This is a genomic window from Streptomyces sp. NPDC057617, from assembly GCF_042800555.1.
In the GTDB taxonomy this organism is placed as follows: domain Bacteria; phylum Actinomycetota; class Actinomycetes; order Streptomycetales; family Streptomycetaceae; genus Streptomyces.
Genome location: NZ_JBHVGV010000001.1, coordinates 403,084 through 460,020, shown reverse-complemented (window position 1 = coordinate 460,020; position 56,937 = coordinate 403,084). Strand labels below are relative to the sequence as shown.

Annotated in this window: 53 protein-coding genes and 5 pseudogenes (2 of these 58 cut by a window edge); 37 read left to right on the top strand and 21 right to left on the bottom strand. The window is 70.5% G+C overall.

The window, feature by feature from the left end:
• Positions 1-327, bottom strand: partial view of a tetratricopeptide repeat protein gene (locus ACFU9P_RS02065; protein ID WP_384077186.1) — the beginning only. Its footprint begins 2,085 nt before the window's first position; the window shows 327 of its 2,412 coding nt (coding positions 1-327); it begins with the start codon at positions 325-327; the stop codon falls past the left edge of the window.
• A gap of 160 nt (positions 328-487) precedes the next feature.
• On the opposite strand from ACFU9P_RS02065, the gene ACFU9P_RS02060 reads away from it, so the two are divergent.
• From ACFU9P_RS02060 to queC, 14 genes are all read left to right on the top strand, one after another.
• Positions 488-2,632, top strand: coding sequence for a glycoside hydrolase family 27 protein (locus tag ACFU9P_RS02060; protein WP_384077184.1), 2,145 nt, complete (start codon positions 488-490; stop codon positions 2,630-2,632).
• A gap of 201 nt (positions 2,633-2,833) precedes the next feature.
• A complete protein-coding gene (locus ACFU9P_RS02055; RefSeq protein ID WP_384077182.1) occupies positions 2,834-4,123 on the top strand; it encodes an ABC transporter substrate-binding protein in 1,290 nt (429 codons plus the stop codon).
• Position 4,124: 1 nt separating this feature from the next.
• Entirely contained in the window at positions 4,125-5,063 is a 939-nt protein-coding gene (locus ACFU9P_RS02050) for a carbohydrate ABC transporter permease (protein WP_384077180.1), read from the top strand.
• Complete coding sequence (locus ACFU9P_RS02045; RefSeq protein WP_384077178.1) at positions 5,060-5,929, top strand: carbohydrate ABC transporter permease; 870 nt, start codon at positions 5,060-5,062, stop codon at positions 5,927-5,929. The genes ACFU9P_RS02050 and ACFU9P_RS02045 overlap by 4 nt, the downstream gene beginning before the upstream one ends.
• On the top strand, positions 5,926-8,037 hold the full coding sequence (locus ACFU9P_RS02040; RefSeq protein ID WP_384077176.1) for an alpha-galactosidase: 2,112 nt from the start codon (positions 5,926-5,928) through the stop codon (positions 8,035-8,037). Before ACFU9P_RS02045 ends, ACFU9P_RS02040 begins: the two co-directional genes overlap by 4 nt.
• Positions 8,034-8,792, top strand: a complete 759-nt coding sequence (locus tag ACFU9P_RS02035) for an SDR family NAD(P)-dependent oxidoreductase (RefSeq protein ID WP_384077174.1) — start codon at positions 8,034-8,036, stop codon at positions 8,790-8,792. Before ACFU9P_RS02040 ends, ACFU9P_RS02035 begins: the two co-directional genes overlap by 4 nt.
• Before the next feature lie 44 nt (positions 8,793-8,836).
• Positions 8,837-9,664 (top strand): FadR/GntR family transcriptional regulator, encoded by an 828-nt coding sequence (locus tag ACFU9P_RS02030; protein ID WP_384077172.1) that lies wholly within the window; start codon positions 8,837-8,839, stop codon positions 9,662-9,664.
• Positions 9,661-10,806 (top strand): galactonate dehydratase, encoded by a 1,146-nt coding sequence (dgoD, locus tag ACFU9P_RS02025; RefSeq protein ID WP_384077170.1) that lies wholly within the window; start codon positions 9,661-9,663, stop codon positions 10,804-10,806. Before ACFU9P_RS02030 ends, dgoD begins: the two co-directional genes overlap by 4 nt.
• 14 nt (positions 10,807-10,820) lie before the next feature.
• A complete protein-coding gene (locus ACFU9P_RS02020; RefSeq protein ID WP_384077168.1) occupies positions 10,821-11,678 on the top strand; it encodes a hypothetical protein in 858 nt (285 codons plus the stop codon).
• A gap of 49 nt (positions 11,679-11,727) precedes the next feature.
• On the top strand, positions 11,728-12,381 hold the full coding sequence (locus tag ACFU9P_RS02015; RefSeq protein ID WP_384077166.1) for a bifunctional 4-hydroxy-2-oxoglutarate aldolase/2-dehydro-3-deoxy-phosphogluconate aldolase: 654 nt from the start codon (positions 11,728-11,730) through the stop codon (positions 12,379-12,381).
• Positions 12,378-13,250: an SMP-30/gluconolactonase/LRE family protein gene (locus ACFU9P_RS02010; RefSeq protein WP_384077164.1), complete on the top strand. Its 873-nt coding sequence runs from the start codon at positions 12,378-12,380 to the stop codon at positions 13,248-13,250. The genes ACFU9P_RS02015 and ACFU9P_RS02010 overlap by 4 nt, the downstream gene beginning before the upstream one ends.
• Complete coding sequence (locus tag ACFU9P_RS02005) at positions 13,247-14,320, top strand: sugar kinase (RefSeq protein ID WP_384077162.1); 1,074 nt, start codon at positions 13,247-13,249, stop codon at positions 14,318-14,320. The genes ACFU9P_RS02010 and ACFU9P_RS02005 overlap by 4 nt, the downstream gene beginning before the upstream one ends.
• Positions 14,321-14,661: 341 nt before the next feature.
• The gene (locus ACFU9P_RS02000) at positions 14,662-17,763 is read left to right on the top strand and encodes a LuxR C-terminal-related transcriptional regulator (RefSeq protein WP_384077160.1); all 3,102 of its coding nucleotides are present in this window, start codon (positions 14,662-14,664) and stop codon (positions 17,761-17,763) included.
• Positions 17,763-18,479 carry a 7-cyano-7-deazaguanine synthase QueC gene (queC, locus tag ACFU9P_RS01995; RefSeq protein WP_376376611.1) on the top strand — a complete coding sequence of 239 codons (717 nt, stop codon included), beginning with the start codon at positions 17,763-17,765 and terminating at the stop codon, positions 18,477-18,479. The genes ACFU9P_RS02000 and queC overlap by 1 nt, the downstream gene beginning before the upstream one ends.
• Before the next feature lie 72 nt (positions 18,480-18,551).
• On the opposite strand, the gene ACFU9P_RS01990 is transcribed toward queC, so the two are convergent.
• The 11 genes from ACFU9P_RS01990 to ACFU9P_RS01940 all read right to left on the bottom strand — a co-directional run bounded on the left by ACFU9P_RS01990 (position 18,552) and on the right by ACFU9P_RS01940 (position 26,424).
• The gene (locus ACFU9P_RS01990; RefSeq protein ID WP_384077158.1) at positions 18,552-19,139 is read right to left on the bottom strand and encodes a nitrile hydratase subunit alpha; all 588 of its coding nucleotides are present in this window, start codon (positions 19,137-19,139) and stop codon (positions 18,552-18,554) included.
• A complete protein-coding gene (locus ACFU9P_RS01985; RefSeq protein WP_384077156.1) occupies positions 19,136-19,477 on the bottom strand; it encodes an SH3-like domain-containing protein in 342 nt (113 codons plus the stop codon). Before ACFU9P_RS01985 ends, ACFU9P_RS01990 begins: the two co-directional genes overlap by 4 nt.
• Positions 19,474-19,875 (bottom strand): hypothetical protein, encoded by a 402-nt coding sequence (locus tag ACFU9P_RS01980; RefSeq protein ID WP_384077154.1) that lies wholly within the window; start codon positions 19,873-19,875, stop codon positions 19,474-19,476. Before ACFU9P_RS01980 ends, ACFU9P_RS01985 begins: the two co-directional genes overlap by 4 nt.
• Positions 19,872-20,552: an HAD family hydrolase gene (locus ACFU9P_RS01975; RefSeq protein ID WP_384077152.1), complete on the bottom strand. Its 681-nt coding sequence runs from the start codon at positions 20,550-20,552 to the stop codon at positions 19,872-19,874. The genes ACFU9P_RS01980 and ACFU9P_RS01975 overlap by 4 nt, the downstream gene beginning before the upstream one ends.
• Positions 20,549-21,076: a phosphoribosyltransferase gene (locus ACFU9P_RS01970; protein ID WP_384077150.1), complete on the bottom strand. Its 528-nt coding sequence runs from the start codon at positions 21,074-21,076 to the stop codon at positions 20,549-20,551. The genes ACFU9P_RS01975 and ACFU9P_RS01970 overlap by 4 nt, the downstream gene beginning before the upstream one ends.
• Positions 21,073-22,119 carry an adenylosuccinate synthetase gene (locus tag ACFU9P_RS01965; RefSeq protein ID WP_384077148.1) on the bottom strand — a complete coding sequence of 349 codons (1,047 nt, stop codon included), beginning with the start codon at positions 22,117-22,119 and terminating at the stop codon, positions 21,073-21,075. Before ACFU9P_RS01965 ends, ACFU9P_RS01970 begins: the two co-directional genes overlap by 4 nt.
• A complete protein-coding gene (gene purB / locus ACFU9P_RS01960; RefSeq protein ID WP_384077146.1) occupies positions 22,116-23,492 on the bottom strand; it encodes an adenylosuccinate lyase in 1,377 nt (458 codons plus the stop codon). Before purB ends, ACFU9P_RS01965 begins: the two co-directional genes overlap by 4 nt.
• The gene (locus ACFU9P_RS01955; protein ID WP_384077144.1) at positions 23,489-24,640 is read right to left on the bottom strand and encodes an IMP dehydrogenase; all 1,152 of its coding nucleotides are present in this window, start codon (positions 24,638-24,640) and stop codon (positions 23,489-23,491) included. The genes purB and ACFU9P_RS01955 overlap by 4 nt, the downstream gene beginning before the upstream one ends.
• Positions 24,641-24,700: 60 nt before the next feature.
• Complete coding sequence (gene folE / locus ACFU9P_RS01950) at positions 24,701-25,294, bottom strand: GTP cyclohydrolase I (protein WP_376376593.1); 594 nt, start codon at positions 25,292-25,294, stop codon at positions 24,701-24,703.
• 1 nt (position 25,295) lies between these two features.
• Positions 25,296-25,925 (bottom strand): 7-carboxy-7-deazaguanine synthase QueE, encoded by a 630-nt coding sequence (locus ACFU9P_RS01945; protein WP_384077142.1) that lies wholly within the window; start codon positions 25,923-25,925, stop codon positions 25,296-25,298.
• A gap of 133 nt (positions 25,926-26,058) precedes the next feature.
• Positions 26,059-26,424: a 6-pyruvoyl tetrahydropterin synthase family protein gene (locus ACFU9P_RS01940; RefSeq protein WP_376376589.1), complete on the bottom strand. Its 366-nt coding sequence runs from the start codon at positions 26,422-26,424 to the stop codon at positions 26,059-26,061.
• A 388-nt stretch (positions 26,425-26,812) separates the two neighbouring features.
• Between ACFU9P_RS01940 and ACFU9P_RS01935 the strand changes: the two genes are divergently transcribed.
• Both ACFU9P_RS01935 and ACFU9P_RS01930 read left to right on the top strand, forming a co-directional pair.
• Positions 26,813-27,793 carry a polysaccharide lyase family 1 protein gene (locus ACFU9P_RS01935; RefSeq protein WP_384077139.1) on the top strand — a complete coding sequence of 327 codons (981 nt, stop codon included), beginning with the start codon at positions 26,813-26,815 and terminating at the stop codon, positions 27,791-27,793.
• 45 nt (positions 27,794-27,838) lie between these two features.
• Positions 27,839-28,678 (top strand): pectate lyase, encoded by an 840-nt coding sequence (locus ACFU9P_RS01930; protein ID WP_384077138.1) that lies wholly within the window; start codon positions 27,839-27,841, stop codon positions 28,676-28,678.
• Positions 28,679-28,781: 103 nt separating this feature from the next.
• Here ACFU9P_RS01930 and ACFU9P_RS01925 read toward each other — a convergent pair.
• Positions 28,782-29,762, bottom strand: a pseudogene (locus ACFU9P_RS01925) (hypothetical protein); the annotation flags it as partial.
• A 66-nt stretch (positions 29,763-29,828) separates the two neighbouring features.
• Here ACFU9P_RS01925 and ACFU9P_RS01920 point away from each other — a divergent pair.
• From ACFU9P_RS01920 to ACFU9P_RS01905, 4 genes are all read left to right on the top strand, one after another.
• Entirely contained in the window at positions 29,829-30,446 is a 618-nt protein-coding gene (locus tag ACFU9P_RS01920; protein WP_384077137.1) for a hypothetical protein, read from the top strand.
• Positions 30,447-30,999: 553 nt separating this feature from the next.
• Positions 31,000-31,212 (top strand): hypothetical protein, encoded by a 213-nt coding sequence (locus ACFU9P_RS01915; protein WP_039987092.1) that lies wholly within the window; start codon positions 31,000-31,002, stop codon positions 31,210-31,212.
• On the top strand, positions 31,212-31,886 hold the full coding sequence (locus tag ACFU9P_RS01910) for a restriction endonuclease (RefSeq protein WP_384077135.1): 675 nt from the start codon (positions 31,212-31,214) through the stop codon (positions 31,884-31,886). Before ACFU9P_RS01915 ends, ACFU9P_RS01910 begins: the two co-directional genes overlap by 1 nt.
• 38 nt (positions 31,887-31,924) lie before the next feature.
• On the top strand, positions 31,925-32,404 hold the full coding sequence (locus tag ACFU9P_RS01905) for a hypothetical protein (RefSeq protein WP_384077933.1): 480 nt from the start codon (positions 31,925-31,927) through the stop codon (positions 32,402-32,404).
• Between the two features lie 26 nt (positions 32,405-32,430).
• Here the strand turns inward: ACFU9P_RS01905 and ACFU9P_RS01900 are convergent, their stop codons facing one another.
• The 3 genes and pseudogenes from ACFU9P_RS01900 to ACFU9P_RS01890 form a co-directional block, all read right to left on the bottom strand.
• Positions 32,431-33,024, bottom strand: coding sequence for a DUF4291 domain-containing protein (locus tag ACFU9P_RS01900; protein WP_384077898.1), 594 nt, complete (start codon positions 33,022-33,024; stop codon positions 32,431-32,433).
• A 93-nt stretch (positions 33,025-33,117) separates the two neighbouring features.
• Positions 33,118-33,282 (bottom strand): annotated as a pseudogene (locus tag ACFU9P_RS01895) (transposase); the annotation flags it as partial.
• A gap of 299 nt (positions 33,283-33,581) precedes the next feature.
• A complete protein-coding gene (locus ACFU9P_RS01890) occupies positions 33,582-33,821 on the bottom strand; it encodes a hypothetical protein (protein WP_384077133.1) in 240 nt (79 codons plus the stop codon).
• A 249-nt stretch (positions 33,822-34,070) separates the two neighbouring features.
• On the opposite strand from ACFU9P_RS01890, the gene ACFU9P_RS01885 reads away from it, so the two are divergent.
• The 3 genes and pseudogenes from ACFU9P_RS01885 to ACFU9P_RS01875 form a co-directional block, all read left to right on the top strand.
• Entirely contained in the window at positions 34,071-34,571 is a 501-nt protein-coding gene (locus ACFU9P_RS01885; protein WP_384077132.1) for a GNAT family N-acetyltransferase, read from the top strand.
• Positions 34,525-35,423: pseudogene (locus ACFU9P_RS01880) on the top strand (transposase); the annotation flags it as partial. The gene ACFU9P_RS01885 and the pseudogene ACFU9P_RS01880, both read left to right, overlap by 47 nt.
• Positions 35,375-35,638, top strand: a pseudogene (locus ACFU9P_RS01875) (transposase); the annotation flags it as partial. The pseudogenes ACFU9P_RS01880 and ACFU9P_RS01875, both read left to right, overlap by 49 nt.
• A gap of 16 nt (positions 35,639-35,654) precedes the next feature.
• On the opposite strand, the gene ACFU9P_RS01870 reads toward ACFU9P_RS01875, so the two are convergent.
• Entirely contained in the window at positions 35,655-36,356 is a 702-nt protein-coding gene (locus ACFU9P_RS01870; RefSeq protein WP_384077130.1) for a GntR family transcriptional regulator, read from the bottom strand.
• 353 nt (positions 36,357-36,709) lie between these two features.
• Here ACFU9P_RS01870 and ACFU9P_RS01865 point away from each other — a divergent pair, with 353 nt between their 5' ends.
• Genes ACFU9P_RS01865 through ACFU9P_RS01800 form a run of 14 tightly spaced genes read left to right on the top strand, consistent with a single transcriptional unit; the run spans position 36,710 to position 51,550 of the window.
• Complete coding sequence (locus ACFU9P_RS01865; RefSeq protein WP_384077128.1) at positions 36,710-37,753, top strand: BMP family protein; 1,044 nt, start codon at positions 36,710-36,712, stop codon at positions 37,751-37,753.
• A gap of 4 nt (positions 37,754-37,757) precedes the next feature.
• Positions 37,758-39,326, top strand: a complete 1,569-nt coding sequence (locus ACFU9P_RS01860; protein WP_384077126.1) for an ABC transporter ATP-binding protein — start codon at positions 37,758-37,760, stop codon at positions 39,324-39,326.
• Entirely contained in the window at positions 39,326-40,438 is a 1,113-nt protein-coding gene (locus tag ACFU9P_RS01855) for an ABC transporter permease (protein ID WP_384077124.1), read from the top strand. Before ACFU9P_RS01860 ends, ACFU9P_RS01855 begins: the two co-directional genes overlap by 1 nt.
• Position 40,439: 1 nt before the next feature.
• Entirely contained in the window at positions 40,440-41,519 is a 1,080-nt protein-coding gene (locus ACFU9P_RS01850; protein WP_384077122.1) for an ABC transporter permease, read from the top strand.
• Positions 41,520-41,522: 3 nt separating this feature from the next.
• Positions 41,523-42,416, top strand: coding sequence for an amidohydrolase family protein (locus tag ACFU9P_RS01845; protein WP_376376565.1), 894 nt, complete (start codon positions 41,523-41,525; stop codon positions 42,414-42,416).
• Between the two features lie 26 nt (positions 42,417-42,442).
• Positions 42,443-43,135 (top strand): cupin domain-containing protein, encoded by a 693-nt coding sequence (locus ACFU9P_RS01840; RefSeq protein WP_384077120.1) that lies wholly within the window; start codon positions 42,443-42,445, stop codon positions 43,133-43,135.
• A 16-nt stretch (positions 43,136-43,151) separates the two neighbouring features.
• The gene (locus tag ACFU9P_RS01835) at positions 43,152-43,676 is read left to right on the top strand and encodes a YbhB/YbcL family Raf kinase inhibitor-like protein (protein ID WP_376376560.1); all 525 of its coding nucleotides are present in this window, start codon (positions 43,152-43,154) and stop codon (positions 43,674-43,676) included.
• A complete protein-coding gene (locus tag ACFU9P_RS01830) occupies positions 43,673-44,851 on the top strand; it encodes an FAD-dependent monooxygenase (RefSeq protein ID WP_384077117.1) in 1,179 nt (392 codons plus the stop codon). Before ACFU9P_RS01835 ends, ACFU9P_RS01830 begins: the two co-directional genes overlap by 4 nt.
• A gap of 14 nt (positions 44,852-44,865) precedes the next feature.
• Positions 44,866-45,753 carry an MBL fold metallo-hydrolase gene (locus ACFU9P_RS01825; RefSeq protein WP_384077897.1) on the top strand — a complete coding sequence of 296 codons (888 nt, stop codon included), beginning with the start codon at positions 44,866-44,868 and terminating at the stop codon, positions 45,751-45,753.
• 29 nt (positions 45,754-45,782) lie between these two features.
• Positions 45,783-46,169 carry a carboxymuconolactone decarboxylase family protein gene (locus ACFU9P_RS01820; protein ID WP_384077115.1) on the top strand — a complete coding sequence of 129 codons (387 nt, stop codon included), beginning with the start codon at positions 45,783-45,785 and terminating at the stop codon, positions 46,167-46,169.
• Positions 46,166-47,047, top strand: coding sequence for an NAD(P)-dependent oxidoreductase (locus ACFU9P_RS01815; RefSeq protein WP_384077113.1), 882 nt, complete (start codon positions 46,166-46,168; stop codon positions 47,045-47,047). The genes ACFU9P_RS01820 and ACFU9P_RS01815 overlap by 4 nt, the downstream gene beginning before the upstream one ends.
• Positions 47,044-48,477, top strand: a complete 1,434-nt coding sequence (locus ACFU9P_RS01810; protein ID WP_384077111.1) for an aldehyde dehydrogenase family protein — start codon at positions 47,044-47,046, stop codon at positions 48,475-48,477. Before ACFU9P_RS01815 ends, ACFU9P_RS01810 begins: the two co-directional genes overlap by 4 nt.
• Before the next feature lie 47 nt (positions 48,478-48,524).
• Complete coding sequence (locus ACFU9P_RS01805; RefSeq protein ID WP_384077109.1) at positions 48,525-50,036, top strand: aldehyde dehydrogenase family protein; 1,512 nt, start codon at positions 48,525-48,527, stop codon at positions 50,034-50,036.
• The gene (locus ACFU9P_RS01800; protein ID WP_384077107.1) at positions 50,033-51,550 is read left to right on the top strand and encodes a GMC family oxidoreductase; all 1,518 of its coding nucleotides are present in this window, start codon (positions 50,033-50,035) and stop codon (positions 51,548-51,550) included. Before ACFU9P_RS01805 ends, ACFU9P_RS01800 begins: the two co-directional genes overlap by 4 nt.
• A 528-nt stretch (positions 51,551-52,078) precedes the next feature.
• Here the strand turns inward: ACFU9P_RS01800 and ACFU9P_RS01795 are convergent.
• The 4 genes and pseudogenes from ACFU9P_RS01795 to ACFU9P_RS01780 form a co-directional block, all read right to left on the bottom strand.
• Positions 52,079-53,602: an aldehyde dehydrogenase family protein gene (locus tag ACFU9P_RS01795; RefSeq protein WP_384077896.1), complete on the bottom strand. Its 1,524-nt coding sequence runs from the start codon at positions 53,600-53,602 to the stop codon at positions 52,079-52,081.
• Between the two features lie 255 nt (positions 53,603-53,857).
• Positions 53,858-55,300: pseudogene (locus tag ACFU9P_RS01790) on the bottom strand (APC family permease); the annotation flags it as partial.
• A 241-nt stretch (positions 55,301-55,541) separates the two neighbouring features.
• Positions 55,542-56,912, bottom strand: coding sequence for an SWF or SNF family helicase (locus ACFU9P_RS01785; protein ID WP_384077105.1), 1,371 nt, complete (start codon positions 56,910-56,912; stop codon positions 55,542-55,544).
• Positions 56,909-56,937 carry the 3' portion of a DEAD/DEAH box helicase gene (locus ACFU9P_RS01780; protein ID WP_384077103.1) on the bottom strand. 2,962 nt of this gene lie beyond the right edge of the window, so 29 of the gene's 2,991 nt are visible here — the last part of the coding sequence; its start codon lies off the right edge, out of view; the stop codon is at positions 56,909-56,911. The genes ACFU9P_RS01785 and ACFU9P_RS01780 overlap by 4 nt, the downstream gene beginning before the upstream one ends.

The following is a 56,937-nucleotide window of genomic DNA, read 5'->3' as shown; positions in this document are numbered from 1 at the left end:
GAACCAGCCCCGCGCCAGGGCCCGGTGGGCCGCTTGCAGCGCCACCTCCGTCTTGCCCACCCCGGGCAGCCCCGCCACCGCCGACACCAGCACCACACCCGGCCGCGCCCCGTCCACCGAATCCGGCCCCAGCACATCCAGCAGCTCCCGCAGCACCACCTCCCGTCCCACGAACTGCGAAGTCCCCGGTCGCAGTCCGTTCAACGCGGGCGGCACCTGTGCGGGCAGCTCAACAGTCACATCCCGGCCCATCACCAGCGGCCCGATCATCACCCCGCCCGACACCTCGTTGCGCGTGCCTTGTCCCACCGAGTCCCCCGCAGCCATACCCAGATGTTACGAGGACTGCCGCGCCACAAATTTAAGTTAATTAGTAATAATCGTTGACAGGGTCGGGGCACGACGCCACAGTCTTCGTCGTGGCGCGGCCCCCTGATTCGCGGGGCGCCGTTCGCCAGGTATCCCCAACTCTCGGGAGAGGCAAGTGATGTCGCATCGTGCAGGGACGGCGCGGGCCCGTCGTGCCGTGGCCGTTCTCGGCGCCGCCGCGCTGTTGGCGGTGGCCATGCCCACCGCCGCCGAGGCCACCGCCCGGCCGCAGCAGGACGGGGGCGCCCCGCCGTACTACAACAGCGGGCTCGCCCCCACTCCGTACATGGGCTGGAACACCTACTACGGCCTCGGCGCCCCGACGGAGGCCGAGGTCAAGGGAGTTGCCGACCATCTCGTCAGCAGCGGTCTCAAGGACAGCGGTTACGACATCGTCTGGCTCGACGGCGGCTGGCAGGCGGACACCCCGCGCGACAGCGCCGGACGTCTGACCGCCCACCCCGGCCGCTTCCCCTCCGGCATCCCCGCCCTCGTGTCGTATCTGCACCAGCGCGGACTGAAGGCGGGCATCTACACCGACGCCGGTACCTACGACGGCGGCAAGACCTGCGGGCTCGGCAGTCGCGGCCACTACACCGAGGACGCCCGGCAGTTCGCGGACTGGAAGATGGACGCGATCAAGATCGACTTCCTCTGCGGGATCACCGAGAAGGCCGATCCCGGGCCCGCCTTCAAGGAGTTCAGCGACGCCGTCGCCGCGTCAGGACGGCGCATGCTGCTCAATCTGTGCAATCCCCTCACCGACGACTGGGGGCTTCCGCACACCCCGGCGCAGGACGCGCACAACGCCTTTGTGTACGGTCCGACGACCGCCGACTCCTGGCGCACCGGCACTGACATCGCCTGGGGCACCCCGACGGCCGGCCAGTGGCCCAATGTCCTGCGCAACATGGACGCCAACGCCTGGCACCCCGAGGCACAGGGCCCCGGCCGTTACAACGATCCGGACTATCTGATTCCGATGCGCAAGCTGGCGGACGGCTCGTACGAGCTGACCGAGGAGGAGTCCACCACCCAGCTCGTGATGTGGGCGGAGATGGCCTCCCCGCTGGTCATCGGCTCCGACCCGCGAACCCTGCCCCAGTCGATGATCGACACCCTCAGGAACCCGGAGATCCTGGCCGTCGACCAGGACCCGCTCGCCGTTCAGGGCGTACGGGTCGCCACCGACGCCACCGGCGATGTCTACAGCAAGGTGCTCCAGGGCACCGGCAAGCGCGCGGTCGTGCTCCTCAACCGCTCGGACCGCCCGGCCGAGCGCACGGTGAGGTTCGCCGACGCCGGGCTGGCGGGGGAAGTCGCCGTACGGGACCTGCGGGCCAGGCAGAGCCGTGGCACGCACTCCGGTTCGTACACCGTGGACGTACCCGCCCATGGCACGGCGTTCCTCCTGCTCAAGGGCGAGGACGACGCTCCGGGTGTGTCGCTCGGGGTACGGTCCGGGGCCACGCCCGCGCTGGTGCGGGACGGCGACCGGCTGACCGCGTTCATCCAGGGTACGGACGGTTCGCTGCGGCAGCAGACCGGGCGCGACGGGCAGTGGTCGGCGCGGACCACCGACCTCGGCGGTCCCACGCAGGGCCGGATCGCCGGGCAGCCCGCCGCCTACGGCTCCTCGGACGGCCGGATCGATGTCTTCGTACGCGGCACGGACGACGCGGCCTACCGGCGCAGCTTTGCCGACGGCCGCTGGGGACGCTGGCAGAAGCTCGGCGGGCGGCTCGCGGACGCGCCGGGTGTGGCGTACGAGAGCCCGGACCGGTGGACCCTCTTCGCCCGGGGCGAGGACGGGCTGATCCACACGCGTGGCGCGGAGTCCGGCTGGACCTCGTTCCGGGGACCGGACGGAGTGGCGCTGTACGGGCGGCCCTCGGCCGTCGTCGACTCCGCGGGCCGTACGCATCTCGCCGTCCGCACCGCCGACGACTCGGTCCGGCTGCGGGTACGGGACGCCGACGGCACCTGGTCGGCCTGGTCGTCGCTGGGCGGCACCGTGAGCGGCAGCCCCACCCTCGCCGTCGCGGGAGGCACCGTACGGCTCTTCGCGCGCGCCGGTGACTACACCCTCTGGCAGCGCACCTACGACACGGCCTCCGGGACCTGGAACGACTGGTCGCAGCGCCAGGGCTATGCCAGCGCGGTCTTCGACGGCGAACTGGCGGCCGTCGCCGGGCCGGACGGCTCCTCCGTGCTGACGCTCTTCCGCGGGGTCGACGGCCAGGTCCACCAGGCGACCGCCTGAAACACCGCCCGGGGGCCGTACGGTCGCCCCACCCCGTGTACCGCCGGTACGGCCCCCGGGATCAGGCCTGGTCACCGCGTCAGTAAATAAATTAGTAATTAATCTTGACGGTGGCCCCGTGCCACGTCAGTCTGTATCAGCCGAACGAGAGCCCGGCCGTCAGGGCGCCGGGCCCCGTTCCGTGGGCGCATAGGGAGTCCCATGAACACCACAGCACACAGCCGGCGCGGTTTTCTCGCCGGCGCCGGAGCCATCGGCGCCGCCGCGCTGGTGAGCGGCTGCGTCACCTCGTCGTCATCGGGCGGCTCGTCCTCCTCGGGCGGCGCGGTCACCCTGCAGTCCAACCTCTCCGCGCCGCAGGCGAAGTCGGCGATGCAGCAGGTCGTCGACGCCTTCAACAAGCGGGGCGGCGCGAAGGGCTCGCTCAACACGGTCGCCTCGGAGACCTTCCGTACCCAGCTCCCGACCTACCTCACCTCGGCCAATCCGCCGGACCTCTACACCTGGTACCCCGGCTCGGTCGCGGAGTCGTACGCGAAGAAGGACCTGCTCCTCGATGTCAGCGACATCTGGGAGAAGCCCGAACTGGCCGGATACTCGGACGCGTTGAAGAAGCTGTGCACCGACTCGGCGGGCAAGAAGGTCTTCGTCCCGACCACCTACTACTGGTGGGGCGTCTTCTACCGGAAGTCGAACTTCGCCAAGTGGGGCGTCAAGGAGCCCAAGACCTGGGACGAGTTCCTCGGCCTGTGCGACACGCTCAAGGGCAAGGGCGTCGCGCCGATCGGGCTCGGCGCCGGCGGCAACACTCCCTGGGTGGCGTCGTCCTGGTTCGATTACCTCAATATCCGGATCAACGGTGCCGCCTATCACCGCGATCTGCTCGCCGGAAAGCACCGCTTCGACGACCCCGAGGTGCGCAGGGTCTTCGACCGGTGGGGCGAGGCCCTGCCGTACTTCGACCCCAACGGGACCGCGCTGCCCTTCCAGGACGCGACGACCGCGCTCCTCCAGGGCCGTACGGGCATGATGCTGATCGGCACCTTCTTCGCCGACTCCACGCCGAAGGACCAGCTCGACGACATCGACTTCTTCCGGTTCCCGGTGATCGACCCGAAGATCCCGCTCGCCGAAGAGGCGCCCACCGACGGCTACTTCGCCAGCGCCCGCACCGGCCGCAAGGAAGAGACCAAGGAACTCATGCGCTTCCTGGCCACCGCCGAGGCACAGGAGATCTACCTCAAGGGCTCCTCCGGCACCTCCCTGCCGACCCACCCCGACGCCAAGGACAGCGGAACACCCCTGGTCATCAAGGGCCGCAAGCTGATCGACGACGCGGCGGACCTCACCCAGTTCTTCAACCGGGACTCCAGCGACGCCCTGTCGCCCACCGCCGACAACGCGCTCACCCGGTATCTGGCCAAGCCCAAGGAGATCGGCTCCATCCTCACCACCTGGCAGCGGGACGCGCAGAAGATCTGGAGCCAGTGACATGGCGGTCGTCACCGCGCCGCCCGGGAAGACCCGGCAACGGGCCGCCGGGCGGACCCCGGCCCGCAAGCGGGCCACCAGGGTCCCGCCCCTGGTGCTCGCGTTCGTCCTCGTACCACTGCTCATCGAGGCGTTCTGGGTGTTCTGGCCCGCCGTCCAGGGCTTCTACCTCGCCTTCACCCAGTGGGACGGGGTCAGCGCCCCGAAGTTCATCGGCCTGGCCAACTTCCGCGAGATGTTCGGCGACGAGATCTTCCGTACCGCCGCACTCGACACAGTCATCTGGCTGGTGCTCTTCGGCGGCCTCTCCGTGGTCCTCGGCCTCGGCGCGGCGCTCCTGCTCCAGAGGGAGCGCCGGGGGGTCGGCTTCTACCGGGCCGCGCTGTTCCTTCCGGTGGTGTTCTCGCTGGTCGCGACGGCCCTGGTGTGGCAGGCGATGTACCAGCCGGACGGGCTGATCAACAAGACCCTCGAAGGGATTGGGCTCGACGGGCTCACCCGCTCCTGGCTCGCCGACCAGGACACCGCCCTGTACGCCGTGATCGTGCCCGCGCTGTGGCGGCAGATCGGCTATGTGATGGTGCTCTATCTCGCCGGGCTCAAGGGCATCGACCCGGTGCTGTACGAAGCGGCCAAGGTCGACGGCGCCACTCGCCGCCAGCAGTTCCGTCACATCACACTGCCGCAGCTCAGCAGTGTCAACGCGGTCGTGCTGTCCGTCGTCGTGATCGACTCGCTGCGCTCGTTCGACGTGGTGTGGTCGCTCACCCGCGGCGGCCCGTACCACTCCTCCGAACTGCTGAGCACGTATATGTACTCCACCGCCTTCCAGTCGCTGCGGCTGGGATACGGTTCCGCTCTCGCCGTGGTGATCTTCGTCCTGGCCTTCGGGGTCATCGTGTCCTATCTCCTGCGCGCCTTCCGGGAGGCCGACTCATGACCGCCACCCCCGCCCAGGCACCACCCGCGGGCCGGCGCGACCGGCGCAGGATGTGGGGGACCGCCGGGTTCCACCTCGGTGCCGGACTGATCTCCGCGCTGTGGCTGCTGCCCATCGCGCTCGTCCTCGTCACCAGCGTCCGCTCCTTCGACGACGTCGCCGCCCATGGCGTGGGCAGCCTGCCGCACTCCTTCACCCTGGACGGCTTCCGCCAGGCCTGGGTCGACGGCGGCCAGCAGCGCGCGCTCATCAACAGCCTGCTCGTCACCGTGCCGACCGTGCTGCTGTCGCTGCTGCTCGCCTCCATGGCGGCCTTCGCGCTCAGCCGGTACGCCCTGCCGCTGCGCCGCACCCTTCTGCTGCTGATGCTCGGCGGGAACCTGCTGCCCGCGCAGATCCTGCTCGTACCCGTCTCCAAGCTCAGCGAGATGCTCGGCATTTACGACACGCTGTACGCGCTGATCGGGGTGCAGGTCGGATTCGGCGTCGGGTTCTACGTGTTCGTCCTGCACGGCTTCATGCGGTCCGTACCGCCCGAGATCCAGCAGGCCGCGGTCATCGACGGCGCGAACCCGTGGCAGATCTACAGCCGCATCATCATGCCGCTCGCCCGGCCCGCCATGGCCGCGCTCAGCGCCCTGTCGTTCACCTGGATCTTCAACGACCTGCTCTGGGCCATCACCGTGCTGCGCACCGACAGCCGGATGCCCATCACCGCCTCCCTCATCGGACTCCAGGGCCAGTACGTCTCCATGTGGAACGTCATCGCCGCGGGATCCGTGATCGCGGCCCTGCCGACCGTCCTCGTCTTCCTCAAGTTCCAGCGCCACTTCGTGGCCGGCCTCAATCTGGGAGCAGTGAAGTGACCCCGCGCCAACGGTGGCTGCTGCGCACCGAGAACACCGCGTACGCCGTGCGCGTCACCGACGACGGACGGTGGGCCGAACTCGCCGCCTGGGGACCGCACGGCGCCGAGACCGGACCCTCGCCCTTCGAGCGGCCGAACCGTACGCACTTCCTCACCCGCGCCGACGCGGCACCCGCCGAGTACATCCCGTACGGACTGCGGCCCTTCACCGGCGCCGATCTGACCGTGCAGCGGCCCGGGGAGGACCGCGGCACCTGGTGGCGGTTCGCCGCCGCCACCGCGGACGGGGAGCGGGCGCTGCGGCTGGAGTTCACCGACGAGAAGCAGGGACTGGGCGCGGCACTGTGCTACGAGACCGTCCCGGGCACCGATGTGATCCTCCGCTGGACTGAACTCACCTGCGTCGGTGACCAGGAGCTGCGTATCGAGCGCCTCGACTCCGCCGGGGTCAATGTCCCGGTCGAGGGCGGCGCCCGGCTCACGTACCTCACCGGCCAGTGGTCGCAGGAATTCCAGCGCACCCAGCTCGAACTCACCCGCGGCCGCTTCGAGATGGCCTCCTCCCAGGGCGTGCCGGGGCACGCCTACGCGCCCTGGCTCGCCGTCCAGGACGCAGCCGAACCGGACGGGCCCGCCACCCCCACGTACGGCATCGCCCTCGAATGGTCAGGCAACTGGCGCATCAGCGCCGACGCCGAGCCGGGCGGCGCCGTCCGGATCCGCGCGGGACGGCTGCTCCACGAGAGCGCCGTACGCCTCGCCCCCGGCGCCACCCTCACCACCCCCAGGCTGGCCTGCGCGTTCAGCCCGGAAGGGCTCGACGGACTGGCCCGGGTCTGGCACCGCTACGAACGCAGCCTGACCGGCGAGCGGATGCACCGCACCCGCAAGGTCCTCTACAACTCCTGGGAAGCCACCGGCTTCGACGTCGACGCCGCGAGCCAGCTCGAACTCGCCCGCCACGCCGCCGAGATGGGCGCCGAACTGTTCGTTGTGGACGACGGCTGGTTCACCGGACGCCACGACGAGACCGGCGGACTCGGCGACTGGCACCCCGACCCGGCCAACTTCCCGGACGGCTTCGACGACTTCATCGCCCGAGTGCGCGCCACCGGGATGGACTTCGGCCTCTGGGTCGAACCCGAGGCGGTCAGCCCCCAGTCCGCGCTGTACGCCGAACACCCGGACTGGGTCTACCGGATCGAGGGCCGCCCCGCCACCCTCGTACGCGAACAGCTCCTGCTCGACCTCGGGCGCCCCGATGTCCAGGACTTCGTCATCGCCACCTTCGACCGGCTCCTCGGCGCCCACGACATCAGCTACCTCAAGTGGGACATGAACCGCCCGCCGACCGAACGCGGCAGGCCGGGCGGCGGCCCCGTCGAGGAACAGGACCTGGACGCCGCGCATGTCGCCGGCTATCTCCGTGTCCTCGACCACCTCCGCACCCGCCACCCCCACGTCACGGTCGAGGGCTGCTCCGGCGGAGGCGGCCGTATCGAGCACGCCACCATCGCCCGTACGGATGTGGTGTGGCCCAGCGACAACACCGCCCCGATGGACCGGCTGGCCATCCAGTACGGCTATCTGCACGCGCACGCACCGCACACCATGAGCTGCTGGGTCACCGACTCGCCGGGCGTCTTCGACCCGCGCCCGCGCTCGCTCGCCTTCCGCTTCGTCGCCTCCATGGCGGGCGTCCTCGGCATCGGCGCGGACATCCGTGAATGGTCGCCGGAGCGGCGCGCCGAGGCGGCCCGGTGGGTGGCCCGCTACAAGGAGATCCGTGACGTGATCCACCACGGCGAGGCCCGGATCCTGAACAGCCCCGCCGACCCCACCTGCGGTATGCAGTACGAGGAGCCGGGCGGCGCCCGGATCGCCGTCACCGCCTGGAACACCGGACGGCTGGACGGAGCGCCACTGGTGCCCGGGCGCGCGGACCGGCTGCGGCTGCGCGGTCTGGACCCGGCCGCCCACTACACGGACCGGGCCACCGGCACCCGCTACAGCGGCGCCCATCTCGTCCACTACGGACTGCCGTTCGCCTGGACCGCGCAGTACGACGCCGAACTGGTCGTCCTGGAACAGGAGTCCGCCCGATGAACGGAACCACCCGCTTCGACAGCCAGGTGGCCGTGGTCACCGGAGCCGCCTCTGGCATCGGCGCGGCCACCGCGGAACGGCTCGCCGCGGAGGGCGCCGCCGTGATCCTCGCGGATGTCGCGGCCGAGCGCGGCGAGGCCGTCGCCGCGGCCGTACGGGACGGGGGCGGCCGCGCGCAGTTCGTCCGCGCGGATGTGGCGGACCAGGGGGACTGGGAGCGGATCGTCGCCGCAGCCCACGGTTTCGGGCCGGTCCGCGTCCTCGTCAGCAACGCGTATACGGTGGACGTCACCCCCGCGCACGAGATGACCCTCGCCTCCTGGGAGCGCCAGATCGCAGTCAACCTCACCGGCGGGTTCCTCGGCTTCCGCGCCGTCCTGCCCGACCTGCGCGCCCACCACGGCGCCGTCGTGCTGACCTCCTCCGTACACGCGCACAAGGGCATCCCCGGACACCCCGCCTACGCCGCGTCCAAGGGCGCCCTGCTCTCGCTGTGCGGACAGCTCGCCGTCGAGTACGGGCCGGAAGTGCGCGTCAACGCCGTGCTGCCGGGACCCATCCTCACCGCCGCCTGGGACCGGGTCTCCGAGGAGGACCGGCGGAAGAGCGTGGCGGAGACGGCGGCCCGGCGGTTCGGCACCCCGGCGGAGGTCGCCGCCGCCATCGCCTTCCTCGCCGCCGGAGAGGCGTCCTACATCACCGGGTCGAGCCTGCTCGTGGACGGCGGCTGGTCCGTCGTCAAAGCCTCGGCCTGACCTCGCCGTACCCGAAACCCCCCAGCAGAAAGGCACACAACGACATGACGCCATACGCGCGCCGCGGAGTGCACGGCCAGACCGTGGAGACTCTCGCGCGCCGGGTGCTCAGCGGCGAGATCCCCGAGGGGGCGACACTCGATCTGGTGTCGTTGCAGCGTGAGTTGGATGTCAGCCTGACCGCCCTCAGGGAGTCGCTGAAGGTCCTCGCGGCCAAGGGGATGGTCGACGCGCGCCAGAAGCGCGGCACCTTCGTACGGGCGCGCTCCGACTGGAACCTGCTCGACGCGGACGTCCTGCGCTGGCAGTTCGCGGGCGGTACGGGCCCCGGCAACGGTACGGACCTGACGCTGCTGCGCGACCTCGGCGAGGTCCGCAGCATCATGGAGCCGGCCGCGGTGCGGCTGGCCGCCGAGCGCCGCACCGACGCCGACCTCGACGCGCTCGAAGCGGCTTTGAGCGCGATGGGGGAGACCGAGGGAGGCGCCGCGCACGCGGTGGCGGCGGACCTCGGCTTCCACCGCGCGCTCCTCGCGGCCACCCACAACGAGCTGCTGGAACGCATGGAGATGGTCATCGAGTCCGGTCTCGCGCACCGCGACGAGATAGTGCACAGCACCCTGCACGGGGAGAATCCGGTGCCCAGCCACCGGGCCGTTCTCGACGCCGTACGCGACCGGGACCCGGATGGCGCGGAACGCGCGATGCGGGCACTGCTCGACCAGGCGGTACGCGACCTGGACCGGGTGCACGGCGGAGGTACGGGCGGCACAGGCACCGGCGACGGTACGGGCAGTGGTGGCGGTACGGGCACTGGTGGCGGTAAGGGCAGCGGTGGCGCGGCCGGTACCGAAGAGGGCCCGGCCCTGTGAAGATCACACGCGTCGAGACCTTTCTTGTGCCGCCCCGCTGGCTGTTCTGCCGTATCGAGACGGACGACGGAGTGGTCGGCTGGGGTGAACCCGTGGTCGAGGGCCGGGCCGAGGTGGTGCGCGCCGCCGTCGACGTGCTCGCCGAGTATCTGATCGGCCGGGACCCGCTGCGGATCCAGGACCACTGGCAGGTGCTGACCAAGGGCGGCTTCTACCGTGGCGGACCAGTGCTCTCCAGCGCTGTCGCCGGCATCGACCAGGCCCTCTGGGACATCGCCGGAAAGACCTACGGCGCCCCGGTGCACGCCCTGCTCGGCGGGCCCGTCCGCGACCGGGTCCGGGTGTACGCGTGGGTGGGCGGCGACGAACCCGTACGGCTCACCGAGGAGATCACCGCCCAGGTCGAAGCGGGCTTCACCGCCGTCAAGATGAACGCGGCGGGCCGTACGTCCCCGATCGCCACCGCCGCCGAGACCGCGGCCGTGGTGGACCGGGTGGCCGCCGCCCGGGAGGTGCTCGGCCCGGACCGGGATGTCGCAGTCGATCTGCACGGGCGGTTCGGCGCGGCGGGCGCGCGGCGGGTCCTGCACGCCATCGAGCCGCTGCACCCGCTGTTCGTCGAGGAACCTCTGCTGCCCGAGCAGGGCCATCTGCTGGCGGGCCTCGCCGGCGCCACCTCCGTACCGATCGCCACCGGCGAACGGCTGTACGGGCGCGCCGAGTTCCTGCCCGCGCTGGCGGCGGGCATCGCCGTGGCGCAGCCGGACCTCTCGCACGCGGGCGGCATCTCCGAGGTCCACCGGATCGCCGCGCTCGCCGAGACATACGGGGCACAGCTCGCCCCGCACTGCCCGCTCGGCCCGATCGCGCTGGCCGCGAGCCTCCAGATCGCCTTCTGCACACCCAACTTCCTGATCCAGGAGCAGAGCCGGGGCATCCACTACAACAAGGACGCCGACCTTCTCTCGTACGTCGTCGACACCGACCCGTTCCGCTTCGTCGACGGGCAGGCGCTCCGCACCGGGCTGCCGGGGCTCGGTATCACCGTCGACGAGACCGCCGTACGGGCGGCCGACCGCACCGGGCACGCCTGGCGCAACCCGGTGTGGCGGCACCCCGACGGCTCCTTCGCGGAATGGTGAGCGGTGTGAACGGCGTGAGCGACGTGTCACCGGGCTTTCCGGTCCGTGGCACCCCGGTCTCTTCGGTCCGGAGCACCCCTGACATCACCACCGACCCGGCCCATGGCGGACGCTGGACCTCGCTGCGGGCCGGGGGCCGCGAATGGCTCTGGCACCGGGACGAACCTCGGCGGCCCTCGGTGGTTCCCGGCGACGCCTTCGCCGACGCGGGCGGTCTCGAAGAGTGCGTGCCGACGGTCCGGGGCGTCCCCGACCACGGGGACGCCTGGTCGCGCGCCTGGCGGCGGGACGGCGGCACCGAGTCCGTCGACTGCCCGGACTTCCGTCTCGAACGCCGGATCCGCGCCGGGGAGGGGCGGGCCGTCGTCGACTACCGGCTGACGGCGGAGCCCGGCTACCGGTTCCTGTGGGCGGCGCACGCGCTGCTCGATCTCTCGGAGGAGGCGCGGATCGGGATCGCGGACGGCGCGCCGGTACGGGTCTATCCGGACGGGGGCGACGGCTGGACCCCGGCGCTGTGGCCTGCCGTTGGGACCAGCGGCGGCCTCGACCGGCTGGGGCCGGACGACGGTACGGCCGTGGGCGCCGTCGTCTCCGCTTCGGAGGTGTACGTCCATGACGGCCCGGCCGCCCTGCGCTTCGCCGTCGAGGCCGAGGGGCAGCCGGTGTCCATCGCCCTCTGGCGCAATCTCCGCGGCTTCCCCGAGGACCGTCCGTACCGCTCCATCGGGGTCGAACCGATGCTGGGCCGCGTCTTCGACCTGGCGGCCGCCGGGGACGGCGACGCGGCGTGCGTCCCGCCCGGTGGTGAGGTCCGCTGGCGGCTCACCGTGGTGGCGGAGGAGGAGACGAATCGGGTGCGGAACCAGTGACCGGCACAGCGACCGATACAGCAACTGAGCCCCGGAAGGACTCCCGCACATGGATCTGCTGACCGCGCTGCGCGCCCACCGGATCGTCGCCATCGTGCGCGGCGACGACGCGGACGGCGCCCTCAGAACCGTACTGACCCTGGCCGAGGAGCACATCCCGCTCATTGAGGTCTCCCTCAGCGGCCGGGACGCCCTCGATGTCATCCGCCGCGCCCGTGCCGAACTGGGCCCGGCGGCGCCCCTCGGCGCGGGCACCGTGCTGACCGCCCAGGACGCTCGGGCGGCACATGACGCGGGCGCCGACTTCATCGTCACCCCGGCCGTCTGCGAGGGGATCACGGCGGCCAAGGAACTCCGACTCCCCGTACTCGCCGGGGTGATGACCCCGACGGACATCGTGGCGGCCCGGCGGCGCGGCGCCGACGCGCTCAAGATCTTCCCGGCGGCGCAGGCGGGCGGCCCCGACTATCTGCGGGCGCTGCGCGGGCCGTTCCCGGGGGAGCCGTTCGTACCGGTCGGGGGAGTGGACGCGGAGGCGGCCCGCGCCTATCTGGCGCATGGCGCGATCGCGGTGGGCGTGGGGTCCCCGCTGATCGGGGACGCCGCCGACGGGGGCGACATCGAAGGACTGCGCGCCCGCGCCCGCGCCTTCCTGGACGCGGTGGCGGTCGACGCCACCGGCCTGTCGGCGGCCGGGCGATGAAGGGGGGCACGCCCGTCCCGTTCTGGACGGACCGGCTCGAACTCGGCGAGGGCATACGGGCGGTGGACGGCGGCATCGTCCTTGTCGACATCCTTTCCGGACGGCTGCTCGCCGGACCGGACGACCGCACCGGGCCGCTGCGGACACTGGTCCGTCTGCCCGTACCGCTGGGCGCGGTCGCCCCGGTCGAGGGGCGGCCGGGCGAGTGGATCGCCGCGGCCGGTACGGGTATCTGCCTGATCGGCCCGGACGGGAAGCTCGACTGGCCGGCCCGCCCGGAGGACGGCACCGGTCGCGCGATGCGGATGAACGACGCGTGCGCCGACCCGCAGGGCAGGTTCTGGGCGGGCAGCATGGCGTACGACGCGAGCGAGGGCGCGGGTTCGCTGTACCGCGTCGACCACGACGGTACGGTCGTCCGCGCGCTGGACGGCCTCACCGTCCCCAACGGCCCGGCGTTCAGTGCCGACGGCACCCTGATGTACCTCGCCGACAGCGCACGCGGTGTCAACCACCACTACGAGGTCGCCCCGGCCACCGGCACACTCGGCCCGGCCGGCACCTTCGCCGTACTCGACGAGGGCAGCCCCGACGGTATGACGGTCGACGCGGAGGGCGGCCTGTGGACCGCGATCTGGGGGACCGGCACAGTCCACCACTACACCCCGGACGGCACCCTGGACCGCCAACTCCGCCTCCCCGCCGTCCAGCCCGCGGGCGTATGCCTGCACGGAGACACCCTCCTGATCACCAGCGCACGCTACGGCCTGTCCGCCCCGGGCCCACTGGACGGAGCGGTCTTCGGGGTGCGGGTGGACGTCCCGGGCCTGCCGACTGCCGCGTACCGACCGGGGACGGCCGCCGTATGAGCACCCCTCAGGCGCAGGCACCGGCGCAGACACGGGCACCGGCGCGGGCGGCCGGGTGGCGGCCCGCTCCCGGGCCCGTGGCCTGTATCGGCGAGACCATGGCCGCCTTCGTCCCCGAGCCCGTGGCTCCGCTGGACGGGGCCGATCTGCTGCGGGTCCGGATCGCCGGGGCGGAGTCGAACGTGGCGGTGTATCTGGCCGATCACGGGGTGCCCGTGCGGTGGGTTTCCGCGGTGGGGGACGATCCGTTCGGGCGGCGGATCGTCGCCGAGGTCGCGGCGGCCGGGGTCGATGTCCGTGGCGTACGGACGGATCCGCGGCGGCCCACCGGGCTGCTGGTGAAGGACCCCGCCCCCGAAGGAACCGGGGTGCACTACTACCGCCGCGGTTCGGCCGCCTCAGCGCTGGGCCCGGACATCCTCGACGACGAGGCCGTACGTACCGCGGGCCTCGTCCATCTCAGCGGTGTCACCCCGGCCCTCTCGCCGGACTGCCTGGCCCTGGTCACCGAGGCCCTGCGGACCCCGCCCGGCGAACGCCCGTACTCCGTCAGCTTCGACGTCAACCACCGGCCCGCACTCTGGGCCGACGACGGCACGGCCTCCACCGCCGGTTCCGTACTCCACGATCTCGCGAACCGGGCGGACATCACCTTTGTCGGGCTGGACGAGGCGCGCGCACTGTGGGGAGACGAGCTGGAGGCCGCGGGTGTAAGGGCGTTGCTGCCCGGACCCCGGATCCTCGTGGTCAAGGACGGCGCCCATGAGGCGACCGCCTTCGACGGCGCCCACGTACACGCCGTACCCGCACCGAAGGTCGATGTTGTCGAACCGGTCGGGGCGGGCGACGCCTTCGCCGCCGGATTCCTCGCGGGGCTGCTGCGCGGCGAGGACATGGTCCGCGCCCTCCGCCTCGGCCATCTCACCGCGGGCGCCGCGCTCCGCGTGAGCGGCGACCACGGTCCCCTGCCCGGCCCCGCCCGTATCGCCGAGCTTCTCGGCACACCTCCCGGGGAATGGGGCCCTGATCCTTCCGGAGAGCCTCTGACCAGCGGGTTTTCCCGCCCGTAGACGATGTTGCGAACAGCTCGGCGGCCGGTCGGCCATCGTCCGGCATGTGCTGTCCGCACATGAACGGGGAGTCCTGGCCGTTCTCGCGCATGAGCCGGACCCGGGACGGGGCGAACCCGGACAGGACTCCCGGGGCGGCCGGGCCGTGGTCCGCCCTGGCCAGGGGCAGATGACCGCCGGCCGTACGGCAGCCCAATGTGCGGTTGTGTCTGCTTCTGGTGAGCGACTGTGGCGAATTCGTGCTGTTTTCCACGTCATCCTTCACGGGTTATGTCTTCGTAGCGCCCACGGACCGGAGAGATCAGTTCCGGGGCGAGCGGATCTATGAACGGAGAGGTGTCATGGCCACCGGCGAGAAGCACTCACCTCATTTCACCGGCCGACGTAAAGAACTGCGCCTGTTCGGCGACGCCGTGCGCGACAGCGCGCGGACCGGCATGACCGTCTACTCATTCACCGGCGAACTGGGCGTGGGACGCAGCGCGTTACTGCACGAGTTCCGGGTCTCCGCGCGTGAGCGGGGATGCTCGGTCATCCGGCTGGACTGCGCCCGCCCCTGCCACCGGATCGAGCAGGGTCTCTTCGACGAACTGCTGGCGGTGCTGCCCGCCGGAAGCGCCCCCGGTGCCGCACTGCGGGCGGCGGGCGAACGGACCGCCGGCGTCCAGGGACTCGATCCGGCCGCTCCGGCACCGGTGCCGCCCGCCGTGGTGCGCAACGCCGTACGGGAGGCCGCCGGGCACGCCCCGCTGGTCGTCACCGTCGACGACGCGTGCCGGGCCGACGCCGCCACACTGGACGAGCTGCACCGGATGCGGGAGGCCTGCGCCCGGCTGCCCGTCGTCATGGCCCTCTCCATACGGCAGGGCGAACCCGCCACGGCACCAAGGGAGTTGGCCGGCTTATTACAGGGCACCCAGCAGCTCGTACTGGACGGACTGTCCGAGCGGGACACCGCCGCCGCGGTACGCGCCGTCCTGCGGCGCGGCGTACCGCCCGAGTTCGCCGCGGCCTGCCACCGTCTCAGCGCCGGAAACCCGTTCATGCTCGGGGAGTTGCTGCGCTGGGCCCGCGAGAAGGACCCGAGGGCCACCGACGCCGCGGTGCTCGGTACGGCCGTACTCCCGGCGGTCGCCGAGGCGGTGACCGGACGGCTCGACCCGATCGACCCCGCCCTCGGGCGGCTCGCCGCGGTCATCGCCCTGGCGGACGACAACACCGCCGACGCCGCGCCGCTGGCCGCCCACCTCAGCGGGATGACGCTCGAACAGACCCTGGTCGCCGCCGACTTGTTGGTCAGGATGCGGCTGATCGCCGACGACGGCACCGTCACCCTCAGGCATCCGGTGCTGCGCACGGCCCTGGCCGGCGGGATGACCCGGATGGCGCGGAGCGCGGCGCATCTGAGCGCCGCGGGCCATCTGCACCGGCACGGCGCTGCGGCCGGCCGCGTCGCCGGCCATCTCCTCGCGTCCACGGTCCCGCTGGACGACTCCTGGTCCACCGAGGTGCTGCTCCAGGCCGCCCGCGGCGCCGCGGCCGCCGATGACAACGACGGCGCGCTGCGCTTCCTGGAGCGGGCCCTGCGGGTGGCGACCGGCGAGGACCACCACCGGGCCGTCCTGCTGCTCTCGGACGTGCGGTTGCGCGCCGACTGGACCGACGGGGTCGACGCGACGGTGGCGATGCTGGCGGCGACGGGCGACGAGAGCGTACGGGAACGGCTGCTGCACCGGGTGGGCCGCGCGCTGTACGAGGCCCGCGCCCCGGAGGACACCGAGCGGGTGCTGACCGCGACCGCCGCGGCCGTGGCGGGCACCGGACTGTCCCGGTGGCCCCGGCTGCACCGTACCGCCGTCGGTCTCTTCGCCGGATCCCCGGCCCGTACCGCCCGGCTCCTCGACGAACTCCCGCTGCCCGACGCCCGGTCCGTGTCCGAAAGCCCGGCCCCCTCGCCCGGGCTGCGCACGGCGGCGGCCGCCATCGGGGCGCTCTGCCGCGACCTGGGCGGCGGGGACAGCCGGTCGGCGGTGGAGGAAGCGCGCCGGGTCCTCGCCGAATGCGGCGAGGAGTCGTCGGCCCACCCGCTGGCCGTACCGGCGGCGCTGACGGTCCTCGTACAGAACGGGCGATACGAAGAAGCTGCTGCTGCCGCGGCCGCCGCCGGGCACCTGCGCCGCCACGCCCCCCACGGTGACGCCCCCTTCCCGCCCCGTTGCCCGCTGCTGCTCCTGGTGGCCGGTCAGATCGCCCTCGGACAGGGCCGGTTGGAGGAGGCACAGCGCCAACTGGGGGACTCCGCAGGCGGCTTGTCCTCCTGCGGCGCGGAAGCCGGCGAACCCCACCGGGCCGAGGCCGTCGGGCTGCTCGCCGACGTACTGACCAGCCTGGGCAGGAACGAACAGGCCTGGGCACTGCTGCGCAGGCACCACTACGCGGAGGAGCTGGCGCCCGGCTGGTACCACCGCCATGTCCTGCTGGCCAGGGCGCGGCTGCGCGCCGCCTGCGGAGATCTGCCCGGTGCCGCACACGATCTGACCGAACTGCGCCTGCGCAACGGCGCGTCGGGGGTACGGTCCAGCGCGGCCGTGCCCTGGCGGATCCATGCCGTCGTCCTGCTGCGGCAGGCCGGGCTGCTGGACGAGGCACAGGAGGCGGCGGCCGAGCAGATGCGCGCCGCCGAGGCCGCGGACACCCCGCTGGAGCACGGCCGGGCGCTGCGGGCACTGGCCGATGTGACGGGTGGACTGCGCGGTGAGCGCATGCTGCGCGCGGCGGTCCAGCTGCTGGAGGGCGCGGGCAGCGAACTGGATCTGGCGCTCGCCCAGGCCGACCTGGGCGCGCTGCTGCTGCGCCTGGGCCGCCAGCAGTACGGGGTGGCCGCGCTGACCGAGGCGGTACGGCTGGCCCGCCGGTGCGGCGCCCGGCCGCTGGCCGAGCAGGTCAGGACCCATCTCGCGGCGGCCGACGAGCGCACGCCCGAGCACACCTCGCTGCGCGGGATCCTCGCCCTGACCACCCGTGAGCGGCAGATCCTCCTCCAGGCGACACAGGGCCTGTCCAACCGGCGCATCTCGACCGTCCTGGGCATCACCCGCCGTACGGTCGAGCTGCACCTGTCGAGCGCGTACCGGAAGCTGGGCATCACCGGCCGCCGCGACTTCCAGGAGATCTTCCGCCCGCCGGGCGTCTGGTCGCTGCTCGCCGACGGCGCGCCCGGCTCCACCGGGCAGCGCGCCCCGGCCTTCGCGTCCTCGGCCGTCCCGGGGGCTGTCCCGGGGGCCGTCTCGGACCGCGCGGACCGGCCTTTCGGCCCGCTGCCCGCCGTCCTTCGGTTCCGCACCGAGATGTGGACGGACCGCTCCCTGGGCCAGGCTGAGGGCGAGCAGGCGGCCGACCGTGCCGCTCCCCTCGGTGTCCTTCCCCTGACCGGAGGTTCCTGATGGAGCAGAACAGCCGTAGTACCGACCCGTTCACCGCCGTGGTGGTGCTCTCGGGAGGTATGGACTCCACCACCCTCATGGCGCACTACGCCGCGCTGGGCTACGGCCTGATCGCCGTGACGGTCGACTACGGTCAGCGGCACCGCAAGGAGATCGAGTCGGCGCGCGGGATCGCCGCCCACTACGAGGCGCGGCACTATGTGGTGGACCTCAGCGGTTTCGGTTCCGTACTGGCCGGTTCGGCCCTGACTGACGACAGTGTCAGCGTTCCGGACGGGCACTACGCGGAGGAGTCCATGAGGGCCACCGTCGTACCGAACCGCAACGCGGTCCTCGCCAATGTCGCGGTGTCGGTGGGTGTCGCGCACCGCGCCGGTACGGTGGCGCTGGGCATGCACGCGGGCGACCACTTCATCTACCCCGACTGCCGCCCGGCGTTCCTCGACGCGCTCGGCGAGCTGGTGAAAGTCGCCAACGAGGGCTTCCCGACGCCCTCCGTGGAGGCGCCGTTCATCACCTGGTCCAAGTCGGATATCGCCGCGCACGGGACGAGGCTCGGGGCACCGCTGGAGCGGAGCTGGTCCTGCTACAAGGGCGGCGAGCGGCACTGCGGGACCTGCGGCACCTGCTACGAGCGGCGCGAGGCGTTCCGTGAGGCCGGGCTGTCCGACCCGACCGACTACCTCGACGCCGTGACGCGCTTCGCCGCCCCCTGACGGGCCGTGGACACCCCACGGGCGGGGTCCGGGGAGGCTGTCCCCGGACCCCGCCCGTGGGGTACGAAGGCACTACACCGGAGCCGTGCCGATCAGCCCCGAGCGGGTGACCAGGCCGCGCAGGGCCTCCTCGTCCAGATGCCCGGTGCCGGCCGGGCGGCGCGGCAGCACCATGTAGCGGGCCTCCGCCGTCGCGTCCCACACCCGGACCGCCGTTCCGTCCGGCACCCGGTACCCGAACTCGGCCAGTACGGCGCGCGGTTCGCGGACCACCCGGGCCCGGTAGGCGTCACTGCGGTACCAGCTCGGCGACGGCCCGAGCAGCAGCAGCGGATAGCACGAACACAGCGTGCACACCACGACATTGTGCGTCCCGGCGGTGTTCTCCACCACGCGCAGATGCTCGTCGGGCGCGAGCAGACCGCCCAGCCCCGCCTGTTCCAGCGCCTCTTCGGCGTCGTCCAGCAGCAGGGCGCGGAAGTCCGGGTCGGTCCAGGCGCGGGCCACCAGCCTGGCGCCGTTGAACGGCGTGGCCCGGTAGAGCTGCCGCTCCAGTACGGCGTCGAGCTGCTCGTCCGTCACCAGCCCCGCGGCGACGAGCCGGGCCTCCAGCCGCCGCACCCGGGCGGCGACCGGCAGATCGGTGTGTTCTCCGCTCATCGGGGTCGTTCCTCCTGATCGGTGGCGCCGCCGGGCCCGGCAGCGTCCAGATAGCACTCCCAGAGATCGCACACCAGCTCGTCGCCCGTACCCGAAGGAGCCCCGCCCCACAGTCCGCTCGCGGCGAAGGCGACGCTGTAGACGGGCAGGCTCCGCGCGGGCGAGCGGCGCCGGGCCACGTCGTCGGGGAGTTCGCAGACGGGCTGCACGGCACGGACCAGACCGGTGTGGCCGCGGACATAGCGGGGCACCCGGGTGTGGTACGGCGGGTCGGCGGCCCGCACCCGGACCGGCTGGCCGACCCGGAAGGCCGGGGACGGGGGCGGGGTCCCGGTCACGTGTCGCCCGTACGGTCAGCCGTGCCGCCCGTACCGTCGGCGCCGCCGGTACCGTCAGAGTCGCGTGCGTCACCCGTGCCGCCCGCGTCAGCCGTGTCGTTCAGGAGTCCGCGTTCCTCTAGCAGCCGCTCCATCCCGCCGACGACCCGCTCGTAGTACGACGACGCGAGGAACTCGCCCGGGTCCGCACGCTCCTCGGCGTCACGCAGCTCGCTGGCCGAGCAGACACCGTTCATGCCGAGCACGGCGATCAGCGCCCACACCCGGGCCTGCCAGTCGGCGCCCCACGCGGAGCGCCCGTCGGGACCGTACGCCGCCACGATCGGCGGGTCGGGCGGGAGTGCGCCGGCGAGCGTGCCGAACCCCTCGGCGCCGCCGACATCGTTGGGCCGGCTCATGGGATCTCCTCCGCTGCGGTGAGGACCAGCTCGGCGAGACGGGCGACCGACGGTAGCAGCACATCCGGTCCGTCCGGGGGAGCCGACGGCAGCATGCCGCCGTTTCCCGTACGGACCCCGACCACGACCGCCCCCAGACGGCGCCCGAGCGTGATGTCGGCCGGGGTGTCCCCGACCACGAACAGCCGCTCCGCCGCACGGTGCCCGAGACGGTCCAGGGCCCGGCGGGCCAGCACCACCTTGGCCTCCGCGTCCGACAGCCCGGTGTCCGCGCCTGGCAGGTCGTCCCGGGTCATGACCTGCCCGAAACAGTCCTCCACACCATGCGCGCGCAGCAGCTCACGTGTCTGCTCCGTACCGACCCACGAACTGACCAGTGCCAGCCGCACCCCGGCTGCCCGCAGCGCGTCCAGAGCCGGCACGGCCCCCTCGTACAGCGACCCGTGCGGCATGTACCGCCGTACGACGTCGTCCACGCGGTCCAGCACCCGTACCTTCCCGATGCTCAGGGAGCCGCTGGTGATCGAGGTCCAGTACGGGTAGCTCAGGATCTCCTCGCGGGACGGCGGCTGCGCCCGCGCCTCGTCGTGCAGATCGAGGATGAAGCGGTGGAACATCTCGTAGAAGTCCAGCAGTGTGCCGTCGCGGTCCAGGACGACGGTGGCGGGGGCCGTCACCGGGGTCCTTCGAGGGCGCCGGCCGCCTCCTCGGCACCGGGAGGCAGCTCCCAGGGGAAGACCGTCCAGTCGTCGACCTCCACGGCCAGGAAGTCCGGGCGGCCGCGTGAGCCGATGTTGCGGACCACGACCGCCGAGCGCACGTCGGCCGCCCCCAGCCCGCGTACGGTCTTCTCGGCCAGGGCCATGGTCCCGCCGTCGCCCATGATGTCGTCGACGATCAGCACCCGCTCGCCGGTCAGCGGCCGCTCCGGCACCACATAGTCGAGCACCGCCTCACCGCGCTCGCTGTAGCGGGAGTTGGAGGTGTTGCGGGGGATGCCGAGGATCCGGAAGTCGGTCACGCCCAGCAGGTTCGACAGCGCGACGGCGGGCGGCAGTCCGCCCCGGGCGATGCCCGCGATGACCGTCGGCGCGAAGCCGTCGGCCCGTATGTCCCGGGCGAGGCCGTCGAGCATCCGGCCGGCCTCGGCCCATCCGATGGTGAGCAGCTTCTCGCGCCGCCATACCGGAACCGCTTTCACCTGGCACCTCCCGTACGCACCCAGCGGTCGATGACATGGCCGCTGCCGGGGCCGGTGCCGATGAGATCCACGGGACGTTCCAGTCCTTCCTCGATGTGTTTGACGAACTCCACTGCGGCTTCCGGGAGTTCGCCGCCGTCCTGCCCGAGGACCGCGGGGTCCACCTGGTCCAGGAAGGTCAGGGCGATCCTGGACGGCCGGTTGATCCGTACCGCCTCCCGGGCCTGCGCCATGTCGAAGCCGCCCACCCGGCGCCGCCGCCCGGTCACCGTCCCGAACTCCACCACCCCGAGCCGTTCCGCTTCCCGCTCGTCGATCTCGGTGGGGAAGGGGCCGGCGCCGACCCGGGTCGGATGGGCGCGCAGGACCAGGACGACCTCGTCGACGGCGAGCGGTCCGAGACCGGCGTCGGCGGCGGCCGTACTGGCCGTCGAGTCCTTGCCGACGGTGTACGGATACGTGCCGAACAGCACCGACAGGCCGAAGCCGTTGGTCCCCTCGACCAGCACCCCGTCGCCCGCGTCCACGGCCCGGTTCGCCTCCTCCGCCGCGTCGGTGAGATAGGGGGCCAGCTCGGGGATGTCCTCGGCCCGGCGGGCCGCGCGCATGGCCCGGCCGGCCAGTGCGGGGCCGTGCCCGCTGCCGGTGCTGCGCACCTTGTCGCGCAGCCCGGCGTCGGCCTGTTCGGCGGCGAGATGGGCGGGGTCGATCACGGTGGCGCGGTGGTCGACCCCGATCCGGTCGGCCACCCCGTTCTCCTCGATCTCCCGCAGCAGCACCTCCGGGCGGATCAGCACCCCGGCTCCGAGCAGCAGCCGGGTGCGCGGATTGACGATGGCGCTCGGCACCTGGCGCAGCCGCAGGGTCCGCCCCTCGTGCACCACGGTGTGCCCGGCGCCCGGGCCGAGGCCGGCCCGTACCGCCACGGCGGGATCGTCGCGCAGGGCGAGATAGCTGGAGATCTTGCCCTTGGCCTCGTCGCCCCACTGTCCGCCGACCACGATCGTGGCCCGCGCGTTTCTCTTGCCTGTCGTGTCCGTCATCGCTCTCCTTCCGCCGCCGGGACGGGGGCCAGTACCCGTTCCGCCCGGCGTACGGTCTCCCGGGTGAGGGACTCGCTCGCACCGGCGTCCGGCGCGGTCTTGGCCAGTTCCGCCAGTTCGGCGGCCGGTATCAGGGCGGTGACCGCCGGGTCGTCCGCCAGCACCGCCAGCAGGTCCCGGCCGTCGGCCGTGGCGTCGGCGCTGGCCCGCTGCAGCGTCCGGTAGCCGGCCAGCCGTTCCGTACCGCGCTCGATCAGGGTCAGCAGTACCGCCTCGCTGAAGTACGCGTTGCGGGACAAGGCGAGATTGGCGTCCATCCGGTCGGGCCGCACCCGCAGATCGGTGACCACCGCCGTCGCCACCGTCAGCATCTCGTCGAGCAGCACGCCCGTCTGCGGCAGGGTGAAACGCTCGTTCGCGGAGTTGACAAGATCGCGCTCGTGCCAGGTCACCACATTCTCCAGGGCGGGCCCCACCAGGGACCGCAGCAGCCGGGCCAGACTGCACACCCGCTCGCAGCGGACCGGGTTGCGCTTGTGGGGCATGGCCGAGCTGCCGATCTGGCCGCCCTCGGCGAACGACTCCGCGACCTCGCCGATCTCGGTGCGCTGGAGATTACGGATCTCGGTGGCCAGATTCTCCAGACAGGCGGCGGTGAGCGCGGCCCAGCAGACGAACTCCGCGATCCGGTCCCTGGCCACCGCCTGGGCGCTGATCTGCGGCTCGGGCAGCCCGAGCAGCTCCAGCACCTCGTGCTGCACTCGGGGCCCGAGCGGGCCGAGCCCGGCAAGGGTGCCCACCGCCCCGGCCACCTTGCCCATCACGGCGCGTGCCCGCAGCTCGTCCAGCCGGACCACACAACGTGTCAACTGGTCGAGGAACACAGCCAGTTTGAAGCCGAAGGTGATCGGCTGGGCGTGCTGGCCGTGCGTACGACCGATCATCAGCCGTTCGCCGTCCGCGCCGATCCGGTCCCGCAACGCCGCCATCAGCCCGGTCAGCCGCTCCCGCAGCAGCCCGATCGCGCCGTCCGTCTGAAGGGCGAGCGCGGTGTCGAGAATGTCGCTGCTGGTGGCGCCGAAGTGGACGTACCTGCCGTACGGTCCGCAGGACTCGGCGAACACCTGCACCACGGAGAAGAGTTCATGACCGCTCGTACGCTCGGAACGCGCGACGGCGGCCAGATCGGGCACATACTCCCGGGCCCGGAGCGCGATGTGCCGGGCCGCCTCCGCGGGGATCACCCCGTGCCGGCCCTGGACCTCCGCCAGCGCGCCCTCGACCCGTACGAACAGGGCATAGCGCGCCGGGTCGGTGAACAGCGCCCGCATCCGCTCACTGCCGTACCGGCCGGTATCCACCGGTGTGGTCATTTGACCGCCGCCGCGTAGTCGAGCGGCACCTGCTCGGCACGCCCCAGGGCATGCGGCCGGCTCTCCGCCAGCCCGGCCGGGGTGACCCGGACGAACTCCGCGCGCTCGCGCAGCGCGGCCAGATCGTGTGCGCCGGAGTAGCTCATGCCCGAGCGCAGGCCCCCGAGGAACGGGCGCAGGGTGGCCGCGAGACTCCCGCTGTACGCGAAGGTCGCCTCGACGCCCTCCGGGGTGTACTCGTCCAGCTCCTCGCGGCTGACCTCCTCGCCGCGGGCCCGCTTCAGGGTCAGCCGCATGCCGAAGGTGACAAAGCCCGTACTGACCTTGGCCTTGCGCCCCTCGTGCTCGACCAGCTCGGCCTCGCTCTCGTCGGCTCCGGCCAGGGCGCTGCCCAGCATCACCGCGTGGGCGCCGGCCGCGAGCGCCTTGACCAGATCGCCGGGCGCCTTGATACCGCCGTCGGCGATCACCGGGACCCCGCTCCGTACGGCCTCCTCGGCGCAGTCGAGCACGGCGGTGAGCTGCGGCACCCCGCTGCCCGCCACCAGCCGGGTGGTGCAGATGCCGCCGGGGCCGATGCCCACCTTCACCACATCGGCGCCCGCGTCGATCAGATCCCGGGTTCCGGCGGCGGTCGCCACATTGCCGGCGATCAGGGTGGTACCGGGGAAGCGGGCGCGCAGCTCCTCCACGACCTTGATCACATAGTCCGCGTGACCGTGCGCCACATCGGTGACAAGGACGTCCGCGCCTGCCGCGACCAGCAGTTCGGCACGCTCCTTGTAGTCGTCGACGACCCCGACCGCGGCGGCCACTCGCAGCCGTCCCTCCGCGTCGAGCGCGGGACGCGGACCGGAGTCCTCGGCGGCCACGGGCGCGGCCTTCACCGCCGCGACCTCGGCGGCCTGGTCCTCGGCGGTCTGCATACGGTGCACGACCCCGAGGCCGCCGAGGCGCGCCATCGCCTCGGCCATCCGGGCCCCCGTGCACCAGGGGGTGTTGGCGGACAGTACGGGAACGGACAGCGCGATGCCGGCGCCGAGCGTGGTGTCCAGGCGGGTCGCCGAGCGGCTCACCACCGAGGTGCGCTGCGGCACCAGCAGGACATCGTCCAGGCTGAGTCCCGTACGGATCTCAGGTACGGCCATGCCGAACTCCTTGGTCGTGGCGGGTGATGGGACCGGGCGGACCGGTGGGACCGGTCCGGTTCACTGGCTCCTCGGGAGGACCATGGCCGCGACCTCCTGGCGGGCCGGGCCGTGCTCCTCGAAGACCCCGTTGAACACCGAGGACGTCATCAGGGCCGGGGTACGGATTCCGCGCATGCTCATGCACAGGTGCTCGCCCCGCGCCACCACGGCCACATCCTCCGAGCCGGTCACCTCGGTGATCTCGTCCGCGATGTCACGTACCAGCCGCTCCTGCACCTGAAGCCGGTGCGCGTGCCGGTGCGCGATCCGGGCGAACTTCGACAGGCCCAGGACCTCCCCGCGCGGCCGGTAGGCGATGGTGACCGAGCACGAGAACGGCAGCAGGTGGTGTTCGCACAGCGACCACAGATGGATGTCCGAGACCAGCACGGTCTGGCCGTCGGTGTGCAGCGGGAAGAGCGTGCCGACCTTCCCCGGGTCGTAGCCGCTGAACTCCCGCCACCAGCGCGCGAACCGGGCCGGAGTGTCCTTCAGCCCGTCCCTGTCCGGGTCCTCCCCGATCTCGATCAGCAGACGCCGGGCCACGTCCTCCAGCGGATCGCGACCGTCCGCCGGCTCCTCCTGGAGCACATCGACTGCCGTAAATGTCACCTCATACGCCTCTCCTGTCGCCCCAGAGGGCGACATGCATTCGGGTCGTCAGGTTCCAGCCCCGGGCGATGACGTCGTCGCCGAGCGCCGCGAGATGCCGCGACACCTCGTCGGGCGTCCGGCCCTCGGGCATGATCCAGACCGGGGTGGTGCCGTGGCGCGCGACGATGGCGGCCACCTCGTCGAGGTCGGCGGTGGTGCGGCAGACGAACTTGAACGCGGTGCCGGGCAGGGCGGCCAGCGCCGCCAGCGCCTCGGGAACGAGCCTGCGCTCCTCCCGGTCGCCCGAGTGGGACAGCTTGGGCGAGACATTGAACCGCACCCCGGCGGCGGCGAGTTCCGGCCGGGGCACGACCGTTCCATTGCTCTCGATCTCGATCCGGTGGCCGGCGGCGGTCAGCGCGCGCAGCAGCGGGAGCAGCCGCGTCTGCTGGCTCAGCGGCTCCCCGCCGGAGACCACCATCAGCGGCACGTCGTACGCCCGCAGCCGTTCGTACACCTCCTGCCAGGGCATGGGGTGCAGCTCCTCGTGGGGCACATACGCCCGGCCCGTGTCGCCGATACCGGTCCAGTCCCAGGTGTACGGGGTGTCGCACCACCGGCACGACAGATTGCAGCCGCCCAGCCGCACGAACGCACAGCGCTCACCGGCGGAGGGGCCTTCTCCCTGAACGGTCCTCAGGTGGGGCCGAAGATCTCGTTGACCACGAGCTTCGACTCCACGACGGCATCACCCCCGTTCGCCGCGCGCTCCCCGGCGGCGGTCACGGGCGGTACTCCGCCCAGGTCTTGGCCGTCTCACTGACCCGTACCCCGCTCAGCTCCGGATACCGCGGCACCCACCGCTCGTACAGCCACCGCGAGAGATGCTCCGCGGTCGGATTGACCCCCTCCAGCACCTCGTTGAGATGCCGGTGGTCGACATCGCTGTCCAGCCACTTCTTGAAGTCGCCGAGGTCGCCGTAGTCCCGTACGAAACCGGTCTCGTCCAGCCCGTCCCCGGCCGCCGAAAGCTCCAGCTCCACCACATAGTTGTGCCCGTGCAGCCGCCCGCAGGGATGCTCCTCGGGCAGTCCGTCGAGCCGGTGGCTCGCGGAGAAGTGGAACTCCTTGCTGATCCGAAAACCCATGTCAGACCTCCCGCCCCGATGGTGCCGACGCAGCCGCCCGGGCCACATCACGGCGCCCACCGTGAGACACCCGCCGGGACCACCGAGACACACGGCCCGCGCCTGCCGAGAGACACCGTGCCCCGGACTTCGCCGTGACGGACCGAATGTGGCTCGCGGGGCGTTGACCAAAGGCGCTCACTCTTCTATTTTCCGTTCAGAGGTGTGACCCAACTGCCTGGTCTCATATATGAGTTGACGGTCACCATGCATTGTATGAGCTGGGAATACCTATCCCTCTGATTGTGTCACGCGTCACCGCAGAAGCAGCGCTCCATGGTTCGGCGTTCCACATTACGTAGATCGTTCATGCACATGAACTTCTACACTCGTGAAGGGACATGCCTATATGCGCACCAACCCCCCACCTGCCCCCACGCGGCGAGCGGCTCTCGCGGCGGCGTCCTGCGTCGCCCTGGCCGTCGCCGCCGGGCTCGCACTACCGCAGAACGCGGGCGCCGCCGAGGTCGCGCCGATCGGCTTCGGCGCCGGAACCACCGGCGGCGGGAACGCTCCCGCCGTCACCGTCTCGTCCCTCGACGCCTTCAGGACGGCCGTCACGGGCGACACCGCCAAGGTGGTGCGTGTCAACGGCCTGCTCACACTCAGCGGGCAGGTCGACATCGGTTCCAACACCACGGTCCTGGGCGTCGGTCCGTCGTCCGGGTTCACCGGCGGCGGGCTGCGGCTCAAGAAGGTCAGCAACGTCATCGTCCGCAACCTCACGATCAGCAAGCCGGTCGCACCCGCCGACGCCGTCACCGTCCAGGAGTCGACCAAGGTGTGGATCGACCACAACTCCTTCTCGGCGGACCGTGATCACGACAAGGACCACTACGACGGTCTGCTCGACATCAACCACGGCTCGGACCAGATCACGGTGTCCTGGAACACCTTCAAGGACCACTACAAGGGCTCGCTCGTCGGCCACAGCGACAAGAACAGCGGCGAGGACACCGGGCGGCTGCGGGTGACGTACCACCACAACCTCTTCAGCAACGTCTACTCGCGCATCCCCAGCCTCCGGTTCGGTACGGCCCACTTCTACGACAACTACGTCGTCGGGGCCGAAACCGCCGTGCACTCCCGTATGGGCGCCCAGACGCTCGTCGAGAACAACGTCTTCCGCACCACCGCGGTCGCCGTCACCACGAGCCGTGACAGCGATGTCGACGGCTACGCCAATCTGCGCGGCAACGATCTGGGCGGAGCCGCCACCGAGATCTCCCAGGTGGGCACCTTCACCACCCCGCCCTACAGCTACGCCGCCGAGCCCGCCACGTCCGTCGTCGCCTCGGTGACGGCCGGCGCGGGCACCGGAAAGCTCTGACCGCCCGGAATCCGACCAACCCCACAGGAGAAGAAGGAACGCGACATGACTTCATCAGCACGTTCAGCACATCCACACCGCCGTGGCGGTCACCGGCTCTCCGGCCGGCGCCCCCTGGCCGGGGCGCTGGCCGCGCTCGGCCTCACCGGCGCCGCCGTACTGACGGGCGGCACCGCCGGCACCGCCGAGGCGGCCGCCGCCTGGCCGTCGCCGACGGGCACCGTACCGGTCGGCGAGACGATCGAGGTGTCCGGTACGTACGACGGCGGGCTCCAGCGCTTCTACGGCACGGGCGACCTCGGTGACGGCGGCCAGTCCGAGGGCCAGGACCCGATCTTCAAGCTCGCGGACGGCGCGGTCCTCAAGAACGTCGTCCTCGGCTCACCCGCGGCGGACGGCGTCCACTGCTCGGGGAGCTGCACACTGCAGAACGTGTGGTGGGAGGACGTCGGCGAGGACGCGGCCAGCTTCAAGGGGACGTCGTCGTCCGCCACGTACACGGTCACCGGCGGCGGCGCGAAGAGCGCCTCGGACAAGGTGTTCCAGTTCAACGGCGCAGGAAAGCTGACCGTGACCGGGTTCCAGGTCTCCGGCTTCGGCAAGCTGGTGCGCTCCTGCGGCAACTGCTCCACCCAGTACAAGCGGACCATCGTGGTCAGCGACGTCGACATCACCGCGCCCGGCAAGTCGGTCGTCGGCATCAACACCAACTACGGGGACACCGCGACGCTCAGCAAGGTGCGCGTCCACGGCGACACCAACAAGAAGATCAAGCCGTGCATCCGCTACACCGGCAACAACACGGGCAAGGAGCCCGTCGAAACCGGCAGCGGTCCCGACGGGACGTACTGCAAGTACACGACGGCCGACATTACTTACAGCTGAGTCCCACTTGGGCCGGCCGTGACGTCCCCCGTGAACGGCCGGCTCATGTACAGACGGCCGGTCCATCCGGACGAACCGGATGGACCGGCCAGGGCCGTCGCGGGCCCTCACTGAGGGTGCCGTTCCCGTAGGCGAGGGAGTCCTCGACGGTCACCGCGCCGATGGCCCCCGTATCGGGCTTGGTGTAGAGGTCCCAGCCGTCGTCGATGTTGTTGTGGGACACGGCGTAACGGAAGACGTTCCCGGATCCGACGGTGAGCTTCGCGGCGAAACCGTCGGCGTCCTCGCCGTCGGAGTCGGCGTTGTCGTGCGACTCCGCGCTCAGGACGAGATTGTTGGACGGCCACTGGTCGCGCGGGGTGCTGGAGGCGATCCGCGACAACTGCAGCCCCGTGTCGTGGTTGAAGCGTGTCACCGTGCGTTCGATGACGTTGCTGCCGCCGACGAAGATCCCGTTGTCACCGGCATGCTCCACGACGATGCCGTTGACGTGCCAGTACGACCCGTTCACGGCGAGCCCCCGGTTCGCCGGGTCCTCGCTCATGGCCGAGAAGTTCAGTACGGGATTCTCACCCGGGTAGGCGGACAGTTCCGTACGGGCACTCGAAGTGCCGTTCTTGCCCTGCGAGATGGTGACCGTCTGCGAAAAGCGGTAGGTCCCGCCGCGCAGATAGATCGTCCCGCCGGCGGTGACGCGTGTGATCGCCGAGGCGAGCGTAGTCGGCGCCGACTCCGTTCCGGCCGCAGTGTCGCTGCCGTTGGGCGCCACGTACAGCGAGGGGGCCAACGGCCGCGGTGTGTCGCCCTGCGCCGCATTGCTGGCCGGCGCGACGAGCGCGCCGGCCAGCAGACCGGCACCCCCGGGCCGGGCCTTGCGCGGCGAACACGCACCACCACCGGGCTGCTCGACACCGGCATTCGGAACACATCCGCCTGCGCGGGGACCACCACCTGGTAGCTCCACGGACGACCAGCAGTACGTCCCAGAGACAGTCGAGACGCTCGACGGCAAGCCCGGTATCAACCCGACCGAGGCCGTGCCGAACATGATGTACAGCAACCGGTTCGGCCACTGGCGCAACATCGGTACGGTCACGCACCAGGGATCGCCGGTCCCGCTGGCCGGAACACCATAGAACGCGAGGGGGTCATGGACGACGCGCACCAGCAACTGACCCGGATCGTGACACCCGTGTATCCGGCGGGGGACACGGTGGACTGGCCCGCCGCCGCGGCCGGCCTCGGTGTGACCGGGTTTCCTGCCGATTACCGGGAGTTCGTGACCCGGTTCGGGGCCGGCTCGCTGGACGACAGCCTCTTCGTATGGGTTCCGCGACCGGGCCGGCCGACGGAACCGCTGACCGTCGGCCGGCTGCCGGAGGACACGCTCCGGGCGGTGGAGATGGCCCGGTGGCGTGATCCGGCCGCGGGCTCCCGGTACGTCCTGGCGGACACGCTGGTCTGGGGGCAGTCCACCGGAGGGGACGCCCTGTGCTGGGTGACCGGCGACCCCGATCCGGGGCGCTGGCCGGTGGCGGTGTGGGCACGGCAGTGGGGCGGGTGGTCGGTCCACGACTGCGGTATGGCGGAGTTCCTTGTACGGCTCCTGCGAGCGGACTTCCCGGCCTGCCCCCTCAGCGACGCGACTCTGTGGGGCGAGGGAACCGCCCGCTTCCTCAACTTCAGGGACGAGGAACGGCTCCGGGACGAAGGCATCGACCCATGGACCGGGGAGCCGGACCCCTTCGCGGGGATGGAGTTCGACTGAACCCAGGTGCTGCCCGGCCGGTGTTCCGGCAAAGGGCGCTGGGCGGCAGGACGCCGTGCCCTCGGAGTCGCCCCGGGGGGAGCCCCAGATGATCGATGATTGCCCGCGGTTGTTCTGCGGGCCCGAATGTTTCGGCGGATCCACTTCTGACGCCTCGTTACGGGACCGGCAAAGAAGCACAGTCGAGGAGGCGGCGCCGGCGCACTACGGCTGTGAGTGCGCTTCCGCTGCTTTTCGCCATTCATCGGCGGAGCGCCGCTTGGCGTGACCGGTGCTGTTTCTACAGCTGAGAGGCGGCCGGCCGCGAACCTCGTGGGGGTTGGCGGGGAGGCTGTGGCCAACCGTCTGGCAGCTGAGAACGGCGTTCGCCCTGCTGAGCCGCCTCAAGCCCGCCGACTTGTGATCGGCCGGGAGCCGTGTGCCCCTCCTGGCTGGTTGGTGACTCGACCGGGGGAAGCGCCATGATCATCCATCAGTTTTTGTCAGCGCTCGCTGCTACACCCTGTTGTTGGGAGGAGCCGCGCTCTGCGGCCCGCCGACGAGAGGGGAAATCATGTCGAAGGTGCCGGACGGGTTCCATCGGGTGCGCGGGCACATCCGTCGCAATCCGAAGCCCAGGAGCGCCAAGCGCATGAGCGGTTGGATGATTGCAGGCTTACTGGCCGGCGTGTGGCTGTGGGGGCAGGTTTTCGGGTTCAGTGAGTCCACCGCCACGACGCCACCGGCGGACCCGAAGCCGGCGGCCAGCGCGACGGCCGACCGCTGATGGGACGGTTACGTCTGCGGCGCCCTCACGGTGCCGCAGAACTGGTCGCAGCGGCTGTGGTCGCCCTGGCCGTGCTCGTCCTGTTGGCGCGGGCGGCGACCATGGCGGTCGGCGCGCTGAAGGCGGCCTGGCCTGCCCTGCTGGCTCTCGCCCTGCTCGCGGGAGCCGTCGCGGCGTGGCGGATCATGCAGGCGACCACGATGCGGCGTCGGGAGAGGGAGCGGCTGGCCACTCTCCGGATCACACTCGCGGAGTTCGACGCCATGGACGACCGTCGCTTCGAGTACGCCCTGCGGGATCTCCTGGTCCGCGACGGCTGGCCGGCCCGCAGAGTGGGTGGCGGCGGCGACCAGGCCGCCGACGTCATCGGTGACCATCCGCGGCGCGGCCGGATCGTGGTGCAGGCCAAGCACACCCGCGTCGGCGGGAAGGTCGGCTCATCGGTGATGTACGCGGTGAAGGGGACGGCCGGGCCGGTCCACAAAGCCGATCACGCTGTTGTCGTCACCAACGGAGCCTTCACCCGCGATGCCACGGCGTGGGGCGACCGGCACGGCGTCCACTCGATCGACCGGGAGAAGCTACGCCGCTGGGCCGAGGACGGCGCCTCTCTGCACGACCTCCTCGGATTGTCCGCGCGCTCCCGCCCGAGCCGGTTCAGGCGTGCGGCATGACTGGTAAAGATCGTGATCGCCGCCCGAGACGTCTGGGAGTGGCTCACGAGGATGTCGGCCAGTGGATCACCGTAGATCTGTGGGGGCTGATAGCCGATCACCCATGGTGGACCGGGCTCATCGTTGTTGACGGACTGTCCGTGCTACTCGTGCCCGGCAGAATCCTGTCGTTCGTGTTCGGCGCCGACACCTACGCCGCGGACGGCATGTTCGTCGTTCCGTCCGGCGATGCGATCGAAGCGGACACGCTGACCCTTCTTCCTCCCCTAGCCGCCCGCCGCGGATGCACGCTGATCGACCGCCGTCTGTATCTGCCCACCTCCTGGACGGACGACCGGAAGCGCTGCCGACAGGCGGGCATCTATGACTGGGCCCGCGTCGGAGCCCGGCCCTGGCACCGTCACATGACCCTGGCCATGGCCGCCCACGCCTGCCTGACCGTCCTGCGCGCCCGAGAACTGGATGCGCAGAAAGCAGAAACGGATCCTCCCACAGAACAAACACCGTTGCAGTATTAGAGATCATCTCAATTGCTGGGCGGGGCTCATTGGCGCAGGTGAGCTACGACCTCGTCGTTCACGGGGTACGGGTGTTCACGGGGCAGGAGCTGCCGTGCACCGTCCAGGTCTCCGTCTTGTACACGGGCGTGGATCACATGGGAAAGCGTCGTGATGTCGGTTATGGAGACGATCCACTTGTCGGCGTAGAGCTGTGCGGCCTCGCCGGCGAGGCCGAGTTGGATTGACCGGTGAGGAAGCGGCTGAAGGTGCAGATCTCGTTCGGGGTCCCATTGCACCCGGGCCGGGGCCCGCTTCAACTGGCGCTTCCAGGTGGCGCGGTCGGCGTGGAGCCCGTGCTCGTAACGGGAAAGGCAAGCGTGTGCCAGTGCCCACTCGAAGCCTTCACGGGTGATCTCCACGGCAACGACGATTCCCTGGGCTTCCTTGGTGCCCCAACCGCAGCGGTACATCATCCACAGGAACGACGGCTTGATCCATGTCATCCGGTCCCGGTGCCACATCGCCGGGAAGCCGCCTTCCCGGGCCGCCGGAAGACCGATTTCCGGCGCGTACGCCTGGTAGACGGTGACCGTGGAATCTGTGTACCGGGCGCGGATCTGATACTTGGGTTCTGCCACGGTGACCAGGGTGGACACACTGTTTCGTGTGCGCCAACGAATTACCGCGGCGGTCAGCCGGCGAGTCCGCGGTAGCAGATGAAGGCGGCAGCGAAGCTTGCCCCGGGCCCGGGCCCTGCTCCACTCGGTGAACCGACGGTGAGCGGTCGGCCCGGATGGGCCGAAGACTGGCGGCAGCTACTGCCACGTACACCCTGTCGCAGCCACGAACACGATCGCGGCCGGCACTTCCCGATCACCGTGACGCCGCCGACCCCCGAGCAATTGTCAAGATCTATGGATCGTCACGTTTATCCACCGTTTTGTTCGTTCTGAACCTGTGCCACGAAGCCGGCCGTTGCGCGTGGGCTCGAGAGTATGTGCAGTTTCGCACCTGGCGCGTGAGGTTCCGGCGGCGCCATGACCACACCCAGAGCCAGAAATCGGCCCGTTCCCGCGAGCGGCGCAGCGCTCGCCAGGCGCAGCGCGGGAAGGAGTAGTCGAGCAGGCGAACGGTGTCGGCTCTGCGGAGGCGGACGTCAAGGACGTCGCAGAGGCCGAGATCGCCGTAGCGGTAGTCACAATGCGAGCCCAAGGAAGGTGAAAATCGCGAGCATGACACCGATGCCCGCAACCAGAGCTGCTCCACGCTGATTGACCCGCTCCCTGCCTTCGCCGCGAGGACGTGCTGGGGCAGCCTCGATGATGGGCCGGATGGAGCGGCGGTGCTCGCTCGCGCTGCGGTCCGGGGCATGGGCGGCGGCATGGTTCGGATGAACGCCCTGAGGGTCCGGGCGTGCTTCCGGGGATATCTTCACGGTGGTCCCTTCCTGCTCGAATGCGCGGGGGCCTGGGGCTACGGCGGCCCTCGGGCCAACGAGGACCGCCACCTCTGTGTACCGCGCACCGCTCTTCCCCTCTGCGATCTTTGGACGGATCCGAACGGGCCGCCTCCGCGCCCCCGGTACTCCAGCTGTAGATCGTGATGTGTGCCATGGTCTTGGGGCTGTCTGCCGCTGGATGGAAACTCAGGTGGCATCGGCGCGCGGTCCGGGTAGGGTCGCGCCGTGCCCGAGCTGAAGCGGCTGGATGCCGGCCATGCCCCGGCGGTCCTGGCCTTTGAGCTGGCGAACCGCGGCTACTTCGCTGCCTCGATCTCCGACCGGGGCGATGAGTTCTACGACCAGTTCGCCGACCGGCACGGCGCCTTGCTGGCCGAGCAGGAGGCCGGCGGCTGCGCCTTCTATGTGCTGGTCGCCACGGACGGTTCGGTTCTGGGCCGGTTCAACCTGTACGACTTCAAGGACGGCACTGCCAACCTCGGTTACCGGGTCGCGCAGCACGTCGCCGGCCGCGGCGTTGCGACCGCGACCGTCCGGGAGTTGTGCCGGCTGGCGGCGGTACGGCACGGGCTGCGCACACTGCGCGCAGCCACCTCCCACAACAATGCCGCGTCCCAGAGGGTGCTGACAAAGGCCGGGTTCGTCCCGGTCGGCCCGGCAGACCCGGCCGACCTCGGCGGTGAGCCGGGCACCTGGTATCAGCGCGATCTGGCACTCCAGCCGTAGACCGCGAGCGCTGCTGTCGGATCTGCCGCGCAAGAACTGCTGGACCATCGCCGATTGGGCCGAGGAGACCGTCCCGGACGGCATGCAGCACCTGCTGGGGCGGGCCGAGTGGGAATCCGACGCCGTCCGTGACGACGTGCGCGGTTACGTGGTGGAGCATCTGCACGATGACCGCGCTGTGCTGGTGGTCGACGAGACCGGCGACGCAAAGAAGGGCACCGGCACGGTCGCCGCCCGGCGTCAGAACACCGGCACCGCCGGCAGAATCGAAAACGCCCAGGTCGCGGTCCACCTTGTCCACGCCAGTCGGCGCGGTCACGCGCCCGTGGACCGGGAACTGTACGTCCCGCGCCCGTGGACCGCCGCCCCCGACCGCTGCTGGGCCGCAGGCCTGACCGCGGTGAAGGAACGGGGCACCGGCTACGTCCTCGCGGTGGCCTGCTCGCACGAAGTCACCACCGGCGCGGGGAAGTTCCGCGCGGATGCCCTGGCCAAGAAGGTACTCCGGCGGGCCTGGCAGAAGCTGTCGTCCGGGGCCGGGGTGAAAGGTCGCCGCTTCTACGACTGGGCCGTCATCGACCTGGGCGACTCCCGGCCGGGCAGCCGCCGGCTGCTGATCCGCCGCAACTGCCGCACCGGCGAACTCGCCTACTACCGTGGCTACTCACGCGCGCCGGTGCCGCTGACGGAGCTGGTGCGCGTCGCTGGATCAAGGTGGCGGGTGGGGGAGTTCTTCCAGGCCGGCAAGGTCCTGGCCGGCCTGGACGAGCACCAGGACACCGCCCACCGGATCGGCTGTCCGCCTGGCGACGCCGCCACCAGGCCCGATCCCAGACAAGCCACTGCCAGCGAGGTCGATCCCACCGTCGCGGATGCGGCCGCAGGGCGGTGGAACGCAGGACACGCCTGATGAGACCCTGTTCGCGGCCATCATCTACGTCCTGGTCAGCGGTTGTGCCTGGCGCCGGCTGCCGCCCTGCTTCGGGATATCGAAGTCGACCGCTCACCGCCGGTTCCTGATCTGGTCCCGGGCCGGTGTCCGGGGCCGCCTGCACGAAGCGGTACTTGGGTCAACGTCACATGTCAGGCGTGATCGGTCGACTCGGGGCCGCCGAACTTCGTGCTGACCTCTTCCTGGAGTTCGAGCCGACCCCGCCGGACGTGCTCGCGCATGGCCGTCTCGGCCTCATCCGCACTGTGCGCGTGCAGGGCGCGGACGATCTCGCGATGCTCGGCGAGGGAGCGCTCCATACGGCCTTCACGGCGGGTCACGATCGAGGAGAGCAGTCCGCGATGCAGGTACTGGATCAACAACCGGTAGTGGTCACTGAGGCGCTCGTTGGACGCGCCGGCCACGATCAGGCCGTGGAATTCCGCATCAGCGCGGGTGTAGCCATCCGAATCCGCGACACGGACGTGCTCCGCCATGTCAGCGATCGTCCGGTCGATCCGATCGAGGAAGCCATTGTTCGCCCTGGCGGCACACAGCCGCGCGGCCATGCCCTCGACGGCCTCGCGCACCTCGAACAGATCGAGGATCTCCGAACGGGAGACCGAGCGTACGAACGTACCTCGGCGCTCCTCGATCGCGACGAAGCCCTCCCGCTCGAGCTCCTTCAATGCCTCGCGGACCGGCATCCGGCTGACACCGAAACGGGTCGCCAGACGCGCCTCCGAGAGCCGCTCCCCCGGCGGGACCGCGCCCGTGACGATGTCCCTGCGCAACAGGTGGAGGATCGTCTCCCTCTTCGAACTCTCGCGGGTCAGGGCAGGGTCGGTGTCCACTCAGGGTCCGTTCGTCAGGGGGGAGATCAGGGTCCACGAGAGGCTGGCGAGCGGCCTCCGCCTTCCTAGTATGGTAGCCGCCCCCACCGATTCGGCGCCGAGCCATCGGTGCCTGCCGCACCGGCCGAAGGCCGGTTCCTTCTGTCGATGTCGCGCTCCACACCACGGCGTCTGCCCTTCGATTTCGTTCTGCGATTCTCTTGACAACTGGTATGTCAGAACCGCAAAGTGCGTCCCACGATACGAAGAACCAGGCGTCACTACCGGCTCGGTACTGCCATACCAGTGATGCTGGGATCGCACCGACTATCGCAACCAGCTCGAAATCCCGGCCGACTGAAGGGGCCCCTCGGATGCGAAACAAGATCGCGCTCGCTGCGGTGGTAACTGCCATACCAGTGGCGCTGACCGCGTGTGGCAGCAGTTCCTCCGACAACGTCGGCAGCTCCGCCGACTCCGGCAAGAAGACCATCGGCTTCCTGGCCCAGGCGCCGCGCAATGACGGGGGCTTCACCCAGTTCAGCCTCGCCGGCGTCAACGCCGCGATCTCGAAGAACGCGGACCTCAAGCTCTCGTCCGTCGTCGACAACGCCGCCAACTCCCAGAAGCAGATTCAGGGCCTGGAGTCGCTGGCGGCCAAGAACGACATCGTCATCGCGGACGGCGCCTCGCTGAACAAGTCGGTCGCGGTCGTCGCGCCGAAGTACCCGAAGGTGCGCTTCATCCTGGTTGCCTCCGACCTCGACCAGTACGCCGAGAACGTCACCTCCGTGACCACCGCCGTCGGGCACAATGCCATCGTGGCCGGCGCCGTCGCCTCGATGCACTCGCACTCGAAGAAGCTCGGCATGATTGCCGGCCTGCAAGTCCCGGCCTCGACCGCCTGGTACTACGGCATGGTCCAGGGCGCCAAGATCGACAACCCGGCCACCAAGGTCGTCCAGACCTACACCGGTGACTACAACGACGTCGGCAAGGCCAAGCAGGCCGCCGAGGCGATGATGGCCAACGGCGTCGACCAGATCCTTTCCGACCTGGACTCCGGTTCCGAGGGCGTCTACCAGGCCGCCGATGCCGGCAAGCCCGCCGCCGGCGTGTACGACGTCTTCGCCATGCACTGCGACTCCAGCCCGAACATCATCGGCTCCGGTGTCGTCTCGTGGGCCGACATCCTGCAGAGTGCCGTCACCGATGCCGCGACGGACAAGCTGCCCTCGGGTGCGATCAGCTACGGACTCGCCTCGGGTGCGCTCCGCTTCGAGTTCTGCCCCGGCAAGGGCAGTGCCGCGGAGAAGGCTCTTGCCCAGAAGGTGACCAAGCAGATCGTCGACGGTGAGATCACCGCGGACAAGGGCGTACTGCTGCCCAAGCCGAGCTACAAGTTCGAGCAGCACTGATCCGATGACGACCATCATCGATCCCGGCCCGGACGCCCAGGCGTCGCAGGGCAGTGCGCCCGCGCTGCGGCTGCGCTCGGTGACCAAGCGCTTCGGAGCTTTCGTCGCCAACGACGCTGTCGACCTCGACGTCGCCTGGGGCGAGATCCACGCCCTCCTCGGCGAGAACGGGGCCGGGAAGACCACGCTGATGCGCATCGTGACGGGTCTGTACGACCCCGACGAGGGACAGGTGGAGGTGTCCGGCGAGCCGGTCCGTTTCCGCAAGCCGCAGCACGCACTTCGTGCTGGGATCGGGATGGTCCACCAGCACTTCACCCTGGTTCCCACGCTCACCGAGCTGGAGAACCTCGTGATCGCACCCTCGCCGGTGCCGTGGCGCAATGGCGCTGCCGCCGCCCGTCGGAGGGCGGAGGAGGTGGCCGCGGCGACGGGTCTGCGGATCACCCCCGACCAGCTGGTCGGCGATGCGGCCGTCGGTGAACGGCAGCGACTGGAGATCGTCAAGCTGCTGTGCGGCGGTGCCCGGATCCTCATCTTCGACGAGCCGAGTGCCGCGCTCAGCCCGGGGGAGTGGGACGAGCTGGCCCGCCTCATGCGGCGGCTCGCCGACGACGGTCACGCGATCATCCTCATTTCCCACAAGCTCTCGGAGGTCTTCGCGACCGCCGACCGCTGGACCGTGCTGCGTCGTGGCGCGGTGGCCGGGAGCGGCCGCATCGCTGATGTCACGCCCGACCGGCTGGTCGCCCTCATGGTCGGCGGGCCGGTTGCCGAACGCCCCCGGCCCGAACCGCAGGAGCCCGGTGCCGCGGTGCTGTCGGTCCGCGAGCTCACGGTGGCGCGCGATCCCGGCGTACCGCAGGGGCCGCGTGCTCTCGAGGAGGTCTCCCTCGAGGTCCGCGCCGGGGAGATCCTCGGCGTCGCAGGCGTGGCCGGCAGCGGTCAGGCCGAACTGGTCGAGGCCGTGATGGGCCTGCGTCCGGCGCTGTCCGGCGAGGTCGACCTGGGCGGCTCCGCCTTCACCGCGCGCTCACCCGAGGAGTTCTACCGCCGCGGCGGTGCGCTGATCCCCGAGGACCGTCACCACGTCGCGATCGTCGGCGACATGACCCTGTGGGAGAACATCGGCCTGCGTGCGCTGCGCACCGAACCCCTTGCCCAGCGCGGTGTTCTCCGCACCGCTGCCGCCCGCGAGCACGCCCGCGCGCTCATGGCGGAGTACGACATCCGTGCCGAGAGCGAGGTGCTCCCGATCGCACGCATGTCGGGCGGCAACCAGCAGAAGGCGGTGCTCGCCCGGGAACTCTCGGCCGGTCCGTCACTGCTCATTGCGGCACAGCCGGTACGTGGTCTCGACGTACGCGCCACGGACTTCGTCTACCGCCGCCTGGTCGAGCACCGGGAGACCGGGGGCGCCGTGCTGCTGATCTCCATGGACCTCGACGAGGTGATGTCGCTCTCGGACCGGATCGCCGTACTCGCCCACGGCCGGATCCGCGGGACCGTCCCCGGCGGGTCCGCCACGCGCGCCCAGTTGGGCGCCCTGATGACGTCGTCGGAGGCGGTGTGATGATCGGGAAGGACCTACTGACCCGGATCGGAGTCCAGCTCGCAGTGGTGGTCGGCGCGATCGCGCTCGCCGCCGCGATGGTCGCCGCGATCGGAGTCTCGCCCGGCAATGCACTGTCGGTCTTCTGGGACGGCACCTTCGGCCAGAGCGTCAACCTCGGTACGACGCTCACCCAGAGTGTTCCGCTCCTGCTGGTCGCCCTCGGCTGGATCGTCGCCACGCGGGCCGGTCGCCTGCACGTCGGTTTCCCCGGCCAGGTGATCATCGGTGGCTCGGCAGCGACCGCGGTCGGTCTCCAGTGCGGTGGTCTGCCGATGCCGCTCGCCGTACTCGCGACCGTTGTCACCGGTGCCCTCGGCGGCATGCTGTGGGCCGCCGTGACCGCGTGGCTGTGGGCCTCGCAGGGCGTGCTCGAAATCGTCTCCTCGCTGCTGCTCAACCTGGTCGCGGTGCAGGTCGCCGCCTGGTTGGTGCGCGGTCCGTTGCAGGGTTCGCTCGACGGGCAGCCGCAGTCGGAGACCTTCCCGAATTCCACGTTGTGGCCCGCGTACGACGGCATCGTCGGTCGGACCCTCTCGTACGACGTGGTCCTGCTCCCGATCTGCGCGATCCTCGTGGTCGTCGTGCTCAGCCGGACCGTCTTCGGCTTCCGTCTCCGCATGGCCGGTGGCAATCGTGATGCCGCCCGTTGGTCTGGTGTCGACCCGGTGCGTGAGGGCGTGAAGGCGATCCTGATCTCCGGTGGCTTCGCCGGCGTGGCCGGGGCTGCCCTTCTCTTTGCCGGATCGACTCCGTGGATGAGCGATGGCTTCGAGGCCAATGTCGGCTTCAACGGCATCGCGGTCGCACTGCTCGCGCGCAACTCGGCGGCCGCGGTACCGATCGCCGCGATCGCCTTCTCCTCCCTCAATGTCGGCGGTACCGCACTGCAGGCCCAACTCGACGTACCGAGCTCGATGGCCTCGGTGCTGCAGGGTGCCGTGATCGTCCTCGTCCTGGTCGCCGCGGTGCTGCTCCAGCACCGGGTGTCGCGACGCGCCGCCGCGCTGTCTCCGGCGCCCGAATCCGACGTGAAGGATGCCGACCCGGCACCGCTCGCGGAGAGGGTCTGACATGGGGATCTTCGACGTCGCCTTCCTCGTCTCCGCGGTGACCATCGCCGCACCGATCCTGCTGGCCGCCACGGGCGAACTCGTCTCCGAGAAGGCGGGCGTGATCAATGTCGGCCTTGAGGGCGTCATGCTCACCGGCGCCTTCACCGCCTACTGGACGATGATCGGCACCGGCAACATGTTCGTCTCCTTCCTCGGGGGCCTGGCCGGTGGACTGCTCTTCGGTGTCCTGATGTCCGTGCTCGCCATCGAGGCCAAGGTCGACCAGATCGTGTCGGGCATCGCGATCGGCCTGCTCGGCTATGGCATCACGACCTTCCTCAACAGCGATGTGATCAAGGATCCGAAGACCCTCGCGCCGATGCAGCGCCACGGCATCCCCGGCCTCGAACACCTGCCGGTGGTCGGCCAGGCGCTCTTCAACCAGGACGTGTTCATCTACGTCACCGCGGTCGTCGTCGTACTCGTCGCGCTGGCGATGACGCGCACGACCTGGGGCGTGAACCTCAAGGCGGTGGGCGAGACGCCGATCGCCGCCGATGCGGCCGGTGTCAGCGTGCGCGGCCTGCGCTGGGCGGCGACCGTGTTCTCGGCGGGCTGCGCCGGACTGGCCGGTGCCTACCTCTCGATCGGCGATGTCGGTGTCTTCCGCGAGTCGATGACCGGTGGCCGTGGCTACCTTGCCCTGGCCGCGGTGCTCTTCAGCCGCTGGCGTCTGGGCGGGGTCGGCCTGGCCGTGACGATCTTCGCGGTCACCGATGCCACCCAGCTCCGGCTGCAGGCACTGGGGGAGATCCCGCGCGAGGTCTGGATCGCGGCTGCCCTGATCGCGGTCGTCGTCCTGGCGCTGCGCGCCCGGGGCCGGGCCAGTATCCGGCTCACCGGCGGCGACGCCTTCATCGGCGTCGTACTGATCGCCCTGGTGGTCACCGTGATCGCCGCACCGAAGACAACCCTGCCGGTCCCGCTGTGGCTGGCGATGCCCTACGTCCTCGCGCTGGTCGCGCTGGCCACCGCCGGGAACACCCGGAACCAGGCGCCGACCGCCCTGGCTATTCCCTATCTGCGAAGTGAGACCTGAGCCGTGATCACCGATGTGCATACGCACTTCTGGACCCCCGACCACCAGGGCTCGCCGTGGTCCGACGGACTGGAGCGGGTGAACCGCGAGCTCTCCGAGGAGGAGATCGACCGGGTCACGCTGGAGTCCTACACCCAGCGGGTGGCACCGGCCGAGCGGACGATCGTCTTCGGTCTCCAGGCCTTCGCGTCGGGGATCGTCGTACCGAATGATGCAATTGCTGACTTCGTACGCAAGGTGGGCGGCCACACCGTCGGCTTCATGTCGGTCGACCCCACCCGCCACGACGCCTGCGACGAGATCGAGCGCTGCCACGCCGAGCTCGGCCTCCAGGGCATCAAGCTCGGGCCGATCTATCAGGGCACCTCGCCGCTGCACCCGCTCACCCTGCGGGTCTTCAAGACCGCCGAGCGACTCGGCCTGCCGGTGATGATCCATCAGGGCGCGGTCTTCGCCAGCGCCGGCCGGCTCGCCGACTCCGTCGCCCTGCTCCTCGACGATGTCGCGATCGCCTTCCCCGACCTGCGCATCGTGATCGCACACATGGGCCACCCGTGGATCTACGAGACCGTCACGGTGATGCGTCGCCACGCCAACGTGTACGCCGACACCTCTGCGATCCCCAGCCGCCCGACCGTGCTGGCCAATGCGCTCGTCGCCGCCAAGGAGTACGGCGTCCTGCACAAGGTCCTCTTCGGCAGTGATTCACCCATGGTGAGTGCCGAGTCCGCCGTCGACGGCCTGCACAAGGTGGTCACACAGACCCGGCGGCACAGCTACACCGCCATCACCGACGAGGAACTGCACGAGCTCCTGCACCGACCCGCGTTCGAACTCCTCGGCATCACCGACCCGGTGACCGAGCCCGCTCTCGACCTGGCCCCGACCAGTTCCTGATCCATCCCCACGAAGAAAGAGTGACGATGTCAGACGACACGACGGCTCCCGTCGCGGCGCCCTTCCGGAACGCCGACGCGGTGTTCTGCGGACCGCTCCCGGTGGAGATCTCGATGGAGCCGATCGTCAGCGGAGCGGAATTCGCCTACGAGGACGTGCTCCTCGACGACGACAACGGCTTCTTCGCGGTGTGGGCGTGTGACGCCGGTGTCTACCCGCGCCACAAGGACCGCCGCGGTTCGTTCATGTACCTGCTCGAGGGCGGCGGCTCGATCGTCGACGAGGACGGCACCGAGTACGAACTCACCGCCGACTCGATCCTGATCCTCCCCTTCGGCTGGAAGGGCCGCTGGAAGATCACCAAGACGGTGCGCAAGGTCTACGTGCACACGACGCCGGTGCCGCCGTACCGTGAAGGCGTCCAGAAGTGCACCTTCGTCCCGACCGACGAGGTCGCCCAAGACGGCGTCGTCTCCGACGGCCCCGACGGGACCGCGCTCCTGCGCACCACCGAGGTCGGCGAGCACACCGAAGCGATGCGCGGACGAGCCCGCTTCGTCTACGTGCTCTCCGGCATCGCCGTCCTCGAGAACACCGACGGCTCGCAGACCGAGCTGACCAGCGGCGCCACCGTCGGCCTCCCCGACGGCTGGTCCGGCACCCTGCGCGTCACCGAGCCGCTGCGCACCTTCGACGTCATCTCCACCCCCGCCCGTTGATCCAGGAGAGAACCCCATGACCGACGACCCGTACGCCGTCGTCACCCCGGCGCCCGCACTCACCGTCACCAGCAAAGACCTTGTCCACGGGACGGAGGTGCCCGTCCCGTTCCGCGACCCGGCCATCGGCGGCACCGACGCCAGCCCGCAGCTGTCGTGGTCGGACTTCCCCGCGGAGACCAAGAGCTTCGCGATCACCTGCTACGACCCCGACGCCCCGACCGGCATCGGCTTCATGCACTGGGCGGTCTTCAACATCCCGGTGACGACCACCGAGCTGCCGACCGGTGCGGGTGCACCCGGATCCGCCGACCTGCCCGCCGGCGCGGTGACGCTGCCCAACGACGTCCGCCTCCCGCAGTACGTCGGCCCCAACCCGCCGCCGGGCTCCGGACGCCACCGCTATGTCTTCATCGTGCACGCCGTCGACGTGGCGCACCTGGAGATCCCGGCCGACCTGACGCCGACCGTGCTCGGCTTCAACCTGCACTTCCACACTCTTGCCCGCGGCAGCCTCACGGGCTGGGTGGATTCTGAATGAGCACGATCGCGTTCGAGGGGAGAACCATGAGTGACCAGGCCCGTCACGCTGAAGTTGCCGGCGCCGGTTTCGCCGGGCTGACCGTCAGCATCGCCCTCGCCCGCAAGGGATGGAGCGTCCGCCTGCACGAACAGAACGACGAGCTGCGCGACTTCGGCGCCGGCATCCTGTTGTGGCGCAACGCGATGCTCGCGCTCGAGGTGATCGGCGTCGCCGCGACGATCCGCGAGCGGGGTGTCCTGCCCGACTCCTACGACACCAGCCTCAACGGTGAACTCGTGTCCGAGGAGATTCCGGGCTTCCCGTACTGGGCGATCACCCGCCCCGAGCTGCACGCCCTGCTGACCGATGCCGCCCGTGAGGTCGGTGTCGAGATCGTGGCTGGTTCGAAGGCGGTGGCCGCTGAGCCGGCCGGCGTACTGGTGCTCGAGGACGGGAGCCGGCTCGAGGCGGACCTCGTGGTCGCCACCGACGGTGCCGGTTCGGCTGTCCGCAATTCGCTGCCCGCCCTGGTGCAGGAGCGGAAGAAGTACCAGGACGGCGTCTGCCGGGTACTGATCCCGCGGCCCGACGAGTTCAAGGGCGAGGAGTGGGACCGCGTCATCGACTTCTGGACCCTCGAGCCGGATGCCATGCGGATCCTGTTCATCCCGACCGGGCCGGACACGATCTACATGGGCATGATGGCCTCGACCGCGAACGAGCGTGCCTCACGGATCCCGATCGATGTCGAGGTGTGGTCCGAGCGTTTCCCGCACCTGGCCGGCGCGATCGAGCTCGCCGGCGTGGCCACCGGCGGACGTCACGACGCCTACCAGACCAACAAGGTGACGCCGTGGTCCGACAACCGCGTCGTCCTCGTCGGTGATGCCGCCCACGCGATGTGTCCGGCCCTCGGTCAGGGCGCCAGCGTCGGCATCGTCAATGCCGTCGAGCTGGCGCACACGCTCGACCAGTACGACGACATCACCGAGGCCCTTGCGATCTGGGAGGAACGCGAGCGCCCGATGTCGGATGCCGCGCAGGCCCGTAGTGCCTTCATGGCCGAGACCCGCACGATGGCGAAGGGCAATGGCTTCTCCGCCGAAGTGATGGAGACCGCCAACTTCGAACTCTCCGCCGCGGGACCCGACGTACTCGCTCTGTATCCGGTGCCCGAAGGGGCACGGCCGTGACCACGGACACCGTGATGATCGGCGATGTCGAGATCACCCGGATCCAGGAGTACGCCGGACCAAGCCTCGCGGTCCCGGCGAAGCTGTTCCCGGACAGCGACCCGTCGTACTGGCACGACAACGCCGACTGGCTCTCGCCGGACTTCTTCGATGCGGGCACAGGCACCTTGCGTTCGGTGCTGCACTCCTGGTTGATCCGCAGCCAGGGGCGCCTGATCCTCCTCGACACGGGTGCCGGCAACGACAAGGAACGGCCGTACGCATCCGTTTACGGTCACCACCGCACCGGGTACCTGGACAACCTCGCCGCGGTCGGGGTTGCGCCGGACGACATCGATGTGGTCGTCAACACGCATCTCCACGTCGACCACGTCGGCTGGAACACCCGCCTCGACGGCCGTTCCTGGGTCCCGACGTTCCCCAACGCCGAGTACCTGATGACCTCGGAGGACTTCGAGTTCTGGAATCCCTTGCTGCACCCGAGGGAACCCGGCGACGGCAACCAGAACGTCTACGAGGACAGCGTCGCTCCGGTCCACGAGGCGGGCCTCGTCCACCTCTGGAGCGGTCGCCACCGGCTGGACGACGACCTGGTGCTCGAGGCCACGCCGGGCCACACGCCGGGCACCGCGATCCTGCGGATCGAGTCGAGAGGGCAGGGCGCGTTGTTCGTCGGCGACATCCTGCACTCACCGGTGCAGGTCGCTGCACCGGACGTGAACAGCTGCTACTGCGAGGACCCGGTCCAGGCGCGCGCCCAGCGGCGTCGGCTCCTGGGCGAGGCGAGCGAGCGCAACCTGCTCGTCTTCCCCGGTCACTTCGGCGGACACTCCGCCTGTCGCGTCGCCGCTGACGCCAACGCGTTCGTCATCACCGACTGGGCCGACCTGGCTCGGATCTGAATTCCGTACCCATCCCCGGAAAGGGACCCATGAACCAGGACCTGTACGACCAGGGCATCGCGATGCGTCGGAAGGTGCTCGGCGACGCGCACGTGGATGCTTCGTTGGCCGCAGCCACCGACTTCTCCCGCGACCTGCAGGAGTACGTCACCCAGTACTGCTGGGGAGACATCTGGAACCGCCCCGGCCTGACGCTGCAGGAGCGCAGCCTCGTCAACCTTGGGATGATCACCGCCCTCAACCGCGGCCACGAGCTCAAGGCGCACGTCCGTGGCGCGATCAACAACGGCGTCACCGTCGAGCAGATCAAGGAGGTCCTCATGCAGACCGCCTTCTACTGCGGCGGTCCCGCTGCTCTCGAGGCCTTCCGTCTCGCCGCCGAGGTCATCGCCCAGATGGACTCCGAGTCGAAATGAGCGAACTGCGGACCCTGGGCTTCATCGGCCTGGGGAAGATGGGTACGCCGATGGCCTCCCTGCTGCACCGGGCCGGCTTCGCCCTCGTCGTCGGCGATCTCGACGAGCAGGCGGTCGCCGGCTTCGTCGACGAGCACCCCGGTGCCGCCGCCGCGACGGGCCCGTCGTCGTACGGCGAGGTCGACGCGTTGGTGCTGATGGTCCCCAACAGTGCGGTCGTCGAGGCCGTGCTCGAGACCGACGGTGTCGCCGCCGTACTGCGACCCGGAACGCTCGTCGTGGACATGAGTTCCTCGGTACCGACGCGTACCCGGGCGCTGGCCGCCCGGCTGACCGGGGCAGGCCTGCGCTTCGTGGACGCGCCCGTTTCCGGTGGTGTCCGCGGTGCCGTCGCCGGGAGGCTGGCCGTGATGGCCGGAGGGGAGCGGTCCGATCTCGACCAGCTGGTGCCGGTCTTCGAGCCGCTCGCTTCCACGGTGATCATGGTCGGACCGGTTGGTTCGGGCCACGCCGCCAAGGCGCTGAACAATCTCGTTTCGGCCGCGACCATCTCGGTCACGGTCGAGGCACTCCAGCTGGGGGAGCGGTTCGGCATCACCCCGGAGACCATGACCGAGGTGCTGAACAGTTCCTCGGGCCGCTCCAACACCAGTGAGAACAAGGTCATCCAGTTCATGACGAGCGGCACCTTCGGGTCCGGCTTCGCCCTCCAACTGATGGCCAAGGATGTCGGCATCGCCGTCGACCTGGCCGACGACCTCCACCAGGAGGCCGAGGTCGCCCACGAGGTGGCCCGACAGTGGAGCCGGATCGCCGCCGCGGTCTCCGCCGAGACCGACCACACCCAGATGTACGAGCTGATCGGAGCACAGCGTTGAGCGAGAACGATGCGGTGCTGACGCACTGGATCGACGGGAAGACGGTGGCCGCGGCCACCTCGCGCCCCGGCGAGAACCCCGCCACCGGTGGCGCCGGAGTTGAGACCGGTCTGGGCAGTGCGGCCGATGTCGACCTGGCCGTCCGTGCGGCTGCCGCGGCGGCCCCCGGCTGGCGCCGGTACGCCTCGATGGAGCGCGGTCGGCTGCTCTCGGCCGTCGCGGACCGGCTGCGCGCCGATGTCGACCGGCTTGCCGAACTCGAGTCCGCCGACACCGGCAAGCCGCTGGAACTGTCGGCGGCCGAGATCCGAGGCAGCGCCGACTACTTCGAGTTCTACGCCGGTCTGGTCAACCTGCCGACCGGTGACGTCCTCGACATCCAGCCTGATCTGCACGTCTACACCCGTCGTGAGCCCTTCGGGGTGATCGGGGTGATCACTCCGTGGAACCTGCCGATCAATCAGGCGGCACGGGCGTGTGCACCGGCGCTGGCTGCCGGCAACACCGTCGTCGCCAAGCCGGCCGAATCCACGTCGCGTACGACGCTCGAGCTGGCCCGGATCGCCACCGAGGTGGGCCTGCCCGACGGGGTGCTCAACGTCGTACTCGGCCGCGGCAGCGAGGTCGGCACCGCGATCGTCGAACATCCCCTGGTCCGCAAGGTGGCCTTCACCGGTTCCGTGCGGGTCGGCCAGGAGATCGGGCGGATCGCCGCCGACCGGGTACTGCCGCTCACTCTCGAACTCGGCGGCAAGTCGGCCAACATCGTCTTCGCCGATGCCGACCTGGAGTCCGCGGCGAGCGAGGCCGTGCGTGCCTTCGTCACCAACGCCGGACAGGTGTGCTCCTCCGGCACCCGCCTGCTGGTCGAGCGATCCGTGCACGACACGTTCGTCGAGGCAGTCGCCCGCGTCGCTGCCGCCGTACGGCCTGGGGAGAACCTCGGTCCGATGATCACCCGCGACCAGTACGAGACGGTGCAGCGCTATTTCAAGGTCGCCGTCGAGGAGGGCGCGACCCCCGTGATCGGTGGCCATGTCGCCACGGTGCCGGGCCGGGAGGGCGGTTTCTACGTCGAACCGACCGTCTACACCGGCGTCACCAACGACATGACGGTAGCTCGCGAGGAGGTCTTCGGGCCCGTGCTCGCGGTGATCCCGTTCGACACGGAGGACGAGGCGGTCGCGATCGCGAACGACTCCGACTTCGGTCTCGTCGGTGGCGTCTTTACCGCGGACATCTCCCGTGCCTTCCGGGTCGCGGAATCGATCGAGGCCGGCCAGGTCTACGTCAACTCCTGGTCGACCCAGTCGGTGCAGATGCCCTTCGGTGGCCACAAGCTCAGCGGCTACGGCCGGGAGAAGGGCATCGAGGCGCTGCTGCACTACTCCCACGTCAAGAGCATCAGCGTCCGGCTCGCCCTAGCCTGACCACCTCGCCCTCGTTCGCTTCGTCCCATCGACAACCAGGTACGGTCATGACTGCCATTTCCCCCTTCACTCCCCTGCTCGAGGCGGACATCGACGCCGCCACCCGGATGTTCATCGGCGGCGAATGGGTCACCGCGCAAGGCGGTGAGACCTTCGACGTCCACGACCCGGCCGACGGCCGGGTGATCGCCCAAGTGCCTGCCGCGCAGCCGGCCGACGTCGACGCCGCGGTGGCCGCGGCACGTGCCGCACTCGCCCCCGCGGGACCGTGGCGCACGATGACGCCGCAGGTACGCGGCCGGCTGCTCTGGAAGCTGGCCGATCTCGTCGAGCGCGATGTCGAGAGACTTTCGGCGATCGACTCGGTCGACAGCGGCAAGCCCATGGACGAGATGCGCTACTTCGACATCCCATTCTCGGTCGACGTACTCCGGTACTACGCCGGCTGGGCCACCAAGATCACCGGCGACACCATCCCGATCTCCTACCCGGCCGGCCACGGCGGCACCTTCCATGCCTACACGCTGAAGGAGCCTGTCGGCGTCGTCGCGGCGATCGTGCCGTGGAACCTGCCTCTCCTGATGGCGATCAAGAAGCTGGCACCTGCCCTGGCCACCGGCTGCACGATCGTCGTCAAGCCTGCCGAGCAGACCCCGCTGTCCATCGCGGCGCTGACTCAGCTGACCATGGAGGCGGGCTTCCCGCCGGGAGTGATCAACTACGTCACCGGCCTCGGCGAGGTCGCCGGCGCCGCGCTCTCGCACCACCGGGGCGTGGACAAGGTCACCTTCACCGGCTCGGTGCCGACGGGCAAGGACATCGTCCGCGCGGCCGCCGACAACCTCAAGCGGGTCTCGCTCGAGCTCGGCGGGAAGTCGCCGAACATCGTCTTCGACGACGCCGACCTCGACGCCGTCGTCGCGGGCGCGGCCGCCGCCGCCTTCGCGACGCAGGGGGAGAGCTGCATCGCCGGCTCCCGTCTCTACGTGCAGCGCGGCGTCTTCGACGAGGTGGTACGCCGCCTCGGCGAGCACGCCGCCTCCATCCGGCTGGGACGCGGCACCGCCGAGGGCACTCAGATGGGCCCGCTGATCTCGGCCGAGCACCGCGACCGGGTCCTGGACTACATCAAGATCGGCATCGACGAGGGCGCCGAGCTGGTCACCGGTGGCAAGGCGCCCACCGGCCAGGGATACGACGGCGGCTACTTCGTCGAACCGACCGTGCTCATCAATGCCGCCCCCGAAGCGCGAATCATGCACGAGGAGATCTTCGGTCCCGTCGTCTCCGCAGTTGCCTTCGACACCGAGGAGGAGGTGCTCGCCCTCGCGAACAACACCCGCTTCGGCCTCGGTGCCGCGGTGTGGACCAAGGACATCTCGCGCGCGCACCGCATGGCTGCGGCGATCGAGTCCGGCCAGGTCTGGGTGAACTGCTACCAGGCCGCCGACTCCGCGCTGCCCTTCGGGGGCACCAAGGAGTCCGGCTGGGGCCGGGAGACCTGCCGCGAGACTCTCGAGGAGTACCTCGAGACGAAGACCGTCGTGGTCGCGCTGTGAGCGCGATCCTCGACTACGACGTCGTCGTGGTGGGGGCAGGGACCGCCGGCTGCGTGCTCGCCGCCCGGCTGAGCGAGAACCCGTCGACACGGGTGCTCCTCGTCGAGGCCGGTGTCGAGGACACCAGCGACCGGATCACCCGGACCCCCATCTGGCCCTGCCTGCGTGGCACCGACGTCGACTGGGCCTACGAGTCCGAGGTCCAGGCCGAGACGGGACACGTCCATGACATCCCGCGTGGCCGGATCGTCGGCGGCACCGGCAGCATCAACGCGATGGCCTTCCTGCGTGGCGACCGCTCGGACTTTGACACCTGGGCCCACGATGGTTGCGTCGGCTGGGACTACGAGTCCGTGTTGCCGTACTTCAAGCGCTGCGAGACCTCGGTGCACCACGGCGACGACCCGACGCACAGAGGCGGCTCCGGGCCGCTGCGTCCAAGGCCTTCGCCGACGCTGCACCCGCTCTCCCGGGCCTACCTCGACGCGGCCGAGCAGGCGGGATTCCCGGTCGTCAAGGACCTCAACGGCGCGCGGCTGCGGGGTGCCGCCAGTCACGACCTGCTGATCGTCGACGGCGTCCGACAGACCACCGCGTCGGCATACCTGGACCCGGCACTGGCGCGTCCGAACCTCGACCTGATGACCTCGGCGCTGGTCACGGGGATCGACCTCGACAGAGAGCGCTGCGTCGGGGTCAACCTGGTCAGCGCCGGCCGCCCGGTCCAGGTCCGGGCCCAGCGCACGGTGCTCGCCGCCGGTGCCATCGGTAGCCCGCACCTGCTGATGGCTTCAGGGATCGGTCCGGCCAAGCACCTCACCGACGTCGGGGTCCAGGTCCGGGTGGACAGCCCGGGCGTCGGGGCGCGACTGCTCGACCACATCATCCTGGCCGGGTTGACCGTGCGGGCCGCGCAGCCGCTGCCACCGCCGTCGGCAAATCTCGGTGAGGTCACCCTGCTGCTCGACAGCGAACCGGGGCGGGCCTCGGTCGACCTCCAGGTCGTGTTCATCCACGCGCCGTTCGCGAACCCCTGGCAGCAAGTCCCCGAGAACGGATTCACCTTCGGCGTCGGGCACATGCAACCCTCCAGCGTCGGCACGCTGACCCTGCGCAGCGCCGACCCGACGGTCGCGCCGGTGCTGGACTTCGGCTACCTGCGTGAGCCCGGCGACCTGCGCGCCCTGGTCACTGGAGTCCGCCAGGCCCTCGACCTGAGCATGATGCCGGCGTTCGACGCCTGGCGCGCCGAGCCGCACGCCCTCCTGGGCGCGTCCGACGCGGCGGTGGAAGCATTCGTCCGCGAGGCCGTGCAGTCCTACGGGCACGCAGCAGGCACCTGCCGGATGGGCGTCGACTCCACGTCCGTGGTCGACCCGAGGCTGCGGGTGCACGGCGTGGAGGGCCTGTACGTCGCCGACGCGTCGGTGATGCCCACGATCGTCTCGACCAACACCAACGCTGCCGCCGTGATGATCGCGGAGAAGGCGGCCGACCTGATCGGAGTTGGATGAGGGTGGCCTGCGATCGCGACTTTCCTACACGGCATGACGTATCCCGTGCGGGTCCAGTTGCCAAGACCATGTCCTAAACAGGCTCCTGACCAGCGACGATTCCTCCAGTGCTCGTTCGTGTGCTGCGCGAACACATACGAAGCTCCGGCGTTGCACCCGACGGACGCCTGTTCCACAACGCAGAGAGGAACTACATCGACGCCTCGGCGTACGGCATCACCTGGGGGCGAGCGCGTGAGGCTGTTATTTCGCTCGACGAGCACGCCCTTGACCTGACGAAGCCCCTACGACCTGCGCCACGCAGGAATCTCGTTCCGGCTTGCATCCGGTGTCGACCCCGCAGAGTGCGCGCGTAGGGCTGGACAGAGCATCCAGGGCCTCTTCCGCTACTACGCGAATTTCCTGGCCGAGGCGCGGAACCACGCCAACAGCTTGGGAGTAGGGGTGCATTTCGACTGACTGCCCAGACGTGTGCCTCGAAGGGCGCCTGACCAGTAAATACCCTGGTCAGGCGCCCTTTCTCTGGGCCTAGAAGAAGCCCAGCTTCTTCGGCGAATACGACACCAGCAAGTTTTTCGTCTGCTGGTAGTGGTCCAGCATCATGCGGTGGGTCTCCCGGCCGATGCCCGACTGCTTGTAGCCGCCGAAGGCCGCGTGGGCCGGGTAGGTGTGGTAGCAGTTGGTCCAGACGCGGCCTGCCTGGATCGCGCGGCCCGCGCGGTACGCGGTGTTCATGTCGCGGGTCCAGACGCCCGCGCCGAGGCCGTACGAGGTGTCGTTCGCCGTCTTGACCGCGTCGTCGAAGTCGCTGAACGAGGTCACCGCGAGCACCGGGCCGAAGATCTCCTCCTGGAAGATCCGCATCCGGTTGTTGCCCTGGAAGATGGTGGGCTGGACGTAGTAGCCGCCGGCCAGTTCGCCGTCGTACTCGATCCGCTCACCGCCCGTCAGGGTCTTCGCGCCCTCCTGCTGCCCGATGTCCAGATACGAAAGGATCTTCTCCAGTTGGTCGTTGGAGACCTGGGCGCCGATCATCGTCTCCGTGTCCAGCGGGTTGCCCGCCACGATCGCCTCGGTGCGGGCCACGCCCGCCTCCAGGAACTCGCTGTAGTGCCCGTCCTGGATCAGCGCCCGCGACGGACACGTGCACACCTCGCCCTGGTTCAGCGCGAACATGGTGAAGCCTTCGAGCGCCTTGTCGCGGAAGTCGTCGTCCGCGGCCCAGACGTCGTCGAAGAAGAGGTTCGGGCTCTTCCCGCCCAGTTCCAGGGTGACCGGCTTCAGATTCTCCGAGGCGTACTGCATGATCAGCCGCCCCGTCGCGGTCTCGCCGGTGAACGCGATCTTGGCCACGCGCGGGCTCGACGCCAGCGGCTTGCCCGCCTCGGTCCCGAAACCGTTCACGATGTTGACGACACCCGGCGGCAGCAGATCCGCGATCAGGCCCATCCACAAGTGGACCGAGGCCGGGGTCTGTTCGGCCGGCTTCAGTACGACGGTGTTGCCCGCGGCCAGCGCCGGCGCCAGCTTCCAGGTCGCCATCAGGATCGGGAAGTTCCACGGGATGATCTGCGCCACCACCCCGAGCGGCTCATGGAAGTGGTACGCGACGGTGTCCTCGTCGAGCTGGCTGAGCGAGCCCTCCTGGGCACGCAGCGCACCCGCGAAATACCTGAAGTGGTCGATGGCCAGCGGAATGTCGGCGGCGAGGGTCTCCCGTACCGGCTTGCCGTTCTCCCAGCTCTCCGCGACCGCCAGCTCCTCCAGATGCTCCTCCATCCGGTGCGCGATCCGGTTGAGCACATTGGCTCGCTCCGACACCGAGGTCCGTGCCCAGCCCGGCGCCGCGCCGTGTGCCGCGTCCAGCGCGCGCTCGACATCGTCGGCCGTGCCGCGGGCCATCTCGGTGAAGGCGCGGCCGTTGACCGGGCTCGGATTCTCGAAGTACTGGCCGTGGGCGGGCGGGACGTAGTCCCCGCCGATCCAGTGGTCGTAGCGCGACGCGTACGAGACGATCGCGCCCTCGCTGCCCGGTGCTGCGTAACAGGTCATGTCTGTGGCCTCCCGGTTGTCGCGCCGCCCGCTGCCGGACGCCGCGGATTCGACAGTGGGAACGGGTACGGTGCGAACGGGCCGCTGCGGTCGCGGCGGTCCGGACGCGGGGTGCGGTACGGCGGGCGCGCCGCCGTCGGTGGGCGGTGCGGCAGCCATGGGCGCGGTGGCGTGCTCGCGCCGGACGAGCCAGTAGTACGTAGAGCCGCAGGCGACGGCGGCCCCGACGAACAGGACCCCGCCCCAGCGCAGATACCAGTGGAACGGCGGCACCGCGTCGTACACCTCGGAGCGCGGCCAGGCGAGACTGACCGTCATACCGAGCCCCCACAGCACGGCCAGCAGATTGACGGGCAGTCCGAACCGGCCGAGCGAGAAGGCCTCATCGCCCGGGGACTGCCCTTCGCCCGGGGACCGCCCTTCGGCCGGCGGCGGGGCGCCGCGCAGCCGCCGGACCAGGAGTGGGACCGTGACCAGCAGACAGGCGAGCTGGATCACGATGACCGCGATGCTGCTCAGCACCGGGAAGATCCGTGGCTGCTGGGCATTGACCGCGAGGATCACGACGGCGAGCAGACCGGTGACGGCCGCCGCGATCACCGGAGTTCCGGAGCGCGGACTGATCCGGGCGAGATGCGCGGAGGCGGGGAGGGCGGTGTCGCGGGCCAGTGCGACCGTCAGCCGGATCGCGGCCGCGTGCACCGCCAGCGCGCACAGGGTGACGGCGATGATCACGCACCACAGCACGATCTCGCCGATGTCCGGACCGAGCGGGGAGAGCACGACAAAGCGGAGGCCGCCCTCGGACAGCCTCATGGAACGCAGTTCGGGCACGGACAGCAGCGCGTACAGGAGGACGAGTCCGCCGGTCAGGAAGACGGCCACGAGGGGGCGCAGGATCGCGCGCGGCGTGCTGGGGGCGGTGCGGGAGTTGTGGGGCTCCTCGTCGGACGCGGACGCCGTACCGGATCCGTACAGCAGATACGCGGCGGCCAGCGCGGCCGTCAGCAGGGCACCCGCATGCCCGAGCGACTGGCCGACATCGAACCCGTCCGTCCGGGTGGTCGCCCCCGGGCCATGGGTGAGGTACGCGGCCAGCAGCCCGACCAGGGTGAGGGCGGCGACCAGTTCGACCACCACTCCGGCGGAACTGATCCGGGACATCAGGCCTGCCCCGAAGGCATGGACGAGTGTGGTGAAGAGGATCAGGACCGAGCCGAGCAGCACGGCGTTCTCCGCCGCGTCGGTACGCCCCGTGCCGTTCCCCGCGAACTGGAAGAAGTCCGAGATCGGCGGCAGCGCGATCTGGTACGCGAGAGCCGCCGCGGCGAGGGCGAACACGGCCGCCGCCGACGCCGCCCAGCCGCCGAGCCGGCCGGTGCGCGGTCCGCCGAGCACCGTCGACCAGTGGTGGACCGAGCCGGCGGTGGGATGGCGGGCGGCCAGCTCGCAGAAGCACAGCGCCACCATGAGCTGGCCGAGGAACGTCAGCGGCCATGCCCACCAGTGGCCGGACCCGGCGAAGGCGACACCGAGGGGGAAGAGAAGGAAGAGACAGAGGGTACGGGTCAACTCGGGCGTGATGCCGAAGGACTTGTCGGGCGTGACATCGGAGGACTTGGCCGCCTCCTCGTTGTCCCCTTTTTTACTGTTGTCTCTGTTGTCCCTGCTCTGCTGTCCGAGCGACAGCTCAGGCATGACGGCTCCTCCGGTTCCGGACAGCACGCGACGCGGTCCGGCCCGGCTCGGACACGTACCGTAGTTCTCCGGTACTGACAGTAATGAGCCCGGGGCGGGTCCGCACCGCGAGCGGAGCGGGCGGGGCACGTGCCCGGCCGGATCCGCTCATCGTCACCGCACCCGCACCGCCCGACAAGAGCTTCCGTCGGCCAGACCCGGCGGTCCCGGGGGCAGCACCGCCGCCGTCACCCCTCTGCCGTCACCCCTGGGCCGGCGCCTCCGCCAGAGCGGCCGCCGGGTCCTGGTCCGGTGGGCCGGCCGGGGTCCAGTGGCCGTCAGGGGTCTCGCGGTAGGGCCACCAGCGGCCGTCGGGGGCGTAGCGCAGTTGGGCCGGTGTGCCGGCGAGGGACCAGCGCCCACCGCCCAGGGGCAGCAGGCGGGGGCGTTCGTCGTCCTCCCAGGCCGCGTGGAGAGCGGCCTCCGCCCGCGCGAGGGCCTCCGGTTCCGGCGTCCACTCCTCCTCCAGTACGGCGAGGCCCGCCGCGCCCCCGTACCGCCACGCCTGTACGGCGCGGTCCAGCTCGGCGCGCTCCCGGCCGGTGCCGGTGCCGGTGCCGGTGGCGAGCCGGGCCAGGAACCGGGTGTCGGAGGTCGTCGCCGCGAGCCGGACAGCATCCTGACGTACCGTCAACTCGGGCTCCAGCGGCTGGTGTTCATGCCCCGGTGCCAGCGCGTCGGACAGCATCCGCAGCGCCCGCGCCGCCGCGTCGGCAGCCAGGAACTCCAGCGCGTCCGCGTCCGCCTCGCCCGCCGGATCCGTGCCGGTGTCGAGGGCCGGGGGCTGCCCCGCCTCCCCGGGCAGCGGCGGGGGAGCGGGCAGCGGCGGCAGGCTGTCCCGTACCGCGAAGGCCGCCACCGCGGGCACCCCCGCGGTCTCGGTGACCGGCACCTCGGTGTCCCCCGCCTCCTCGTCCGTACCGGCTCCGGCGGCCCGCGACGCACGCGCCACACTGCGCATCTGGAGTTCGTCGAGCAGCCGGCGCTCGCCCCTGCCCCGCATCAGCAGCAGGACGAACGGATCCTGGTCCAGCAGCCGCGCCATCTGGTAGCAGAGCGCCGCCGAATGCGCGCAGTGGTCCCATGCCTCACAGCCGCACTCCGGCTCCAAGTCGCCGATTCCGGGCAGCAGTTCGACCCCGGCCGCCGCCGCGTCCTCGACCAGGTGCGGCGGCATCTCCCGGTCCAGCAGCGCCGCGATATGGCCCGCCCGGTCCACCGCCATGTCCAGGAAGCGGTCCCACCCCTCGTCGCTCAGCGGCTGCCACAGCACATCGCTGCGGTACGCGCTGCCGTCCTGGTCCTGGACGACCGCGGTGATCCGGCCCGGCCGTACGGACACCGCGCCGACGGCGCCCGCGCGGGCCTGCTTCCGCCCCTTCTTCAGCGGTTCGCCTTCGAGTGCGGTCTCCTCCAGCGCCTTCAGCCAGGCCCGGCCCCACCAGGTGTGCGCGAAACCGCGGCCCCGCACGGGTGCGGGCGCCGCGAAGGTCCGCTCGACGTCGTCCCGGCCGTCCGCGCCGCCCCAACCGCCCTCGGTACCCTGGCCGTTCCTGTTGTCCGTACTGCTCATCGCGCGCCCCCTCGCAGCTCCACCA

Coding starts and splice junctions, on each gene's coding strand:
- ACFU9P_RS02015 (WP_384077166.1), top strand. CDS start 11,728: ATGGATCTGCTGACCGCGCTGCGCGCCCACCGGATCGTCGCCATCGTG.
- ACFU9P_RS01980 (WP_384077154.1), bottom strand. CDS start 19,875: ATGAGCCGGCCCAACGATGTCGGCGGCGCCGAGGGGTTCGGCACGCTC.
- ACFU9P_RS02060 (WP_384077184.1), top strand. CDS start 488: ATGTCGCATCGTGCAGGGACGGCGCGGGCCCGTCGTGCCGTGGCCGTT.
- ACFU9P_RS01955 (WP_384077144.1), bottom strand. CDS start 24,640: ATGGCCGTACCTGAGATCCGTACGGGACTCAGCCTGGACGATGTCCTG.
- ACFU9P_RS01920 (WP_384077137.1), top strand. CDS start 29,829: ATGGACGACGCGCACCAGCAACTGACCCGGATCGTGACACCCGTGTAT.
- queC (WP_376376611.1), top strand. CDS start 17,763: ATGGAGCAGAACAGCCGTAGTACCGACCCGTTCACCGCCGTGGTGGTG.
- ACFU9P_RS01865 (WP_384077128.1), top strand. CDS start 36,710: ATGCGAAACAAGATCGCGCTCGCTGCGGTGGTAACTGCCATACCAGTG.
- ACFU9P_RS01840 (WP_384077120.1), top strand. CDS start 42,443: ATGTCAGACGACACGACGGCTCCCGTCGCGGCGCCCTTCCGGAACGCC.
- ACFU9P_RS01915 (WP_039987092.1), top strand. CDS start 31,000: ATGTCGAAGGTGCCGGACGGGTTCCATCGGGTGCGCGGGCACATCCGT.
- ACFU9P_RS02035 (WP_384077174.1), top strand. CDS start 8,034: ATGAACGGAACCACCCGCTTCGACAGCCAGGTGGCCGTGGTCACCGGA.
- ACFU9P_RS01820 (WP_384077115.1), top strand. CDS start 45,783: ATGAACCAGGACCTGTACGACCAGGGCATCGCGATGCGTCGGAAGGTG.
- ACFU9P_RS02005 (WP_384077162.1), top strand. CDS start 13,247: ATGAGCACCCCTCAGGCGCAGGCACCGGCGCAGACACGGGCACCGGCG.
- ACFU9P_RS01930 (WP_384077138.1), top strand. CDS start 27,839: ATGACTTCATCAGCACGTTCAGCACATCCACACCGCCGTGGCGGTCAC.
- ACFU9P_RS01855 (WP_384077124.1), top strand. CDS start 39,326: ATGATCGGGAAGGACCTACTGACCCGGATCGGAGTCCAGCTCGCAGTG.
- ACFU9P_RS01825 (WP_384077897.1), top strand. CDS start 44,866: ATGATCGGCGATGTCGAGATCACCCGGATCCAGGAGTACGCCGGACCA.
- ACFU9P_RS02000 (WP_384077160.1), top strand. CDS start 14,662: ATGGCCACCGGCGAGAAGCACTCACCTCATTTCACCGGCCGACGTAAA.
- ACFU9P_RS01805 (WP_384077109.1), top strand. CDS start 48,525: ATGACTGCCATTTCCCCCTTCACTCCCCTGCTCGAGGCGGACATCGAC.
- ACFU9P_RS01835 (WP_376376560.1), top strand. CDS start 43,152: ATGACCGACGACCCGTACGCCGTCGTCACCCCGGCGCCCGCACTCACC.
- ACFU9P_RS01940 (WP_376376589.1), bottom strand. CDS start 26,424: ATGGGTTTTCGGATCAGCAAGGAGTTCCACTTCTCCGCGAGCCACCGG.
- ACFU9P_RS02050 (WP_384077180.1), top strand. CDS start 4,125: ATGGCGGTCGTCACCGCGCCGCCCGGGAAGACCCGGCAACGGGCCGCC.
- ACFU9P_RS02010 (WP_384077164.1), top strand. CDS start 12,378: ATGAAGGGGGGCACGCCCGTCCCGTTCTGGACGGACCGGCTCGAACTC.
- ACFU9P_RS01910 (WP_384077135.1), top strand. CDS start 31,212: ATGGGACGGTTACGTCTGCGGCGCCCTCACGGTGCCGCAGAACTGGTC.
- ACFU9P_RS01860 (WP_384077126.1), top strand. CDS start 37,758: ATGACGACCATCATCGATCCCGGCCCGGACGCCCAGGCGTCGCAGGGC.
- ACFU9P_RS01965 (WP_384077148.1), bottom strand. CDS start 22,119: ATGACGGACACGACAGGCAAGAGAAACGCGCGGGCCACGATCGTGGTC.
- ACFU9P_RS02030 (WP_384077172.1), top strand. CDS start 8,837: ATGACGCCATACGCGCGCCGCGGAGTGCACGGCCAGACCGTGGAGACT.
- ACFU9P_RS02045 (WP_384077178.1), top strand. CDS start 5,060: ATGACCGCCACCCCCGCCCAGGCACCACCCGCGGGCCGGCGCGACCGG.
- ACFU9P_RS01935 (WP_384077139.1), top strand. CDS start 26,813: ATGCGCACCAACCCCCCACCTGCCCCCACGCGGCGAGCGGCTCTCGCG.
- purB (WP_384077146.1), bottom strand. CDS start 23,492: ATGACCACACCGGTGGATACCGGCCGGTACGGCAGTGAGCGGATGCGG.
- ACFU9P_RS01830 (WP_384077117.1), top strand. CDS start 43,673: ATGAGCACGATCGCGTTCGAGGGGAGAACCATGAGTGACCAGGCCCGT.
- ACFU9P_RS02055 (WP_384077182.1), top strand. CDS start 2,834: ATGAACACCACAGCACACAGCCGGCGCGGTTTTCTCGCCGGCGCCGGA.
- ACFU9P_RS01990 (WP_384077158.1), bottom strand. CDS start 19,139: ATGAGCGGAGAACACACCGATCTGCCGGTCGCCGCCCGGGTGCGGCGG.
- ACFU9P_RS01850 (WP_384077122.1), top strand. CDS start 40,440: ATGGGGATCTTCGACGTCGCCTTCCTCGTCTCCGCGGTGACCATCGCC.
- ACFU9P_RS01785 (WP_384077105.1), bottom strand. CDS start 56,912: ATGAGCAGTACGGACAACAGGAACGGCCAGGGTACCGAGGGCGGTTGG.
- ACFU9P_RS01795 (WP_384077896.1), bottom strand. CDS start 53,602: ATGACCTGTTACGCAGCACCGGGCAGCGAGGGCGCGATCGTCTCGTAC.
- ACFU9P_RS01815 (WP_384077113.1), top strand. CDS start 46,166: ATGAGCGAACTGCGGACCCTGGGCTTCATCGGCCTGGGGAAGATGGGT.